The sequence below is a fragment of the Bradyrhizobium sp. ma5 genome (genome assembly GCF_042258955.1).
Classification (GTDB): Bacteria; Pseudomonadota; Alphaproteobacteria; order Rhizobiales; family Xanthobacteraceae; genus Bradyrhizobium.
This window is the reverse complement of the sequence record NZ_CP170156.1, coordinates 5,607,006-5,663,630: the sequence shown is the minus strand read 5'-3', so window position 1 is coordinate 5,663,630 and position 56,625 is coordinate 5,607,006. Positions and strand designations below refer to the sequence as shown.

Annotated in this window: 52 protein-coding genes and 1 pseudogene (2 of these 53 running past the window's edge); 29 read left to right on the top strand and 24 right to left on the bottom strand. The window is 65.0% G+C overall.

The window, feature by feature from the left end:
• From ACE103_RS26510 to ACE103_RS26485, 6 genes are all read left to right on the top strand, one after another.
• Positions 1–310: the 3' end of an ABC transporter permease gene (locus ACE103_RS26510; RefSeq protein WP_375775482.1), read on the top strand. 854 nt of this gene lie to the left of the window's left edge; the window shows 310 of its 1,164 coding nt (coding positions 855–1,164); the start codon falls outside the window, past its left edge; the stop codon is at positions 308–310.
• A 112-nt stretch (positions 311–422) separates the two neighbouring features.
• Positions 423–1,736 (top strand): adenylate/guanylate cyclase domain-containing protein, encoded by a 1,314-nt coding sequence (locus ACE103_RS26505; RefSeq protein WP_375775481.1) that lies wholly within the window; start codon positions 423–425, stop codon positions 1,734–1,736.
• A gap of 72 nt (positions 1,737–1,808) precedes the next feature.
• Entirely contained in the window at positions 1,809–2,537 is a 729-nt protein-coding gene (locus tag ACE103_RS26500) for a GntR family transcriptional regulator (protein WP_375775480.1), read from the top strand.
• Between the two features lie 45 nt (positions 2,538–2,582).
• Positions 2,583–3,827 (top strand): MFS transporter, encoded by a 1,245-nt coding sequence (locus ACE103_RS26495; protein WP_375775479.1) that lies wholly within the window; start codon positions 2,583–2,585, stop codon positions 3,825–3,827.
• Between the two features lie 15 nt (positions 3,828–3,842).
• Complete coding sequence (locus ACE103_RS26490) at positions 3,843–4,742, top strand: amidohydrolase family protein (RefSeq protein ID WP_375775478.1); 900 nt, start codon at positions 3,843–3,845, stop codon at positions 4,740–4,742.
• 92 nt (positions 4,743–4,834) lie between these two features.
• A complete protein-coding gene (locus tag ACE103_RS26485; RefSeq protein WP_375775477.1) occupies positions 4,835–5,749 on the top strand; it encodes a PhzF family phenazine biosynthesis protein in 915 nt (304 codons plus the stop codon).
• Here the strand turns inward: ACE103_RS26485 and ACE103_RS26480 are convergent.
• Both ACE103_RS26480 and ACE103_RS26475 read right to left on the bottom strand, forming a co-directional pair.
• Positions 5,746–6,207 (bottom strand): DUF488 family protein, encoded by a 462-nt coding sequence (locus tag ACE103_RS26480; protein WP_375775476.1) that lies wholly within the window; start codon positions 6,205–6,207, stop codon positions 5,746–5,748. The two genes, ACE103_RS26485 and ACE103_RS26480, sit on opposite strands and share 4 nt — an antisense overlap.
• Before the next feature lie 10 nt (positions 6,208–6,217).
• Positions 6,218–7,075, bottom strand: coding sequence for a DUF72 domain-containing protein (locus ACE103_RS26475; RefSeq protein WP_375775475.1), 858 nt, complete (start codon positions 7,073–7,075; stop codon positions 6,218–6,220).
• 129 nt (positions 7,076–7,204) lie between these two features.
• Between ACE103_RS26475 and ACE103_RS26470 the strand changes: the two genes are divergently transcribed.
• From ACE103_RS26470 to ACE103_RS26425, 10 genes are all read left to right on the top strand, one after another.
• The gene (locus ACE103_RS26470; RefSeq protein ID WP_375775474.1) at positions 7,205–7,576 is read left to right on the top strand and encodes a hypothetical protein; all 372 of its coding nucleotides are present in this window, start codon (positions 7,205–7,207) and stop codon (positions 7,574–7,576) included.
• Between the two features lie 68 nt (positions 7,577–7,644).
• Positions 7,645–7,854: a hypothetical protein gene (locus ACE103_RS26465; protein WP_223976270.1), complete on the top strand. Its 210-nt coding sequence runs from the start codon at positions 7,645–7,647 to the stop codon at positions 7,852–7,854.
• 262 nt (positions 7,855–8,116) lie between these two features.
• A complete protein-coding gene (locus tag ACE103_RS26460) occupies positions 8,117–9,250 on the top strand; it encodes a glycosyltransferase (RefSeq protein ID WP_375775473.1) in 1,134 nt (377 codons plus the stop codon).
• 7 nt (positions 9,251–9,257) lie between these two features.
• The gene (locus ACE103_RS26455; protein WP_375775472.1) at positions 9,258–10,760 is read left to right on the top strand and encodes a glycosyltransferase family 39 protein; all 1,503 of its coding nucleotides are present in this window, start codon (positions 9,258–9,260) and stop codon (positions 10,758–10,760) included.
• An 80-nt stretch (positions 10,761–10,840) separates the two neighbouring features.
• The gene (locus ACE103_RS26450; RefSeq protein ID WP_375775471.1) at positions 10,841–11,536 is read left to right on the top strand and encodes a DUF899 family protein; all 696 of its coding nucleotides are present in this window, start codon (positions 10,841–10,843) and stop codon (positions 11,534–11,536) included.
• A 425-nt stretch (positions 11,537–11,961) separates the two neighbouring features.
• Positions 11,962–13,104: a tlde1 domain-containing protein gene (locus tag ACE103_RS26445; RefSeq protein ID WP_375775470.1), complete on the top strand. Its 1,143-nt coding sequence runs from the start codon at positions 11,962–11,964 to the stop codon at positions 13,102–13,104.
• Positions 13,105–13,296: 192 nt separating this feature from the next.
• The gene (locus ACE103_RS26440; protein ID WP_223976281.1) at positions 13,297–14,253 is read left to right on the top strand and encodes a GAF domain-containing protein; all 957 of its coding nucleotides are present in this window, start codon (positions 13,297–13,299) and stop codon (positions 14,251–14,253) included.
• A 188-nt stretch (positions 14,254–14,441) separates the two neighbouring features.
• The gene (adh, locus tag ACE103_RS26435; protein ID WP_375775469.1) at positions 14,442–15,959 is read left to right on the top strand and encodes an aldehyde dehydrogenase; all 1,518 of its coding nucleotides are present in this window, start codon (positions 14,442–14,444) and stop codon (positions 15,957–15,959) included.
• Positions 15,960–16,043: 84 nt separating this feature from the next.
• Entirely contained in the window at positions 16,044–16,394 is a 351-nt protein-coding gene (locus ACE103_RS26430) for a DUF779 domain-containing protein (RefSeq protein ID WP_212309918.1), read from the top strand.
• Between the two features lie 98 nt (positions 16,395–16,492).
• On the top strand, positions 16,493–17,989 hold the full coding sequence (locus ACE103_RS26425; protein ID WP_375775468.1) for an AMP nucleosidase: 1,497 nt from the start codon (positions 16,493–16,495) through the stop codon (positions 17,987–17,989).
• 22 nt (positions 17,990–18,011) lie between these two features.
• Here ACE103_RS26425 and ACE103_RS26420 read toward each other — a convergent pair whose 3' ends face one another.
• On the bottom strand, positions 18,012–18,641 hold the full coding sequence (locus ACE103_RS26420; protein WP_375775467.1) for a glutathione binding-like protein: 630 nt from the start codon (positions 18,639–18,641) through the stop codon (positions 18,012–18,014).
• Positions 18,642–18,651: 10 nt separating this feature from the next.
• Positions 18,652–19,245, bottom strand: a complete 594-nt coding sequence (locus tag ACE103_RS26415) for a cysteine hydrolase family protein (RefSeq protein ID WP_375775466.1) — start codon at positions 19,243–19,245, stop codon at positions 18,652–18,654.
• A gap of 128 nt (positions 19,246–19,373) precedes the next feature.
• On the opposite strand from ACE103_RS26415, the gene ACE103_RS26410 reads away from it, so the two are divergent.
• Positions 19,374–20,213 (top strand): LysR family transcriptional regulator, encoded by an 840-nt coding sequence (locus tag ACE103_RS26410; protein WP_375775465.1) that lies wholly within the window; start codon positions 19,374–19,376, stop codon positions 20,211–20,213.
• Positions 20,214–20,401: 188 nt separating this feature from the next.
• Here the strand turns inward: ACE103_RS26410 and ACE103_RS26405 are convergent, their stop codons facing one another.
• Positions 20,402–21,013: a TetR family transcriptional regulator gene (locus tag ACE103_RS26405; RefSeq protein WP_375775464.1), complete on the bottom strand. Its 612-nt coding sequence runs from the start codon at positions 21,011–21,013 to the stop codon at positions 20,402–20,404.
• 205 nt (positions 21,014–21,218) lie between these two features.
• Between ACE103_RS26405 and ACE103_RS26400 the strand changes: the two genes are divergently transcribed.
• Both ACE103_RS26400 and ACE103_RS26395 read left to right on the top strand, forming a co-directional pair.
• Entirely contained in the window at positions 21,219–22,121 is a 903-nt protein-coding gene (locus ACE103_RS26400) for a DUF3313 domain-containing protein (RefSeq protein WP_375775463.1), read from the top strand.
• A gap of 185 nt (positions 22,122–22,306) precedes the next feature.
• Positions 22,307–25,666: an adenylate/guanylate cyclase domain-containing protein gene (locus ACE103_RS26395; RefSeq protein ID WP_375775462.1), complete on the top strand. Its 3,360-nt coding sequence runs from the start codon at positions 22,307–22,309 to the stop codon at positions 25,664–25,666.
• 81 nt (positions 25,667–25,747) lie between these two features.
• Here the strand turns inward: ACE103_RS26395 and groL are convergent, their stop codons facing one another.
• Both groL and ACE103_RS26385 read right to left on the bottom strand, forming a co-directional pair.
• Complete coding sequence (gene groL / locus ACE103_RS26390) at positions 25,748–27,388, bottom strand: chaperonin GroEL (RefSeq protein ID WP_342728235.1); 1,641 nt, start codon at positions 27,386–27,388, stop codon at positions 25,748–25,750.
• A gap of 43 nt (positions 27,389–27,431) precedes the next feature.
• Positions 27,432–27,746 carry a co-chaperone GroES gene (locus ACE103_RS26385; RefSeq protein ID WP_223976313.1) on the bottom strand — a complete coding sequence of 105 codons (315 nt, stop codon included), beginning with the start codon at positions 27,744–27,746 and terminating at the stop codon, positions 27,432–27,434.
• A gap of 384 nt (positions 27,747–28,130) precedes the next feature.
• Between ACE103_RS26385 and ACE103_RS26380 the strand changes: the two genes are divergently transcribed.
• Both ACE103_RS26380 and ACE103_RS26375 read left to right on the top strand, forming a co-directional pair.
• Complete coding sequence (locus tag ACE103_RS26380) at positions 28,131–28,421, top strand: usg protein (protein WP_212309910.1); 291 nt, start codon at positions 28,131–28,133, stop codon at positions 28,419–28,421.
• Between the two features lie 111 nt (positions 28,422–28,532).
• Positions 28,533–29,099: a cupin domain-containing protein gene (locus tag ACE103_RS26375; RefSeq protein ID WP_375775461.1), complete on the top strand. Its 567-nt coding sequence runs from the start codon at positions 28,533–28,535 to the stop codon at positions 29,097–29,099.
• Positions 29,100–29,192: 93 nt separating this feature from the next.
• On the opposite strand, the gene ACE103_RS26370 is transcribed toward ACE103_RS26375, so the two are convergent.
• On the bottom strand, positions 29,193–30,443 hold the full coding sequence (locus ACE103_RS26370; protein WP_375775460.1) for a NupC/NupG family nucleoside CNT transporter: 1,251 nt from the start codon (positions 30,441–30,443) through the stop codon (positions 29,193–29,195).
• A 114-nt stretch (positions 30,444–30,557) separates the two neighbouring features.
• Here ACE103_RS26370 and ACE103_RS26365 point away from each other — a divergent pair.
• Positions 30,558–31,783: pseudogene (locus tag ACE103_RS26365) on the top strand (MFS transporter).
• A 290-nt stretch (positions 31,784–32,073) separates the two neighbouring features.
• Here ACE103_RS26365 and ACE103_RS26360 read toward each other — a convergent pair.
• Together ACE103_RS26360 and ACE103_RS26355 are read right to left on the bottom strand one after the other, a co-directional pair.
• Complete coding sequence (locus tag ACE103_RS26360; protein WP_375775459.1) at positions 32,074–32,835, bottom strand: SDR family oxidoreductase; 762 nt, start codon at positions 32,833–32,835, stop codon at positions 32,074–32,076.
• A 12-nt stretch (positions 32,836–32,847) separates the two neighbouring features.
• A complete protein-coding gene (locus tag ACE103_RS26355; RefSeq protein WP_050406373.1) occupies positions 32,848–33,609 on the bottom strand; it encodes a proteasome-type protease in 762 nt (253 codons plus the stop codon).
• 271 nt (positions 33,610–33,880) lie between these two features.
• Here ACE103_RS26355 and ACE103_RS26350 point away from each other — a divergent pair, with 271 nt between their 5' ends.
• The gene (locus tag ACE103_RS26350) at positions 33,881–35,476 is read left to right on the top strand and encodes an ABC transporter substrate-binding protein (protein WP_375775458.1); all 1,596 of its coding nucleotides are present in this window, start codon (positions 33,881–33,883) and stop codon (positions 35,474–35,476) included.
• Positions 35,477–35,636: 160 nt separating this feature from the next.
• Here the strand turns inward: ACE103_RS26350 and ACE103_RS26345 are convergent, their stop codons facing one another.
• The 4 genes from ACE103_RS26345 to ACE103_RS26330 all read right to left on the bottom strand — a co-directional run bounded on the left by ACE103_RS26345 (position 35,637) and on the right by ACE103_RS26330 (position 39,565).
• Positions 35,637–36,047, bottom strand: a complete 411-nt coding sequence (locus ACE103_RS26345) for a carboxymuconolactone decarboxylase family protein (RefSeq protein WP_375775457.1) — start codon at positions 36,045–36,047, stop codon at positions 35,637–35,639.
• 152 nt (positions 36,048–36,199) lie between these two features.
• Positions 36,200–37,042 (bottom strand): transglutaminase domain-containing protein, encoded by an 843-nt coding sequence (locus tag ACE103_RS26340; protein WP_375775456.1) that lies wholly within the window; start codon positions 37,040–37,042, stop codon positions 36,200–36,202.
• Positions 37,043–37,193: 151 nt separating this feature from the next.
• A complete protein-coding gene (locus ACE103_RS26335; protein ID WP_223976334.1) occupies positions 37,194–38,138 on the bottom strand; it encodes an alpha-E domain-containing protein in 945 nt (314 codons plus the stop codon).
• Positions 38,139–38,146: 8 nt separating this feature from the next.
• A complete protein-coding gene (locus ACE103_RS26330) occupies positions 38,147–39,565 on the bottom strand; it encodes a circularly permuted type 2 ATP-grasp protein (RefSeq protein ID WP_223976336.1) in 1,419 nt (472 codons plus the stop codon).
• 225 nt (positions 39,566–39,790) lie between these two features.
• Between ACE103_RS26330 and ACE103_RS26325 the strand changes: the two genes are divergently transcribed.
• The 3 genes from ACE103_RS26325 (at position 39,791) to ACE103_RS26315 (ending at position 41,812) form a co-directional block, all read left to right on the top strand.
• Positions 39,791–40,543 carry a molybdopterin-binding protein gene (locus ACE103_RS26325; RefSeq protein WP_223976339.1) on the top strand — a complete coding sequence of 251 codons (753 nt, stop codon included), beginning with the start codon at positions 39,791–39,793 and terminating at the stop codon, positions 40,541–40,543.
• A gap of 6 nt (positions 40,544–40,549) precedes the next feature.
• Positions 40,550–41,077, top strand: a complete 528-nt coding sequence (gpt, locus tag ACE103_RS26320; RefSeq protein WP_223976341.1) for a xanthine phosphoribosyltransferase — start codon at positions 40,550–40,552, stop codon at positions 41,075–41,077.
• Positions 41,078–41,188: 111 nt separating this feature from the next.
• A complete protein-coding gene (locus ACE103_RS26315; RefSeq protein WP_375775455.1) occupies positions 41,189–41,812 on the top strand; it encodes a hypothetical protein in 624 nt (207 codons plus the stop codon).
• Between the two features lie 15 nt (positions 41,813–41,827).
• Here ACE103_RS26315 and ACE103_RS26310 read toward each other — a convergent pair whose 3' ends face one another.
• Complete coding sequence (locus ACE103_RS26310) at positions 41,828–42,850, bottom strand: methionine synthase (protein WP_375775454.1); 1,023 nt, start codon at positions 42,848–42,850, stop codon at positions 41,828–41,830.
• Positions 42,851–42,949: 99 nt separating this feature from the next.
• Between ACE103_RS26310 and ACE103_RS26305 the strand changes: the two genes are divergently transcribed.
• From ACE103_RS26305 to ACE103_RS26295, 3 genes are all read left to right on the top strand, one after another.
• A complete protein-coding gene (locus tag ACE103_RS26305; RefSeq protein WP_375775453.1) occupies positions 42,950–43,654 on the top strand; it encodes a glutathione binding-like protein in 705 nt (234 codons plus the stop codon).
• A 99-nt stretch (positions 43,655–43,753) separates the two neighbouring features.
• Positions 43,754–44,365 (top strand): 2-hydroxychromene-2-carboxylate isomerase, encoded by a 612-nt coding sequence (locus tag ACE103_RS26300; RefSeq protein ID WP_375775452.1) that lies wholly within the window; start codon positions 43,754–43,756, stop codon positions 44,363–44,365.
• Entirely contained in the window at positions 44,365–45,339 is a 975-nt protein-coding gene (locus tag ACE103_RS26295) for an NADPH:quinone oxidoreductase family protein (protein ID WP_375775451.1), read from the top strand. The genes ACE103_RS26300 and ACE103_RS26295 overlap by 1 nt, the downstream gene beginning before the upstream one ends.
• A gap of 90 nt (positions 45,340–45,429) precedes the next feature.
• Here the strand turns inward: ACE103_RS26295 and ACE103_RS26290 are convergent, their stop codons facing one another.
• The 9 genes from ACE103_RS26290 to ACE103_RS26250 all read right to left on the bottom strand — a co-directional run.
• Positions 45,430–46,104, bottom strand: a complete 675-nt coding sequence (locus tag ACE103_RS26290; protein WP_375775450.1) for an esterase/lipase family protein — start codon at positions 46,102–46,104, stop codon at positions 45,430–45,432.
• A complete protein-coding gene (locus tag ACE103_RS26285; RefSeq protein WP_194460566.1) occupies positions 46,101–46,991 on the bottom strand; it encodes a crotonase/enoyl-CoA hydratase family protein in 891 nt (296 codons plus the stop codon). Before ACE103_RS26285 ends, ACE103_RS26290 begins: the two co-directional genes overlap by 4 nt.
• A 135-nt stretch (positions 46,992–47,126) precedes the next feature.
• A complete protein-coding gene (locus ACE103_RS26280; protein ID WP_375775449.1) occupies positions 47,127–48,545 on the bottom strand; it encodes an amidase in 1,419 nt (472 codons plus the stop codon).
• Positions 48,538–49,710, bottom strand: coding sequence for a M20 aminoacylase family protein (locus ACE103_RS26275; RefSeq protein ID WP_342728256.1), 1,173 nt, complete (start codon positions 49,708–49,710; stop codon positions 48,538–48,540). The genes ACE103_RS26280 and ACE103_RS26275 overlap by 8 nt, the downstream gene beginning before the upstream one ends.
• A 6-nt stretch (positions 49,711–49,716) precedes the next feature.
• Positions 49,717–51,237, bottom strand: a complete 1,521-nt coding sequence (locus ACE103_RS26270; protein WP_375775448.1) for a M81 family metallopeptidase — start codon at positions 51,235–51,237, stop codon at positions 49,717–49,719.
• Positions 51,238–51,477: 240 nt separating this feature from the next.
• Complete coding sequence (locus ACE103_RS26265; protein WP_375775447.1) at positions 51,478–53,127, bottom strand: ABC transporter ATP-binding protein; 1,650 nt, start codon at positions 53,125–53,127, stop codon at positions 51,478–51,480.
• A gap of 193 nt (positions 53,128–53,320) precedes the next feature.
• On the bottom strand, positions 53,321–54,208 hold the full coding sequence (locus ACE103_RS26260; protein WP_223976365.1) for an ABC transporter permease: 888 nt from the start codon (positions 54,206–54,208) through the stop codon (positions 53,321–53,323).
• A gap of 3 nt (positions 54,209–54,211) precedes the next feature.
• The gene (locus ACE103_RS26255; protein WP_223976367.1) at positions 54,212–55,153 is read right to left on the bottom strand and encodes an ABC transporter permease; all 942 of its coding nucleotides are present in this window, start codon (positions 55,151–55,153) and stop codon (positions 54,212–54,214) included.
• Positions 55,154–55,415: 262 nt separating this feature from the next.
• A protein-coding gene (locus ACE103_RS26250; RefSeq protein WP_375775446.1) for an ArgE/DapE family deacylase crosses the window boundary here: on the bottom strand, positions 55,416–56,625 show its 3' portion. The gene runs 107 nt beyond the window's last position; 1,210 of the gene's 1,317 nt are visible here — the last part of the coding sequence; its start codon lies off the right edge, out of view; it ends in the stop codon at positions 55,416–55,418.

The window sequence follows — 56,625 nt, the reverse complement described above, 5'->3', positions numbered from 1 at the left end:
CAATCTGTCGATCGGCTACACCTTCTCCACCATCGTGCAGAACCAGCTGCAGGCGATGCAGCTCTCGATGATGTTCTTCCTGCCGAGCATCCTGCTGTCCGGCTTCATGTTTCCGTTCGCGGGCATGCCGGTCTGGGCGCAATATGTCGGCGAGGGGCTGCCGCTGACCCATTTCGTCCGCATCGTCCGCGCCATCATGCTGAAGGGCGCGGCAATGCCGAACCTGCAATACGACACCATCGCGCTGGTGGCCCTGATGCTGTTCGCCATGACCATCGCCGTGACGCGCTTCCGCCGCACGCTCGATTGAGGCTATGATGGATGCCATCAATGATCGTCATTCCGGGGCGATGCGAAGCATCGAACCCGGAATCTCGAGATTCCGGGTTCGCTTCGCGCCCCGGAATGACCGGGGCGGGGAAATGGCGGAATCTTCGGATAGTGAGAGCGCAGCGGCAGGCACGACGGTATCCGCCGATTTCAACCACGCTTTGATGCGCGAGGTGATGACCACCGAGCTGCTCCGCATCAAGGTGCTGATCGGCACCGCCATCGTGCTGGGGGCGATCAGCCTGCTGGTGTATCTGTTCGCACCCGAGGCGGTCAGCCGGGTCTGGCACGGCAACCTCGACCCCGCCTACATCTTCTACGTCACCGTTCCGCTGATCCTGTTCGAGCTCTGGGTGCACGGTGCGATCAGCTGGTACATGCGCAACGGCCGCGATCTGCCGGTGATCCGGCGCTACATCGGCGTGCTGGTCGAGACCTCGCTGCCGACCATCGTGCTGGCGCTGCATATCGACAGCATGGGCCGGCAGGAGGCGCTCGGCTTCGTGGCCCCGCTGATCTATTTCGTCTTCATCATCCTCTCGACGCTGCGGCTCGATTTCTGGCTCTCGACCTTCACCGGATTCGTCGCCGCGACCGAGCTGTTCTACATGGCGGTGTTCTTCCATGCGGCTGACCGCGTCGCGGCCGATCAAGGCATCTATTATCACGCCGCGCGCAGCACGATCATCCTGATCTGCGGCGTGCTTGCCGGCGCGGTCGGCCTGCAACTGCGACGGCAGTTCGCGGCCAGCATTGCGGCTGCCACCGCACGCGACCGCATCACCAATCTGTTCGGCCAGCACGTCTCGCCGCAGGTGGTCGAACGCCTGATGGCGGAGGGCGCAACGACCGCGAGCGACATCCGCCGCGTTGCGGTGATGTTCGTCGATTTCCGCAGCTTCACCGCGGGCGCGCGCTCGCGTTCGCCGCAGGAGGTGGTCGACCGGCTCGACGGCGCCTTTGCCGTACTGGTCGATATCCTCGATCGCCATGGCGGCATCGTGAACAAGTTTCTCGGCGACGGCTTTCTCGCGCTGTTCGGCGCGCCGTTCGAGACCGGCGACGCCGCGCATCAGGCAGTCGCCGCCGCGCGCGAGATGCTGGCCGCCAATGAGCGCACCAATGCGGCGTCGAGCTGGCCGTTGCGCATCGGGATCGGCATCCATATCGGCGAGGTCGTGGCCGGCAGTATCGGCTCGCCGCGGCGCAAGGAATACACCGTGATCGGCGACACCGTGAACTTTGCCGCGCGGCTCGAGGCGCTCAACAAGGAGCTCGGCTCGCAATTCCTGATCTCGTCTGCCGTGCGCGAGGCGCTCGGCGACGAATGCAAGGACGCCGTCGCGCGCGGCGAGATCCCGGTGCGGGGTTACGAGCACCCGGTGCCGGTCTGGCAGTTGGGGTAGGGCGCAGCATCCAAGGTTTGAGGTATCAGGGTAGCGATTGACGTCGTGCCCCATACTCATATAGATGACTATATGAATTCGGCCCTCGACGACCGCCTGCCGCGCTATCAGCGTCTCCGCGACGACCTCGCGGCGCGCATCAATCGCAATGAATGGCGTCCCGGGGACCTGATCCCCTCCGAGGCCGAGCTCGGCGCGCATTACGGCGTCGCGATCGGCACCGTGCGCAAGGCGATCGATCAGCTCGTCAGCGACGGCGTGCTGGAGCGCCAGCAGGGCCGCGGCACCTTCGTGCGCCGCGCGCGGTTCAATTCCTCGTTGTTCCGCTTCTTCCGCTTCCAGTCCGAGAGCGGCGAGCGCCGCGTGCCGCAAAGCCGCATCCTGCGGCGCAAGGCGATGCCGGCGACATCGGCTGTGGCGTCGGCGCTGCGCATCGGCGTCGGCGAGCCGGTCATCAGCCTGTCGCGCCTGCGGCTGATCGACGACGTGCCGCTATTGGCCGAGGAGATCTGGCTCGAGAGGTCGCGCTTCGAGGCGCTGCTCGCGCTGGCGACCACCGAGTTCGGCGACCTGCTGTATCCGCTCTACGAGGATCGCTGCGGCCAGGTCGTGGTCTCCGCCGATGAAATCCTCACCGTCGAGATCGCGACCGAGATGCAATCGCGTCTGCTGCGATTGGAGGCCAACGCGCCGCTGATCGTGATCGAGCGTCTGGCCTTCGATCTGGAGCGGCAACCGATCGAATGGCGCCGCTCGCGCGGGCCGGCGGATCGCTTCCGCTACCACGCCGAGATCAGGTAGCGCGGCAACCAAACACAACAACATAAGAATTCACAGGGAGAAGAAATGGCAAACTGGTACAGCGAATGTTCGCCGCTCGAGCGGCGCACCTTCTGGGCAAGCTTCGGCGGCTGGGGATTAGATGCGCTCGACGTCCAGATGTTCAGCCTCGCCATTCCGGCGCTGATCACGGCATTCGGGATCAGCAAGGCCGATGCCGGGCTACTCGGCTCGGTCACGCTGTTCTTCGGCGCGTTCGGCGGCTGGCTTGGCGGCGCGCTCGGCGACCGTTTCGGCCGGGTGCAAGCGTTGCAGATCACGGTCGCGACCTTTGCGCTCGCGACCTTCGCCTCGGCCTTCGCGATGAACTACAGCCAGCTCGTGGTCCTGAAGGCCATTCAGGGCATCGGCTTCGGCGCCGAATGGGCCTGCGGCGCGGTACTGATGGCTGAGATCATTCGCGCCGAGCATCGCGGCAAGGCGCTCGGCGCCGTGCAGAGCGCCTGGGCGGTCGGCTGGGGTGCTGCGGTGCTACTGTCGGCCTTGGTCTTCACCTATGCGCCGGCCGAGATCGCCTGGCGCATCCTGTTCGCGGTCGGCCTGATCCCGGCGCTGCTGATCCTGTATATCCGCCGCGGGCTGAAGGAGCCGCCGCGCGCCGCAACGCGCCAGGCCGAGCCGCCGTTCTTTGCGACGCTTGCCGGAATCTTTCACCGCGACGTGCTGCGCTCGACCTTGATCGGCGGCCTGTTCGGCATCGGCGCCCATGGCGGCTATGCGGCGCTGACGACGTTCCTGCCGACCTTTCTGCGCGAGGTGCGGCATCTCTCGGTGCTCGGCTCCAGCGGCTATCTCGCCGTGATCATCGTCGCCTTCTTCTGCGGCTGCGTGGTCTCGGGAATCATCAGCGACCGGATCGGGCGGCGCGCCAACGTGACGCTGTTCGCCGCCGCCTGCGTCGTGACGGTGCTGGTCTACATCTTCGCGCCGCTCAGCAATTCGCAGATGCTGGTGCTCGGTTTTCCCCTGGGCTTCTTCTCGGCGGGCATTCCCGCCAGCATGGCGGCGCTGTTCAGCGAGCTCTATCCGGCAGGCGTGCGCGGCACCGGCGTCGGCTTCTGCTACAATTTCGGCCGCATCGTCTCCGCGGCGTTTCCCTTCCTGGTCGGCTACCTCAGCGATCACATCGGCCTTGGTGCTGCGATCGGGATCGACGCGGCGTTCGCCTATTCGCTGGTGCTCGTCGCGGTGCTGATGCTGCCGGAAACCCGCGGCAAGGTTTTCGAGCAGGCCGCCGCCGCGCGCGCGTGATGATGAGGAATGATCATGACATCGTACGTACATGGGCTGACGCGGCGACGGTTTGCCGCGGGAGTGGTTGCCGCGCTGTCGGCGAGTGCATTGGCGAGCAAGGTGAGGGCTGAGGTGCCGAAACTGGCGATCGATACCCACGCCCACGTCTTCCATCGCGGGCTGAAGCTCGCGCCCGGCCGGCGCTACGCGCCGGACTACGACGCGCCGCTCGCGCTCTATCTGCAGCAGCTCGACCAGAACGGCATCACCAACGGCGTGTTGGTGCAGCCGAGCTTTCTCGGCACCGACAATTCCTATCTGGTCGAATGCCTGACGGCGACCAACGGCCGCCTGCGCGGCATCGCCGTGGTCGACGCTGCCGCTACCGCCGACGAGTTGCGCGCGCTCGATCGTGCCGGCGTCGCCGGCATCCGTCTCAATCTGGTCGGCCAGAAGCTGCCTGATCTTTCGTCGCCGGAGTGGACGGCGCTGCTGGCGCAGATCAGGACGCTCGACTGGCAGGTCGAGATCCAGCGTAACGCCAGCGATCTTGCGACGCTCGCGCCAACGCTGCTCGACCAGGGCGTGAAAGTCGTGCTCGATCACTTCGCCTTGCCTGATCCAAAGCTCGGCATCGACGATCCCGGATTCCAGTCGGTGCTCAAGCTGGGCGCGACGCGCAATGTCTGGGTCAAGATCTCCGCGCCCTATCGCAACGGCGCGGCCGGTGAGGTGTTCGCGAAGCAGGCCTATCCGCTGCTGCGTCAGGCCTTCGGCGTCGACCGGCTGCTGTGGGGCAGCGACTGGCCGCACACGCAATTCGAGGCGACGCAGAGCTACGCCAAGAACAGAAAATTTCTCGACGAGCTTGTTACCGATGCCGATGAGCGCGCGCGCGTGCTCGCGTCACCGCGCGAGCTGTTTAGATTCTAGCTCGCGCGCGATTGTACCGAGTGCTCTGAAGGGCGTCGTTGCTGCTGTGCTACGATGACGCCATCGGAACGACCGGCACAAGGATACGTAAGATGCAGCGCCGCTATATCACCGTCGACGTTTTCACCGATCGCGCCTTCGGCGGCAACCCGCTAGCGGTGGTGCTCGACGCCGAAGGGTTGTCGAGCGAAGAGATGCAGGCGATCGCGACCGAGTTCAACTATTCCGAGACGACCTTCGTGCTGCCGCCGCAGGACAAGGCCAACGACGCCCAGGTTCGCATCTTCACGCCGGTGAGAGAATTGCCGTTTGCCGGGCATCCCAATGTCGGCACCGCCTTCGTGCTGGCTCAGCTTGCGAAGGAGCCGAAGCCGCGTCTGATCTTCGAGGAGAAGGCGGGGTTGGTCCCGGTCGATATCGCGCGAGAAGGGAGCAGGGTCGTCGCCACTGAACTGACCGCGCCGCAGCCGCTGTCGCGTCTGGCGCACTGCTCCGCCGGCGAGGTCGCGAGCCTGATCTCGCTCACGGCAGACGACGTCAGGACGGATCGCCAGGCACCGCAGGTGGTCGGCGTCGGAACGCCGTTCCTGGTCTTTGAGGTCGCATCGCGCGATGCGGTGCGGCGGGCAAAACCGGATGCGGCGGCGTTCGCGCGCTTCTTCCCGCGTGACGGAGCATTCTCCGCGTACTTCTACACGCGCGACGTCCCCGTCGCCGAGGCGCCGTGCGATCTGCAGGCACGGATGTTCTTTCCAGGATCGAGCGGCCTGATCGAGGACCCGGCGACCGGCAGCGCCACGGTCGCCGCGGCCGCGCTGCTTGCCACGCTGGATCCATTGCGCGACGGCGACCTGAAGCTCACGGTCGGCCAAGGGTTCGATATGGGCCGGCCGAGCCTGCTGCTGACCCGCGTGCGTAAGCGGAATGGCGCAGTCCTATCCGCGCATGTCGGCGGGGCCTGTGTGCAGATGATGCAGGGCACGTTACGCCTGGAGGGGAAAGGCTAGACCTGCGGCGCGGCCAGATTCTCGATCTTGACGCCGTCGCGGTCCTCGATGATCTCGGCGATCCAGCGGCGGTGGCAGTGCTCGTGGTCGCGCTCGTAGCAGAGGATGCAGACCGGGCCGGACTTCTTGACCAGCGCCGACAGCTCGTCGAGCTCCTCCTTGGCCTGCACCGTCTTGAGGTGCGCCGAATAGATCTTGTGCAGCAGCGCATATTGCCCGCTGCGCGCCGCCTCCCGCCCGCTCTTCGGGGTGCCGAGGCCGCGCAGGTGGACGTAGCCGATGCCCCGCTCGTCGAGGCCGGCAGCGAGCTGGGTCTTGGAGAAGCCGGGGCGGCGCGAAGAGGCTACCGCGCGGACGTCGACCAAGAGCTTGACGCCGGCGTGCCGCAGCTCGTCGAGCACGGCCTTCGACGGCGTCTGCTCGTAGCCGATGGTGAACAGCTTTTTTGCCTTCGCCATCGGGTCTCCCTCACTTCACCCGTTCGATCAGTTCCATCGCGCCCGCGGGCGCGCGGATCTTGCCCTCGTGGATCACGTAAGCGAACACGTCGCGCGGCGTCTTCTTCGGCGCTGATTTGTCGACCCGCGGCAGGTCGTCCGGTTCGCTGCCGCCGGCCCAGTCCTGAAACCGCTTGGCCCAGGCGTCGAGCTGCTTCGGCGGATAGCAGGTCTTCAGTTCGTCATTGCCCTTCTGCAACCGGGCATAGACGAAGTCGCTGGCGACGTCGGCAATCGCCGGATATTTGCCGTGCTCGGCGAATACCACGGGCACCTGGTGCTCGCGAATGAGGGCGATGAACTCGGGCACGCAGAAGCTGTCGTGACGCACCTCGACGACATGGCGCAGCGCACGGCCGTCGAGCTTGCGCGGCAACAGCTCGAGGAACTTGCCGAAATCGGCGCCATCGAACTTCTTGGTCGGCGCGAACTGCCAGAGCACCGGGCCGAGCCGGTCCTTCAGCTCCAGCACGCCCGAATCGTAGAACCGCTTCACCGAATCGCCGGCCTCGGCGAGCACGCGGCGGTTGGTGGCAAAGCGCGGCCCCTTCAGCGAGAAGATGAATCCATCGGGCACTTCGCTCGCCCATTTGCGAAAGCTCTCCGGCTTCTGCGATCCGTAATAGGTGCCGTTGATCTCGATCGAGGTCAGCTTCGAGGCGGCGTAGGACAGCTCCTTCGCCTGCGTCAGCTTCTCGGGATAGAACACCCCGCGCCACGGCTCGAAGGTCCAGCCGCCGATGCCGATATAGATGTTGCCTGCGTCTGTCTTGGTATCTGTCTTGGTCTTGGTCGCCTTGGTGGGAGCTTTGGCCACGACTGCACTCATCGCGAGGAGGGGGAACAGGGATCGAGAGTAGTCAAAATAATCGTGATTGGCCAGTTTGCCAGAATGCTGCGCGGGAGCTTATCGTGGTTGTCGCTCTTCGCTACGATGCGCGAAAATGGAGAACAACACATGCGCATGCTGGTTGCGGCCGCCCTCCTGATCACGTCCTCCGCTGCCATATCGTCTGCTGCAATGGCCGACGAGGTCGACGATGCGCACAAGCTCGCGATCACCGGTCGCGACGCCTACTGGAATTGTCTCGCCCGCGAATATCCGCGCGACAGCAACAAGGCGCTGTCCGACCAGGAGTTCACTTCGCTGATCGCCAATGTCTGTCCCTCGGAGCGGCAGAACTTCCGGGTGTCGCTGATCGACTTCCTGTCGCTGCAGTTTCCGAAGCAGGATGCCGACGCCAATCTGACCACCGCCAACCGCGCGATCGAGCTGGCGCAGAAGGACATCGTGACCGCCTTCACCCGCCGCAGGGCGGCGGCGAAATAGGTTCCCGAATCCTGTTGCGGCCGGCCGATTTTTGATATCAATCCGCGGAGGCGAGGGGATTGATCGGCATGAGGTCACAATCGACGGCAGGCTTCCTGGGCGCGGTGGTCGCGGCCATCGCGCTGGCGGCGGCGTTCATCTATGGGCCGTCGCCGAGCCAGCTCCGTAACCCGACCAAGCCCGCAGCCGTGCAGCCGCAGGCGGCGCCCGCCGCCGAGGCCGCGCCGGCGGCCGCGGCGCCACGCGGCCCGGTGATCCGGGAAGTCCCCAACAACTAGCGCCTCTGCCCCCCTTGCAGACCGCCCCTTGCGGATCGCATGGGGGCTTCCTATTTAGATCATAACGGCGACGTTGCAGCTTAAGGGCTCCGGCGCTGGGACGACCACGACATTGTTTGGCTGCGCCGGATGTACGCGCGCCCCTTGTTCGTGGTCGTTGGCATTTTCAGGGGCATTTTGTCCCGTTTTCCCGCTTCCCGAGACCGCGTTTGGGCCGGCCCGCCTTGGCAGCGGGGGAGGCTGCGGCTATACGCTGGCGCTCATGAATGACGCCATCAAGCTAGCCCCCGAAACCGCCTCGCAGGCAGCAAGTTTGCCGCAGCTTTCGGTGGTCGTCCCGACCTTCAACGAACGCGACAATGTCACGGTGCTGTACCGCCGGCTCGACGCGACCCTGAAGGACGTCTCCTGGGAGGTCATCTTCGTCGATGACAATTCGCCCGACGGGACCTGGGACGTGGTGCGCGCCCTGGCGCGGAAGGATTCCCGCGTGCGCTGCATCCGCCGGATCGGCCGGCGCGGCCTGTCCGGCGCCTGCATCGAGGGTATCCTGGCGTCGAGCGCGCCCTTTGCCGCGGTCATGGACGCCGATCTCCAGCATGACGAGACCCAGCTCCCGAAGATGGTCGCGCTGCTGCAGAGCGGCGAGGCCGAGCTCGTGGTCGGCAGCCGCTACATCGAGGGCTACAAGACCGAAGGCTTCAACAAGCAGCGCGCCGGCGCCAGCGCCTTTGCCACCGAGATCGCGCGCCGCTCGTTGAAGGTCGAGATCGCCGATCCGATGAGCGGCTTCTTCATGATCCGCCGCGACCGTTTCGAGCAGCTTGCACCACAGCTCTCGACCCAGGGCTTCAAGATCCTGCTCGACGTCGTGGCGACGGCGGAGGGCAAGCTGCGCGCGGTCGAGATTCCCTACACATTCGGTGCCCGCCAGCATGGCGAGAGCAAGCTTGACTCGATGGTCGCGCTCGACTTCCTTGGCCTGGTGCTCGCGAAGCTGACCAACGATCTGATCTCGCTGCGCTTCATTCTGTTTGCAGCAGTCGGCGGGCTCGGCCTGCTGGTGCATCTCAGCGTGCTGTTCATCGCGCTGGAATTGTTCAAGGCGCCGTTCCCGGAGGCCCAGGCCACCGGCGCGATCGTCGCCATGACCAGCAACTTCATCCTCAACAATTTCCTGACCTATCGCGACCAGCGGCTGAAGGGCTTTGGCATCCTGCGCGGCCTGCTGCTGTTCTATCTGGTTTGCAGCGTCGGCCTGCTCGCCAATGTCGGCGTCGCATTCTCGGTCTACGACCAGGAGCCGATCTGGTGGCTTGCGGGCGCGGCCGGCGCGCTGATGGGCGTGGTGTGGAACTACGCGATGTCCGGGCTGTTCGTCTGGCGCAAGCGATGACGGTGGCATGAACGCGAACGAGGCGCGGCTGGCCCGGAACACCGCTCTTGCGGTGTGCGCGCTGGTCGTCCTGCGGTTGGCCGCCGCAGCATGGACGCCGCTGACCTTCGACGAAGCCTATTACTGGATGTGGTCGAAGGCGCTCGCCGGCGGCTATTACGACCATCCGCCGATGGTGGCGGTCGTGATCCGGCTCGGCACCATGATCGCGGGCGACACACCGTTCGGCGTTCGGCTGGTGTCGATCCTGCTCGCGCTGCCGATGAGCTGGGCGATCTACCGGGTAGCCGAGATCCTGTTCGGCGGCCGGCGCATCGCCGCGAGCGCAACCATCCTGCTCAATGTCACGCTGATGGCCGCCGTCGGCACGCTGATCGTGACGCCGGATGCGCCGCTGCTGGTTGCCGCGAGCTTCCTGCTGTATTCGCTGGCAAAGGTGCTGGAGAGCGGCCGCGGCGCCTGGTGGCTTGCGGTTGGCGTCAGCGCAGGCCTGGCGCTGCTCTCGAAATACACGGCGCTGTTCTTCGGACCCGCGATCCTGATCTGGCTTGCTGTCGTGCCGAAGCTGCGGCGCTGGTATCTCTCGCCATGGCTCTATCTCGGCGGCCTGGTTGCGGTCGGCCTGTTTGCGCCGGTCATCCTCTGGAATGCCGATCACCACTGGGTGTCGTTCATCAAGCAGATGGGCCGCGCCCGGATCGAGGACTTCCGCCCGAACTACATCGCCGAGCTGATCCCGACGCAGTTTGCATTCGCGACGCCCTTGGTCTTCATCCTCGGTGTGATGGGCCTCTATGCGCTCTACCGGCGCCGCGCTGGCGCGATGCCCGCGCGCGTGCTGGTCAACACGATGTTCTGGACCATCGTGGTCTACTTCACCTGGCATGCGCTGCATGCGCGGGTCGAAGCCAATTGGTTCGCGCCGGTCTATCCGGCCTTTGCGGTGGCGGCCGCGATCGCGGCGATCCAGGTGCAGTGGGCGCCGCGCGAGCAGCGCACGATCGATTTCTGCCGCCGCTGGGCCGCGCCCACCGGCGTCGTGCTGTTCGCGCTGCTGATCGTGCAGGCCAACACCGGCATGCTCTCGGGCTATCGCCGCGACGCCACCGTGCGCAGCGTCGGCGTCGGCTGGCAGGAGCTCGCGGGCGAGATCGAGGCGGTGCGCGCGCGCACAGGCGCGACCTGCGTGCTGTCGCCGGACTACGGCACCACCGGCTGGCTTGCCTTCTACCTCCCCAAGGGCACCTGCGTCGCCCAGCAGGGCCAGCGCATTCGCTGGGTCAATATGCCCGAGCCGAGCCCGGCGCAGCTGGCCGGCAAGCTGCTGTATGTGCACGAGGTCGAGCAGCCGATGCCGGCCTCGGTGCGCGACAATTTCGCCCATGTCGAAATGGTGGCCGAGGCCAAACGGATGCGCGGACCGCTGGTGATCGAGAATTACGCGCTCGATCTGCTTGATGGCGCCAAGGGCGACGTCTTCGACCGATCGCCGCCGCCGGAACTGCAGTAAAAACCTTCGCCGTTATATGTCGGATCGTCCGGTTCCGGCTCGTCTTCCAGGGAGCCCGTCAACCATGCGAGGTTCCAACCATGACCAGTTCCGTCCTCAAGCCTGCCGCCGAGCTCGCCAGCACCAACACCAGGTGCTTTCCCAATGAGAGCGCCGATTATCGCCGGGCACGCCAGGCGCTGCTCGTCGAGGAGATCGAGCTGCGCCGGCACATCGCGCGCGTCGCCGAGCTGCGTCGCGCCTTGCCGCCGGGCGGCGAGGTGACCAGGGCGTATGAGTTCATGGGCGAGTCCGGCGCGGCCTCACTCGCCGACCTCTTCGGCAACAAGCAGACGCTGATCATCTACAGCTACATGTTCGGCCCGCAGCGCGAGAAGCCGTGCCCGATGTGCACATCGTTCATGAGCACGTGGGAGGAGAAGCTGCCCGACATCGAGCAGCGCGTGGCGTTGGTGTTCGTGGCGCGCTCGCCGATCGCACGGCTGATCGAGGCGAAGAAGGCGCGCGGCTGGACTCGTCACAGGGTCTATTCGGATGCGTCGGGCGATTACACGCGTGACTATGTCAGCAAGGATGACAGCGACGTGCCCGGCTACAATGTCTTCACCCGCCACGACGGCGCAATCCGGCATTTCTGGGCCGGCGAAATGGGCTCCGGCACGGTCGATCCCGGCCAGGACCCGCGCGGCGCGCCGGACATGGATCCGCTCTGGACCCTGCTCGACACCACGCGCGAGGGGCGCGGCGCGGACTGGTATCCGAAGCTCAGCTATTGAGAGATGGTTTTTGCTCGATCCCCGCTCGATTACGGGGCGATCGGCAAGGAAATTCTCCCTAGGATTTATCTCGGCATGCGGTAGCGGAACCGCGTGCCGGAATGTCCCATCATGGGACAAAAAAGCCGTTTTGGCGGTCCAATGCCATCTTAAAAAAGCCCTACGCCACAGGCACTTCCCGCGTTGCAGGGGATCGCATCCGGTTAAGTCGCATTTAACTAAAAGTCGCCTTAATGGCCGTCTGTGCCCCCGCGCGACGTTGAGCCGAACATCGTTCGACGATGCGTCGAGTGAGGGACAAAGGTGGACCTGTTTTGAGCGCCGGGCGTATGAGTACGAGTGCGAGTGCGTATGTTCTTGGGGCACCAAGCCGCAAGAAAACCTCCCGAAAAATCCTCCCACAGCATTTCCTCGGCAGCGCCGCGGTGGCGGGGCTGGTGCTCGGCTGCGCCTGGACCGTCTATGCCAACATTTTTGCGGCGAGCGTCTATCCGTCGGTCGGCAGTGCGTCGCTTGACGCGCCGGTGGCGAAGCGGCCGGCCGCCGTTGCCGCGCGGCCCGCACCCGCGTTCAACGAGGTGTTCGCGTCCCTGACGCCGACGCCGGCGTCGCCCGCCAAGACCGAGGTTGCAAAGACCGAGGTCGCGACGTCGGAAGCCCCGACACCGTCACTTATGTTTAATGATCGGTTTGCGGCCGCCTCGCCTGGGGGCGTCGCGTCCAGCGTCGTGGCCGACGCCGCACCGCAGATCGACCCGATCAAGCAGGCCGCTGAACCCAAGGTCGCCGTAGCGGCGAGGGCGGTGGCGACGGCAGAGCTCGCCGAGACATCGAAGCCGTTGCCGGCGCCGAAGTCGGTCGAGACCGCCAAAAAGCAAGCCGCCGCCAATCTGAAGGTGGCGCTCAACGATCCCGCCGCGACGGTTGAGCCCAAAGCGGCCGAGAAGGCGCCCGAGGCCAAGCAGGCGACGAAATCCGCAGGCGTCCGTGACATGGCCGCACGCGCCAAGGCCGCGGTGCTGTCGATCGCATCGAGCGAGCGGCAGACCATGGTCGAGAAGCTGTGGGGCAAGCGCGAGTCGAGCGGCGGGCTGCTCTCCTTCGCTTCCGCCGATGCCAGTGTCACCGGCAGCATCCCCTCGACGCTGGACCAGAACCCGATGCTCGGCGGCTCGCCGCCCTATGACCGCCAGACCGCGGTCTACGACATCTCGGCCAAGACCGTGTATTTGCCCGACGGCACGCGCCTCGAGGCGCATTCCGGCCTCGGCTCCCGGCTCGACGATCCCAGGTCCTCGCATATGAAGATGGTCGGCGTGACGCCGCCGCACATTTACGAGCTCAAGCCGCGTGAGGCGCTGTTCCACGGCGTGCCGGCGCTGCGGCTCAATCCGATCGGCGGCGAGGGCAAGATCTTCAACCGCGACGGCCTGCTCGCGCACACCTTCATGCTTGGCCCGAACGGCGACTCCAACGGTTGCGTCTCGTTCAAGGACTATTACGCGTTCCTCGACGCCTACCGTAACAAGGGCATCCGCCGCCTCGCAGTGTTGGCGAGGGTTCAGTAAGCGCCGTCCTGCCGGGGGTGCTGCCCCCACGGCGTGATTGACGCGAGGCAGCCCCCGTACCTGTCCGAAGGTCGCAGTCCCGTCCCTTGAAAGGTCGCTGGCAGCGCTATATCCTGCGAAATACAAGGGTGCCAGGGTCAACAGCGCCGCGCTCCCGTGGGTCACAGAACCCGGGGAGCAGGGGAGGGAAGCATGAGCCGGTCGCCAGGCGTCGTGCACGCGGACAAGGTTCTCGACGTGCTGGCCGGAGGCGGGGCGCCATCCGACCTGTCGGCGTCGTGGCGTCGGTCCGGCCATCTGCATGCGCTCGATCCGGCGAGCCGCCTGCCTTCGCATCGTCTCGGCCAGGCTGAAATCGCCGCTGCACAGCAGCGCCTCGGTGAATTCCTGAAAGTCGCCCAGAGCACGCTCGACCGGCTGTTCCTTGCCGTGGGCGGGGTCGGCTGCTCGGTGCTGCTGGCGGACCGCGACGGCGTCGTCGTCGACCGGCGTGGCGCGGGCGCCGATGATGCGACGTTCGACGCCTGGGGGCTCTGGACCGGTGCGGTCTGGAGCGAGAAGTACGAGGGGACCAACGGCATCGGCACCTGCATCGTGGAGAAGCGTCCGCTGTCGATCGACCGCGAGCAGCACTTCTTCACGCGCAATTCCGGACTGTTCTGCACCACCGCGCCGATCTTCGACGAGCATGGCGAGCTTGCCGCCGCGCTCGATGTTTCCTCTTGCCGGGCAGACCTGACCGACGGATTTTCCCGGCTGATCGCGACCACGGTGACGGATGCCGCGCGCGCGATCGAAGCCGAGAATTTCCGCCGCGCGTTCCCCGATGCGCGAATTCTGCTGACACCGCGCAGCGAGCGCGCCGTCAACTCGCTGCTGGCGGTCGATCGCGACGATCTCGTGATCGGTGCGACGCGCGCCGCGCGCCGCGCACTCGGCCTCAACGCGGCGTCGCTGGCGCGCCCATTGCCGGCGGCCGATCTGATCGGCGAGACCCGCGACGATGGCGGTCTTGCTGCCGCGGAGCGCGCAGCGTTGCAGCGCGCGCTGGCGCGCGCCGGCGGCAACGTGTCGAAGGCCGCCAAGGATCTCGACATGTCTCGCGCCACATTGCACCGCAAGCTCAAGCAGCTCGGCCTGCACCGCTAGAGCATACCCGAGAGGCTTAGAACCAGCGTCCGAAGCGCTGGCGCGCCTGTGCCAATTTGCGGCGCACTCTGTCTCAGATTTGCGACAGTTCCCCTGCGGCCCTTGGGGCGGGCCCCTGTTCTGTCCGCCTGATTTGACCGAGCGTCCCGGCCAACGCCGTGTGCATCGGCGTGCCAACGGAGGAATACATGAACAAGGTTGACATGCAGGCCGTGCTCAAGGCGCCGTTCGCCAAGCGCTACGGCAATTTCATCGGCGGCGAATGGCGCGAGCCCCGTTCCGGAAAGTATTTTGAGAACATCTCGCCGGTGACCGGCCTTCCGGTCTGCGAGATCCCGCGCTCCGACGCGTCGGATATCGAGGCCGCGCTCGATGCCGCGCACGCGGCCAAAGAAGCATGGGGCAAGACCAGCGTCGCCGAGCGCTCGCTGATCCTCAACCGGATCGCCGACCGGATGGAGGCCAATCTCGAAAAGCTCGCGACCGCCGAGACCTGGGACAACGGTAAGCCGATCCGCGAGACGATGGCCGCCGACATGCCACTCGCGATCGATCACTTCCGTTACTTCGCCAGCGCAATCCGTGGACAGGAAGGCTCGATCTCGGAGATCGACCACGACACGATCGCCTATCACTTCCACGAGCCGCTCGGCGTCGTCGGCCAGATCATTCCCTGGAATTTCCCGATCCTGATGGCGGTCTGGAAGCTTGCACCGGCGCTCGCCGCCGGCAACTGCGTCGTCCTCAAGCCGGCCGAGCAGACGCCGGCCTCGATCATGGTGTTGCTCGAGCTGATCGGCGACCTGCTGCCGAAGGGCGTGCTGAACGTCGTCAACGGTTTCGGCCTCGAGGCCGGCAAGCCGCTGGCCTCGTCGAACCGGATCGCCAAGATCGCCTTCACCGGCGAGACCACGACGGGCCGGCTGATCATGCAGTATGCCTCGCAGAACCTGATCCCGGTGACGCTCGAACTCGGCGGCAAATCGCCCAACATCTTCTTCAAGGACGTTCTGGAAGAAGACGATGATTTCTTCGACAAGGCGGTCGAGGGCTTCGTGATGTTCGCGCTCAATCAGGGCGAGGTCTGCACCTGTCCGAGCCGCGCGCTGATCCAGGAATCGATCTATGATCGCTTCATGGAGCGCGCGCTGAAGCGTGTCGAAGCGATCACGCAAGGCAGCCCGCTCGACCCGACCACGATGATCGGCGCGCAGGCGTCCTCCGAGCAGCTCGAGAAGATCCTCTCCTATATCGACATCGGGAAAAAGGAAGGTGCCGAGGTGCTGACCGGCGGCGAGCGTAACAATCTCGGCGGCGGGCTGTCGGGCGGCTACTATGTCAAGCCGACCGTGTTCAAGGGTCACAACAAGATGCGCATCTTCCAGGAGGAGATCTTCGGGCCGGTGGTGTCCGTGACCACCTTCAAGAACGACGAGGATGCGCTCTCGATCGCCAACGACACGCTCTACGGTCTCGGTGCCGGCATCTGGAGCCGCGACGTCAATCGCTGCTACCGGTTCGGCCGGGCCATCCAGGCGGGCCGGGTGTGGACCAACTGCTACCACGCCTATCCCGCGCATGCGGCGTTCGGCGGCTACAAGCAGTCCGGTGTCGGCCGCGAGAATCACAAGATGATGCTCGACCACTACCAGCAGACCAAGAACATGCTGGTGAGCTACAGCCCGAAGAAGCTCGGCTTCTTCTGATGTCCCGGCTGCCCCCGTGTTCAGGGACGAAGACGGCAGGCTTCGGCGGACTGTCCCGCCGGAGCCTCTATTACGGAGGCCGGGATGGCTGACAAGGTGACCGCGACGCCGGCTGCGCTGGAGCTGATTGCCGAGATCATCGCCGATCATGGGCCGGTGCTGTTTCACCAGTCCGGCGGCTGCTGCGACGGTTCGTCGCCGATGTGCTATCCGCAAGGTGACTTCCTGATCGGCGATCATGACGTCAAGCTCGGCGAGATCGGCGGGGCGCCGTTCTACATCAGCGGTTCGCAATACGACGTCTGGAAGCACACCGATCTGATCATCGACGTCGTTCCCGGCCGCGGCGGCATGTTCTCGCTCGACAATGGGCGCGAACGCCGGTTCCTGACCCGGTCCGAAATCTGCGCGCTGCCGCCGCGCGAGCCGGAATAGGGCGGTCCGGGCCGATCTGGAACTGGAGGCCATTGTCGCTATACTGCACTGATCCAGGGCGATTCCCAACTCGGCAACGGATCTGGTGCAAAGCGAACATGTCTCCGACACCTCCCATCGAAACTCCGCCGCCGATCACGACCGAAGCATTCGTCGATGCCGCAGCTGCGGTTGCCCGTCTCGAGGAGATCTACGAGCGCAACACCGGATTCCTGCGCAGTCGCTTCGAGGCCTATGTCAACGGGGTGCCGTTCACGACGCGGGTGCGGGCGCATTACCCGTTCGTCCGCATCACGACCTCGTCGCACGCCCGGCTCGATTCCCGTCTTGCCTACGGTTTTGTCGCCGGACCTGGCGTCCACGAGACCAGCATTACGCGGCCGGACATTTTCCGGACCTATCTCACCGAGCAGATCGGGCTCCTGATCAAGAACCACGGCGTGGCGGTCGAGATCGGCGAGTCCAGCGAACCTATACCGATCCATTTCGCCTACCGGCGCGACATCAATATCGAGGCGGCGCTGACCATCGCAGACAGTTCGGCGTTCACGAGGTCGCTGCGCGACGTGTTCGACACGCCCGACCTTGCCGCGATGGACGATGCCATCGCTGACGGCACGTTCGAACTGACGCCGGGCACGCCCGAGCCGCTGGCCCTGTTCCGTGCCGCGCGCGTCGATTACTCGCTGCGCCGGCTCTATCACTACACCGGCACCGATCCCGAGCACTTCCAGAATTTCGTGATCTTCACCAACTACCAGTTCTATGTCGATGCCTTCGCGCAATCGAGCCTGCAGCGTCTCGCCGCGGGCGAGGAGGGCCTCGAGGCGTTCGTCGCGCCCGGCAATGTGATCACGCACAACGCGCTGGCGGGCGGCGGCACCATCGGGACCGCATCGGATCGCGTGCCGCAGATGCCGGCGTTTCATCTCGTCGAGCCCGGTTATCGCGGCATCACCCTGATCAATATCGGGATCGGTCCATCGAATGCGCGCAACATCACCGATCATGTCGCGGTGCTGCGGCCGCATGCCTGGCTGATGATCGGGCATTGCGCGGGCTTACGCAACACGCAGCGGCTCGGCGATTACGTGCTGGCCCACGGCTATGTCCGCGAGGATCACGCGCTCGATCACGAGCTGCCGCTGTGGGTGCCGATCCCCGCGCTCGCCGAGATGCAGGTCGCGCTCGAGGAGGCGGTCGGCGAGGTGACCGGGCTCACCGGCTTCGAGCTCAAGCGCTTGATGCGCACCGGCACCGTCGCGAGCGTCGACAACCGCAATTGGGAGATCAGCGGGCCGCAGGTGATCCGGCGGATGTCCCAATCGCGCTCCATCGCGCTCGACATGGAATCGGCGACGATCGCCGCCAACGGCTATCGCTTCCGCGTGCCCTACGGCACGCTGCTCTGCGTCTCCGACAAGCCGCTGCACGGCGAGATCAAGCTGGCGGGCATGGCGAGCGAGTTCTATCGCCAGCGCGTCGGCCAGCACCTTCAGATCGGGCTGAAGACGCTGGAGCGGCTCAAGCAGCAGGAATCCGAGCGCCTGCATTCGCGCAAGCTGCGCAGCTTTGCCGAGGTCGCGTTTCAGTAACGCGGCGCCGGGCGTGCGGCGGTCACGCCGCGACGCTCTTCCACAACTGCATCTCGGTGCCGATCGCGGCCTTGACCTGCGGCCGCGCCCGGATCCGAGCGAGATAGGCGGCCAGCGGCGGCCATTGCGCCACATCGACGCCAGCGGAGCGAAGCAACAGCAGAGCCCAGGCGAGATGCGCGTCCGCTACCGTGAAGCGGTCACCGACCAGAAACTCGCGGTCGGCAAGATGCGCTGATGGCACCGACAAGGTCTGTCCGATCCTGGCACGCGGCTTGGCGAGCGATGCATCATCCTTGTACCAGAAGGTCGGAAACAGAAATCCCTTGTGGATCTCGGTGCCAACGAAGCTGAGCCATTCCTGCAAACGATAGCGGTCCGGATCGCCGGCCGGCGGCGCGAGGCCGAGTTCGGGCTTGAGGTCCGCGATATACTGCAAGACCGCCGCGCTCTCCGTCAGCCGCTCGCCGTTCTCGAGCACGAGCAGCGGCACCGCGCCCTTCGGCGCGACGGCGCGAAAGTCGCCGTCGTCCTCCAGGACCTTCTTGGTCCAGAGATGGACCATGTGGTAGCGCGCGTCGATGCCGGCCTCCATCAGCGCGATCCGGCTGGCGAGCGAGCAGGCCATCGGCCAGAAATAGAGCTCGATCATGGCGGTGATCTCAGGCGAGGGCGTTGCCGCGCGCGATGATCGCGAAGCGGTCGGATAGTTCGGCGAGCGCGACGTCGTGAATGAGTTTTGCGGCAATCGTGCCACCGATGCCGTCGGGCAGGTCGCGGGTGGCGCAGCTGTCGGCATCGATCGTGGTGCGGTAGCCGAGATCGAGCGCGGCGCGGGCGGTCGAGCTCACGCACATATGGGTCATGAAGCCGGCGAGCACGAGCTCCTTGCGACCGGTCGCGGCAAGCTGAGCGTTGAGGTCGGTGCCGGCGAAAGCGTTTGGCAATTGCTTCTCGATCACGATCTCGCCCGGCCGCGGCTCGAGCGGCGCGACGATCTCGCCACGCTCCGCGCTGCGATCGAACAGGCTTCCCGGCGCTCCCTTGTGCGCGATGTGGATGATCGCAGCGCCGCTTTCCCGCGCGCGGGCCAGCAATGCGGTGGCGCGCGCGATCGCGGGGCTCGCGTCGGGTAGCGCCAGGGGGCCTGCGAGATATTCGTTCTGGATATCGATCAGCACCAGGCAGCTGTCGCCGAGGCGAGGCGGGGTGAGGTCGATACCGGCAAGCTGCATCAGCGTTTTGGCGGCGGTCATGGTCGTGAGAACTCCGGAGGATGCGTCTTGCGAAAATATAGCCGCGGACCGGCCTGCCGTTATGCAGGGATATTGCAGCCGGTGGCTGCGTTATTGCAGGCGGGCGAGGCGCGATGTAGCCTGCCGTCATGAATTGGGACGACCTTCGCATCATCGCCGCCGTCAGGGACGAGGGCACCTATGCCGGCGCCAGCGCGCGGCTGCGGATCGACGAGACCACCGTCGGCCGCAGGCTGGCGCGGATCGAGCGCGCGCTCGGCCTGCGTTTGTTCGAGGCCGCCGACGGCGTCCGCAAGCCGACCCGGCAGTGCGACGTGGTGCTCGCGCACGTCCAGGCGATGGCCGCGCATGCCGAGGAAATCGGTCGGATCGGCGAGAGCCTGCCCGGGCCCGTCGGCCGGCTGCGCATCGCCTCCACCAACGCGATCGCGGAGGAAGTGCTGGCGCCACGCACCGGCGAATTGCTGCGCGCCAATCCGGGCTTGACGCTGCAATTCCTGACCTCGAGCGACAACGTCAAGTTCTCGCGCTGGGAAGCCGATCTGGCGATCCGCCTGCGCAAGCCCGACAAGGGCGACTTTGCGATCTCGAAGCTCGCTGAAGTCAGGCTGTATTTCTTCGAGCCGGTCGCGACGACGGCGGGAGAGGCGGTGGCGTGCGCCTATCCCGATGAGCTCGGCGGGATTCCGGAAATGCAGTTCCTGCGCGCGAAGCGGCTTCGTGCGCGCTGCGTGACCGACAATGTCCGGATCATCCACAGACTGATCCGGTCGCATCAGGCGGTCGGCGTGCTGCCGGAGCATAGCTGCGTGGACCTGATGACCGATCGCCGTCTGCGCGCCACGCTGCTGCCGAGGCGGCGCGACGTCTGGCTTCTGGTGCAAAGCCACCTCAAGCGCGATGCGGCGACGCGCGTCACCATCGACTGGCTGCGCGCCTGCTTCCAGGACGTCGCGCGCAGCGAGTGAGGTGGCGACGGGGAGACGGATTTACCCTCCGTCATTCCGGGGCGCGACGAAGTCGCGAGCCCGGAATCCATAACCACGATGGTCGAGATGATCCCGGGTGGGGTGGATCTCTTTCCGGGGATATCCAACTGAAATTTGTGGTTATGGATTCCGGGCTCGCGCCAGAGGAGCGCCCCGGAATCACGAGATCAAATCGCCGCTTTCAGATTGGCGAAGGCGTCCTGGACATATTTGGTGAGCTGGCGCTTGCCGCCTTGCTCGAGCCAGGTGTCGACGGCGATGCGCAGGGCGCCGCTCGCGGCCATCGCGACGAGGCGGAGGCGGTCGCGGCGGTCCTTGCCCGGCCACAATTCGCACAGCGTCTCGTAGACGACCTGCTCCCGATGCTGATCGCTCCGATGCTTGCGGGAGCTCAGCACTTCGCTCTCGCGGATCAGGCGCGAAATCGCAACCGTCCGCGACGTCTGGAAGCGGGCGCACACATCCAGCAAGGCCTCGCGGACGACGTCGATCGCCGCGCCGGCCGCGGCATGGTCACGGATCGATGCCCTGAGCGCGTCGTCATAGCCGGCGATGTGGGCGAGCAGGATGTCGTCCTTGCTCCTGAAATAGTAGAAGAAGGTCCTGCGCGAGATGCCGGCCGCCGCCGCGATCTCATCCAGCGTCGTCGCATCAAAGCCGTTGGCCAGAAACAGCTCCATGCCGACATCGGCGATGCGTTGCAGCGTCTCGCGGCGATTTCGCTCGCGCAGGCCTTCGGCTTTTGCAGGCGTCGGGGTTTTCGTCAATGTCTCGGGCATCGGCCGCCTTCTCATGAACAGGCAATCAGGGCAAAAGCACTTCGTGGCCTCAAGGGTTCGCGCGGCCGTCGGCGTCAACGCGCGAAGCGGCGCAGTTGGATGCGCGTCATCCGGTCGCAGCCGGCGGTCGCGGCCATAAAACCGCCCAACACAATAATTACACCAAGTGTAATAATTACACCAAGTGTAAGTCAGTGGGGCCCCAATGACAACCTGCTCGCGCGTAGGCCGGATCAAGCTGATTCCGGCGGCAGATGGATTCGTGCGCAAGCGGGGCGCATTCTTCCGCGGCTTTGCGGCGGCGAACCTGCTCGGCCTTTTGGTCTCGGGCTGCGCCACGGCGACGCTGGATCAGGCCGGTTCGCTCCGCTCCTACGACAATATGGAGCAATCGGACGGGATGTTGACCCGTTCGAAGCTGCGGGTGAGCAAGGACGAGGTGCGGGCAGCGAAGACGATCAGGATCGTGCCCACCGTGTTCTCCGACGGAACGTCGGTGCCCTTCACGGCCGTACAGCGCAGGCTCGTCACGAACGCCGCCGACCGTGCATTGTGTGCGGGCCTGAGCGAACGCTTCTACGTGGTTGCGTCGGAGCCGGCCGACCTGACCGTTCACGCCGTCATCACGCATGTGGTGCCGACCGATCCGACCGCGGTCGGCGTCTCCAAGGGTGTGTCGGTGGCGAAGACGATTCTGTTGCCCGGTGTGCCGGTGCCCGTTCCGCGCATTCCGGTGGGGCTCGGCAGCCTGTCGCTTGAGGCCGAGGCGCGCGATCCGGCCGGACAGCAAAAGGCGGCGATGGTCTGGGGCCGTGCGGCGAGTGCCTTCGACAACGGGCGGATGTCGGAGGAGGGGGATGCATACGGCCTCGCGGCATCGTTCGGCGGCGATTTCAGCCAGATGCTGGTCACCGGAGTGGCGCCGTTCGGCGGCGTGCCATCGATGCCCTCGATGCAGCGGCTGGGCTTCCTGCTCGGCGGCGCGCCGAAATTTCCCGCCTGCGAAGCGTTCGGACGCGCGCCGGGTCTCGTCGGCATGGTCGGCGACAGCGCCGGCGTGCCGCCGGACTGGACCGACAAGGGACCGGTTGCGGCGAAGGTGGAGTGAGGCGGCCGGCACGCGTACGAATGTTCGCGTGCACACGGCTGTAACGGGGCACCGCCGTGGCACAATTCGCGTATCCTGCTCTGCGCGGACTTGCCGCAAAACAGAAGGTGCCAGCACAGACAGATTGCGATAACGTCTGTTTGCCGTGGTCCATTCGGCCAGCCGTCAACCCGTCGGTGGTGCCAATGCAGCAGATTGCGGAATGGCTCGAGAAGCTTGGGCTTGGGCAATACGCGCTGCGTTTTGCCGAGAACGGCATCGATGCTGGCGTTCTTCCCGAATTGACGGATGAAGACTTCGACAGGCTCGGAGTCCTGCTCGGCCATCGCCGCAAGCTGCTGCGCGCCATCGCCGATTTCAATCAGGCCGAACTGATCGCCGCGCCGGTTTCATCGCACGATGCCGAGCGACGCCATCTCACCGTGATGTTTTGCGACCTGGTCGGTTCGACGGCGTTGTCGGCTCGTCTCGATCCCGAGGACATGTGGGAAGTGATCCGCGCCTATCGTGCGGCCTGTGCGCGGGTAATCGCGACATATGATGGCGTTGTTGCCAGATTTATCGGCGACGGGATCCTCGCATATTTCGGCTACCCGCGTGCGCATGAAGACGATGCGGAGCGCGCAGTGCGCGCCGGGCTCGACGTCATCGCCGCGATCGGCAAGCTCGAGACCCGAGCTGACGAGGGGGTCGCGGTGCGGATCGCAATTGCGAGCGGGCTCGTCGTGGTCGGCGACCTCGTCTCCGGCGGTGCTTCGGAGGAGCAGGCGCTCGTCGGCGATGCGCCGAACGTCGCCGCGCGGCTGCAGAGTCTGGCGGAGCCGGGCGTGGTCGTCGTTGCCTCCTCGACACGCCGGCTGCTCGGCAATCTGTTCACGCTTCGCAACCTCGGTCGTCGCGAGGTCAAGGGTATCTCCGAGCCGATCGCGGTGTGGGCTGTCGAGGGCGAGCCGGCTTCGGAAAGCCGCTTCGAGGCCGTGCGGACCGCGCGCTCGATCGGCTTCGTCGGCCGCAAGGCGGAGATCGAATTCGCGCTGTCGCGTCAGCAACTGGCGTGGCAGGGCCAGGGCCAGGCGGTGCTGATATCGGGCGAAGCGGGGATCGGAAAATCGCGCATCGTTGCGATGCTCTCCGACAGCCTCGCGTCCGGGACGCATCGCCGTGTGCGGTATCAATGTTCGCCCTATCATACCAATAGCGCGCTGCATCCCTTCGTCGCCCAGCTCGAGCGTGCCGCCGGCATCCGCGTGGAAGACGTGCCGGAGCAGAAGCTGGACAAGCTCGAGGCCATGCTGGCGCTCGGGACGCAGCATGTGCCCAGCGTGACACCGCTGATCGCGGCGCTGCTGTCGATCCCGACCGGTGACCGCTATCCGCCGCTCGGCCTGAGCCCGGCGCAGCAGCGGCGGCAGACCTTCGCAGCGCTGCTCGACCAGCTCGAGGGCCTTGCCCGGCAGCAGCCGGTGCTTGTCGTCTGCGAAGACATGCATTGGGCCGATGCCACGTCGCTCGAGCTGCTCGACCTCGCGGTCGACCGGATCAGGGGACTGCCGATCCTCATGCTGATGACGTTCAGGCCCGAGTTCGAACCTCCGTGGGCGGGGCTTGCCAATGTCAGTCTGCTGCGGCTGGACCGGCTCGACCGGCAGGATACCCGCGCCCTGATCGAGCAGATGACTGTCGGCCGGTTGCTGCCCGACGAGATGATGACACAAATCATCGAGCGGACGGACGGTGTCCCGCTGTTCGTCGAGGAGCTGACCAAGATGGTCATGGAGTCGGGGCTGCTCGCCAAGAATGCCGGACGCTACCGCCTCGACAATCCGCTGCCACCGCTGGCGATCCCGGCGACGCTGCAGGACTCGCTAATGGCCCGCCTCGACCGACTGGCGCCGGTCAAGGAGGTGGCGCAGATCGGCGCAGCGATCGGCCGTGAGTTCTCATACGCGCTGCTACGCAGCGTGGCCGGTCGCGATGATCTGACGCTTGCCGCGGCGCTCGCCCAGCTCGAGGAGGCGGAGTTGCTGTTGCGTCGGGGCACGCCGCCGGATGCGAGCTACAGCTTTAGGCACGCATTGGTCCAGGAAGCGGCTTACGAGAGCTTGCTCAAGAGCCGCCGGCAATTGCTCCACAAGCAGATCGGCGATGTGCTGCGCGCCAAGTTTGCCGAGATTGCCGAGATCGAGCCGGAAGTCGTTGCGTATCATTTCACCGAGGCAGGGCTCGGCCAGATTGCGCTGGCGTGGTGGCGAAAGGCCGGTCAGCAGGCGCTGAAGCGCTCGGCCTATTGTGAGGCGATCGCACATCTCGGCAAGGCGGTCGCCATCGCCGATGAACTGCCCGACGAGCCGGGGCGGATGATCGGCCGGCTGCATCTGCAAATCGCCTACGGTCGCGCACTGCGCGGCAGTCTTGGGCACAGCGCGCCCGAGACCGTGGCCGCCTGGACGCGCGCCCGGCGGTTCGCCTCTGACATTGACGATCCAATCGAACTGGCGCCGATCCAGTCGGGCCTCTTCAACGCCTGCCTAACCCACGGTGAGCTCGCGCCGATGCGGGAGTTGGCGGAGGCGATCATGGGCGCGGCGGAACGGCATCCGGAATCGCAGGTGGCGACGATCGTCGCGGGCTGGACCAGCGGGGTGACTTGCTGGTTTGCGGGCGACTATCTGAATGCAGGCATCCATCTCGAGAAGGCGTTCGCTGCCTATGCGAGCGAGCCGAATCCGGCAACGTTCAAGGCATCGACGCTCGATCTGCCGTTCGTCATCATGAGATTCCTGGCGCTCGTGCTTTGGCCTCGCGGCGAGATCGATCGAGCCCAGCAGCTCGCGGGCGCAGCGGTGAGCGTCTCCGGGGAACAGCGTGCGCTCGCGCGCGCCAATGCGCTGGTTCACAAGGCCGTCTTCGACGGGCTGTGCGGCAGCCGGTTGCGGCAGACCGAGACGATCCTTGCCCTCGGACTGGCGCAGGATCACACCATGCCGCTGTATGTCGCCGCCGGCACTTATCTCAATGGCTTGGCGAAGTGGCGTGCCGGCGACCTGGCGGCCGGTCTCGCGGAAATGCAGCGCGGCTGGACATTGCTTCACGAGAACGACTGCTACCTCTGTGATCCCTTCTGGGGACTGCATATCGCGGTGGCGAACGCGGACGCAGGGCATGTCGAGGCGGGGCTCGACATTATCAACGAGCTGATCGACGCAACGGAGCAGTCCGGGCAGCACTGGCTGGATGCCGAGCTGTACCGTGTATTGGGCGAGCTGCGGTCGCGTCGCGACACCCCCGACATTTCCGGCGCCGAGGATGCCTTCCACCGCGCCCGCGAGATTGCGCGAAGGCAGCAGACGAAGACTTTCGAACTGCGCAGCGCGCTTGGAATTGCGCGGCTGTATGCCGGCAATGGCCGGGCGGACGCGGTGCCGGAGGTGCTTGTGCCGGTGCGCGCATGCTTCGATGCCGGGCAGGATCTCGGCGAGATCCGCGATGCCGACGAACTGCTCCGCCGGCTGGATCGGCCGACGCGTCACTTCCGTGCGTCCTGACGGACGGCGGTGGAGGCAAACAAAAACCCCGGCATTTCTGCCGGGGTTTTGCATTTCGTAAATTGCCTTGAGAAGCTGGACTTAGAAGTCCATGCCGCCCATGCCGCCGCCCGGAGGCATTGCGGGGCCGCCGGCGTTCTTCTTCGGCAGCTCGGCAACCATCGCTTCCGTGGTGATCAAGAGCGCGGCAACCGAGGCAGCGTTCTGGATCGCGGTACGGACGACCTTGGTCGGGTCGATGATGCCCTTCTTGACGAGATCGGCATAGTCGCCGGTCTGGGAGTCGAAGCCGTAATTGTAGGCCTTGTTCTCCAGGATCTTGCCGACAATGACCGAACCGTCTTCACCGGCATTGATCGCGATCTGGCGAGCCGGAGCCGACAGCGCCTTGCGCACGATCTCGACGCCGGTCTTCTGGTCGTCGTTCTTGGTGCGCAGGCCCTTGAGCTGCTCGGAAGCACGGAGCAGGGCGACGCCGCCGCCCGGGACGATGCCTTCCTCGACAGCCGCACGGGTCGCATGCATCGCGTCATCAACGCGATCCTTGCGCTCCTTCACCTCGACTTCGGTCGCGCCGCCGACGCGGATCACCGCGACGCCGCCTGCGAGCTTGGCGAGACGCTCCTGCAGCTTCTCACGGTCGTAGTCCGAGGTGGTCTCCTCGATCTGCGCCTTGATCTGGGCAACGCGAGCGTCGATGTCGGCCTTCTTGCCGGCGCCGTTGACGATCGTGGTGTTTTCCTTGTCGATCATCACCTTCTTGGCGCGACCGAGCATCTGCAGCGTGACGTTCTCGAGCTTGATGCCGAGGTCTTCCGAGATGGCCTGGCCGCCGGTCAGGATCGCGATGTCCTGCAGCATGGCCTTGCGGCGATCGCCGAAGCCCGGAGCCTTGACGGCCGCGACCTTCAGGCCGCCACGCAGGCGGTTGACGACGAGGGTGGCAAGCGCTTCGCCTTCGACGTCTTCAGCGACGATCACCAGCGGCTTGCCGGTCTGCACCACGGCCTCGAGCAGCGGCAGCAGCTCGTTCAGCGAGGAGAGCTTCTTCTCGTTGATGAGGATGTAGGCGTCGTCCATCTCAACGCGCATCTTGTCGGCGTTGGTGACGAAGTAGGGCGAGATGTAGCCGCGATCGAACTGCATGCCCTCGACGACGTCGAGTTCGGTCTCGAGCGACTTGGCTTCCTCGACCGTGATCACGCCCTCGTTGCCGACCTTCTTCATGGCGTCGGCGAGGAACTTGCCGATCTCGGCATCGCCGTTGGCCGAAATGGTGCCGACCTGGGCGATCTCCTCGTTCGAGGTGACCTTCTTCGAGTTCTTCTGGAGGTCCGCAACGACGGCTTCGACCGCGAGGTCGATACCGCGCTTCAGGTCCATCGGGTTCATGCCGGCGGCAACCGACTTGGCGCCTTCACGCACGATCGCCTGGGCGAGCACGGTGGCGGTGGTGGTGCCGTCGCCGGCCGCGTCAGCGGACTTGGAGGCGACTTCGCGCACCATCTGCGCGCCCATGTTCTCGAACTTGTCCTCGAGCTCGATCTCCTTGGCGACGGTGACGCCGTCCTTGGTGATGCGGGGAGCGCCGAACGACTTCTCGAGCACGACGTTGCGGCCCTTCGGGCCGAGAGTGACCTTCACCGCATTGGCGAGGATGTCGACGCCGCGCAGCATCTTGTCGCGCGCATCGACCGAGAATTTGACTTCTTTAGCTGCCATCTGAATTTTTCCTTGAGAGGTTTACCTGGGAGGGAAGAGGCGCTTAGGCCGCCTTCTTCTTGGAAGCGGGGACGTCGAGCACGCCCATGATGTCGCTTTCCTTCATGATCAGCAGGTCTTCACCGTCGATCTTGACCTCGGTGCCGGACCACTTGCCGAACAGGACGCGGTCGCCGACCTTGAGGTCGATCGGGATCAGCTTGCCAGCTTCGTCGCGGCCGCCCGGGCCGACGGCGGTCACTTCGCCCTGCGAGGGCTTTTCCTTGGCACTGTCCGGAATGATGATGCCGCCAGCAGACTTCTCTTCGGCGTCGATACGCTTGACCACGACGCGGTCGTGAAGCGGACGGAATTTCATGCAGTCCTCCTAAACGTTTGCGGATTCTGTAGATTTTTGGAGTTTTAGCAGTCCAGTCCGGCGAGTGCCAGACTGGTTGAGCAGGAGATAGGCCAAGCCTTGGCGGCGGGCAAGTGGCTCTAGCAGAAAAATTGGCACTCGCGAATGACGGCTGCCAGCTTCATTTCGGCATCCTTAATGCCGCCAGCGGCGCCCGCCGGCGCTATTAGCAGATGCGGTAAGCTGCTGCTAACGCAAGAAATTTCAACAACCTATTAAACATTTGGGCTTGAGATGGGGCAGTCGCGTGCGTCACATTTGTATCATGTGAGCGCATCCATTGCCGGTGGTCCGGCGGGGAAAGGTCGGCCACCCCGTGAATGCGCTCCGTCACAGGAGGTTGGCATGGTCTCGCGAGTTGGTGGGGTTGTTTCCGACGATTTCCGGAAGCAGTTGCTGGGGTATGGGCTGACGACGGCGCAAATCCTCTATCGGATGCCGGACCATCCCTCGTTGCTGCAAACCTATGTCTGGCAGAACTACGACCTGTTTCCGAAATTTCCGGCGCTGCGCGATTTCCTCGCCTTCTGGGAGGAAAAGCTCGAGGGCCCGCTGTTCTCGGTGACGGTGGCGCATTCCAAGCTGGTCAAGCCGGCCGAATTGCGCGCCGTCGACGGCGTGTTCCGGCTGCATTGATCCGCAAAGCGGGCAAGGCAAGGGGGCGAAGCGCGGCATGCGCCTTTGCCCACCTCGCGCGGCGCGACTTGTGTTAGCCTTCATCAGTCACAAAAAGACGGGAGGCGAACAATGGCCAAGAAGACGGCATCGAGATCCGCAGCCAAGACCGCGGTGAAGAAGAAATGGTCGGGACTTGGCGCCGGCGCCAAGAAATCATCCGCGAAATCTTCCGCGCGCAAGACCATCAAGTCCAAGGGCCGAGTCACCGCGGCCAAGAAGAGCGCACCGAAAGCCGCAAGCAAGGTGCGGCCGAAGCAGCGCGTCGCCGTCAGCCATCACCGCGAAGAGGATTTCAAGGCCGACGGGCTGCGCACCTACGCCAAGTACCGCGACCTCGGCATATCAGCAGCCTCGCACGGCCTGGCGCAGGCGCATGTCATCCGGCTGCAGGGACCGTGCAATCCGGATGAAGTGTCGAAGCTGCACTTCCACGACGTCGAATTCCAGATGGTCTATGTGCTCAAGGGTTGGGTGAAGACCTACATGGAAGGCGAAGGCGAGACGCTGATGAAAGAGGGCAGCGCCTGGACCCAGCCGCCACGCATCCGGCACATGATCCTGGACTACTCTGACGACGTCGAACTGCTGGAAGTGATCCTGCCGGCCGAGTTCAAGACGGTGGAGCTGAAGGCGTAGGACACTGTCGTCATTCCGGGGCGCCAAGCGAACCCGGAATCTCGAGATTCCGGGTCTGGTCCTTCGGACCATCCCGGAATGACGGGGGAAACGTTACGTCATCATCCCCACGATCGCGCCCATCAGGCACGTCGTCAGCGTGCCCGAGACGACCGATTTCAGCCCGAGCGCATTGATCTCGTCGCGCCGTTCGGGCGCCATGATGCCGAGGCCGCCGATCATGATGCCGAGGCTCGCGAAGTTGGCAAAACCGCACATCGCGTAGAGCATGATCAGCCGCGAGCGCGGATCGAGCGCATCGGGCCCGAGCTTCGACAGGTCGACATAGGCGATCAGCTCGTTCAGCACGGTCTTGGTGCCCATCAGGCTTCCCGCCGTGATCGCCTGCGGCCACGGCAGGCCCATCAGCCAGCACACCGGCGCCATCACGTAGCCGAGCAGCCGTTGCAGCGAAATCTTCGCGCCGCCGACTTCCGGCAGCAGGCCGATGATCGCGTTCGCGAGATACACCAGCGCGACCAGCACCAAGAGCATCGCGATGATGTTCATCAGCAGTTCGAGCCCGGCGGCGGTGCCCTTCACGATCGCGTCCATCGTCGAGGACACCTGAACATCGGGATCGTCGAGCGACCCGCCGGTGCGCTTGTCCGACGTTTCCGGCACCATGATCAGGCTGACCAGAATGGCAGCCGGCGCGCCGAGCACCGAGGCGATGACGAAATGCGCGGCGGCATCGGGGATCAGCGGCGCGAGCAGCGTCGCGTACAGCACCAGCACGGTGCCGGCGATCCCGGCCATGCCGCCGGTCATCACCAGAAACAATTCGCTGCGGGTGAGCTGCGCCAGATAGGGGCGGATGAAGAGCGGCGCCTCCACCATGCCGAGGAAGATGTTGGCTGCGGTCGAGAGCCCGACCGCGCCGCCGACGCCGAGCGTGCGCTCCAGGATCCAGGCCATGCCGCGCACCAGCGGCGGCAGCACGCGCCAATAGAACAACAGCGTCGTCAGCACGCTCATCACCAGCACGATCGGCAGCGCCTGGAAGGCGAGGATGAAATCCGAGCCGGGCGCCTTGGGATCGAACGGCGCCGGGCCGCCGCCGACATAACCGAACACGAAGGCGGTGCCGGCGCGCGTCGCCGCCGCGATGGTGCCGACGGCATCGTTGATTGCGCCGAAGGCCTGCGTCACCAGCGGTACCCTGATCAGCACCAGCGCGGTGACGACGGTGACGACAAGCCCGATTGCGGCCTGCCGCAGCGACACCTTCAAGCGATTCTCGCTCAACGCCCAGGCGATCACCAGCAACGCCACCACGCCGAACGCCGATTGCAATTGTAACATCACGCCCCCAAGAACCTTCGTGGATTATGGCAGGGGCCTCGCGCAGCGCAATGCTGTTGCGCGTTGATCCCGAATCCATTGACAAGTTGCAGGGGCTCAGCCACGCAATCATGCATGTCCTCCGTCACGCCGGCCGGCGCCCGCGGTCTGCTCGGTCACAGACCGTTCCTGTTCTTCTTGTCGTCGCGCAGCCTGTCGCGCTTCTCCAGCCAGATCGGCGCGGTGGCGATCGGCTGGCAGATCTATGATTTGACCGGCAGCGCGTTCGACCTCGGCATGGTCGGTCTGGTCCAGTTCCTGCCGACGGCGCTGCTGGTGTTCGTCGCCGGTCACGCTGCCGACCGCTTCGAGCGCAAGCGCGTGGTGCAGGCCTGCCAGGTGGCGGAAGCGCTGACCGCATTGTTTCTCGCCGGAAGCACATTCGCCGGCACCATCTCCGAGATCCAGATCTTCGCTGCAACCTTCGTGCTCGGCATAGCCGGCGCGTTCGAGAGCCCGGCGACTGCCGCGCTGTTGCCGCTGATCGCGCCGCAAGGCGCGCTGCAGCGGGCGACCGCGATCTCGAGCGGCGCCGCGCAGGTCGCGACCATCACCGGACCCGCGCTCGGCGGCCTTGCCTACGCAATGATGCCGAGCGCGCCCTACGGCATCATGATGGTGTTCTGGCTGTTCGGCGCGCTGCTGACCGGCGGCATCGGCCGGCTGCAGCGGGCGGCGGCGAAGAACGGCGAGGTGTCGGATGACCTTTATGCCGGCGTCACCTTCGTTCGCAGCAATCCGGCGATCCTCGGCACCATCTCGCTCGATCTGTTCGCGGTGCTGTTCGGCGGCGTCACCGCGCTGCTGCCGATCTACGCGCGCGACATCCTGCAAGCCGGCCCGCTCGGCCTCGGCATCCTGCGTGCCGCGCCCGCGGTCGGTGCGCTCTTGATGACCATGGTGCTGGCGCGGCACACCATCAACCGCCGCGTCGGCATGCGGATGTTCCAGTCGGTGATCGTGTTCGGCGTGGCGACGGTGGTGTTCGCGCTGTCGCACTGGATGTGGCTGTCGGCGCTGGCGCTCGCGGTGCTCGGCGCTGCCGATACGATCAGCGTCGTGATCCGCTTCTCGCTGGTGCAGCTCGCTACCCCCGACGAGATGCGCGGCCGCGTCGGCGCGGTGTGAACTTCCTGTTCATCAACGCGTCGAACCAGCTCGGCCAGTTCGAGAGCGGCGTCACCGCGGCGCTGCTCGGCGCCGTGCCGTCGGCCGTGCTCGGCGGCGTTGCGACGGTCGCCGTCGCGCTGCTCTGGATGAAGCTGTTCCCGACGCTACGGGATGTCGAGAAGCTGGAGTAGGTTTTTCCGCCCGTCATTGCGAGCGAAGCGAAGCAATCCATCTTGCCACATGCGGAGGCATGGATTGCTTCGCTTCGCTCGCAATGACGAGCGCAATTTCGGAATAATGGAAAAATACGACTGATTTGCCCGACGTGTCAAGTTGCCGTGTCGGACGCCAGTAGCTGCCGGCTACTTTGCATGGGGTTGTTTTCGATATTTTGGCAGTGCGCGCTTCGAACGGCATGGCCGGGACAAAGCCCGGCCATGACGACGTGACAGTCCTGCCGCAAGCGGGGAGAAGGAAGCGATCAGCCCCGTCCCACGAACGGCATCTTGGTGGCCATGACCGTCATGAACAGCACGTTGGCGTCGAGCGGCAGGCCGGCCATGTAGGCGACGGCGTCGCCGACCGCCTTGGCGTCCATGCGCGGCTCGTGCTTGGTGGTGCCGTCCGGCTGCAGCACGCCGGGGCCGTTGACCATGCGGTCGGTCATCGGGGTCGCGGCGTTGCCGATATCGACCTGGCCGACTGCGATGTCATACATGCGGCCGTCGAGGTTGGAGGCTTTGGTCAGGCCGGTGATGGCGTGCTTGGTCGAGGTGTAGGCCGCCGAGAACGGCCGCGGCGCATGCGCCGAGATCGAGCCGTTGTTGATGATGCGGCCGCCGCGCGGCGTCTGGTCCTTCATGATGCGGAAGGCGTGCTGGGTGCACAGGAACGGCGCGGTGAGGTTGGTGTTGACCACGGCCTGCCACTGCTCAAGCGGCAGATCCTCGAAGTTCACCGGCGGCGCGCCCATGCCGGCATTGTTGAAGAGAACGTCGAGCCGGCCGTAGGTTGCCTTCACCTTGTCGAACAGCGCGGCGATCGCAGCCGGATCGGCCATGTCGGCGGTGACGCACAGGCTCTTGCCGGCGGGGCCGAGCTTGCTGGTCTCTTCCAGCATCTCCAGGCGGCGCCCGACGAGCACCACGGTGTAACCCTTGTCCATCAAAGCGAGCGATGCTGCGCGGCCGACGCCGGTGCCGGCGCCGGTGACGAGCGCGATCTTGCTGGTTGCTTCGGTCATCCGAGTTTCCTCTTACTTGGTTTTTGCTTCGGTTTCGTTCTTGTAGGGTGGACGTGGAATGTTCTGGTGTGCCGCCCGCAGCGCCGCCGACCAGCGCGAGCGCAGATCGTGGAAATAGGGCTCGCCGGCCTCGATGCGGTGATTGAGATCGGCCTCGCAGGCATCAGTGCGCACCACCAGCACGTCGATCGGCAGGCCGACGCCGAGATTGGAGCGCATCGTCGAATCCATCGAGATCAGACCTGTCTTGAGCGCCTCGTAGAGCTCGACGTCGTAATGCATGGCGCGGTCGAGCACCGGCTTGCCGTATTTGTGCTCGCCGATCTGCAAATAGGGCGTGTCCGTGGTGCATTCGATGAAGTTGCCGGCGGTGTAGACCATGAACAGGCGCATCCGCGAGCCCTTGATCTGGCCGCCGAACAGAAACGAGACGTCGAAGGAGATATCTTCGGAACGCAGCGCATCGCCCTCGGTCGCATGCACCGACCGGATGGCGCGGCCGATCCGCTGTGCCGCCTGGAACATGGTCGGCGCATTCATCAGCGTCTCGAGCTCGCCGGTGTGCGGGTCTTCCATGCCCTCGGTCAGGGTCGACAGCACCGACTGGCTGATCGCGAGATTCCCCGCGCTGGCGATCGCCATGATGCGGTCGCCGGGCTTTTCGAAGATGTGCAGCTTGCGGAAGGTCGAGACGTTGTCGAGGCCGGCATTGGTGCGGGTATCGGCGATCATGACAAGGCCGTCGCGCACCAGAATTCCGCAGCAATAGGTCATTTGCAGCCCTCAAACGGTCCGAGTTTCTCGGCGCCAAACGTGTAGCCAATTTCGAGGTCGCATCCAACCCCAATTCCCCGTGACGGGACATGCGAGGGGGCCGGCGACGGTCCGTGTCAGGACCCGTCCTGAAATCGCGGTTCGTGCCCCGGCCTCGTTCTGCGTGGCACGCAGCCGGCAATGATCGGCGCCTCGTCTCATTGCGAGGCACCTGGCGTTGTGGTCGACTGCCTGCAATCGACAAGAACAACAAGAATTCCGGGAGGCGAGAATGTCGTTCAAGCTGGCCATGTTCATCATGGCATTGGGTACAGCCGTGATGGCTGCGAGCCCTGCATCGGCCCAGAAGAAGGGCGGCACCTTGCGGCTCTATCACAACGACAACCCGCCCTCGACCTCGCTGCTCGAGGAATCCACCATCGCCTCGGTGATGCCGTTCGCGGCGGTCTTCAACAACCTCGTGGTGTTCGATCCGGCCAAGGTGCACGAGAGCATCGACACCGTGATCCCCGATCTCGCCGAGAGCTGGTCGTGGGACCAGACCAACACCAAGCTCACCTTCAAGCTGCATCACGGCGTGAAGTGGCATGACGGCCAGCCGTTCACGGCCAAGGACGTGCAGTGCACCTGGCGGATGCTGATCGGCAAGAGCGAGACACAGGACTTCAAGCGCAATCCGCGTAAGGTTTGGTATTCGAAGCTCAAGGACATCAGCATCAATGGCGACGATGAAGCGACTTTCGAGCTGACCGAGCCGCAGCCCGGCCTGCTGGCGCTGCTCGCCAGCGCGTTCTCGGTGGTCTATCCCTGCCACGTGCCGCAGCAGGTGATGCGCACCAAGCCAATCGGCACCGGGCCGTTCAAATTTGTCGAATTCCGGCGCGGCGATTCGATCCGTCTCGTCCGCAACCCCGATTACTTCAAGAAGGACCGGCCGTATCTCGACGAGATCACGGTGCGCTCGATCGACAGCCGCGCCACGCGCATGCTGGCGTTCGCGACCGGCGACTACGACATCACCTTTCCATCCGACGTCAGTATTCCCCTGATGAAGGACGTCAAGGCGCGGGCGCCGAATGCGATCTGCGAGATGACGTCGACCAATTTGCAGATCAATCTCTTGGTCAACCGGGTCAATCCGCCGTTCGACAATCCGGAGATCCGCAAGGCGATGTCGCTGGCGTTGGATCGCCAGGCCTTCAACAGCATCCTGTTCGAAGGCACCGGACGGCTCGGCGGCGCGATGCAGGCCAAGCCGGAGGGCGAGTGGGGCATGCCGCCGGAGATCCTGTCGACGCTGATGGGCTACGGCGCAGATACCGGGAAGAACCTCGCGGATGCGCAGGCGATCATGCAGAAGCTCGGCTACAGCGACGCCAAGCCGCTGTCGATCAAGATCCAGACCCGCAATCTGCCGACCTATCGCGACCCGGCGGTGATCCTCGCCGACCAGCTCAAGAAGATCTACATCGTCGCCGAGCTCGATATCCTCGATACGCCGCGCTGGTACTCGCGGCTGCAACGCAAGGACTACACGATCGGCCTCAATGTCACCGGCGTCAGCGTCGACGATCCCGACGGCAATCTGGTCGAGAATTATTCCTGCAAGTCCGAGCGCAACTATACCCAGTATTGCAATGCCGAGGTCGATAGATTGCTGGCTGCGCAGTCGCGCGAGGTCGACAAGGACAAGCGCCGCAATATCGTGTTCGACATCGAGCGCCTGCTGGTCGACGACGCGGCGCGGCCGGTGATCCTGCACTCATCGGCCGGCAATTGCTGGCAGCCTTACGTGAAGAACTTCCGTCCGCACGACAACAGCCAGTACAACAATCTGCGCTTCGAGGATGTCTGGCTGGACAAGTGACCGCGATATAGCGGTCATTCCGGGGCGCGCTTAGCGCGAACCTCAGATGCGCAATTGCGCATCGGGGAATCTCGATCAACAATCTCGGGATTCCGGGTTCGATGCTTTGCATCGCCCCGGAATGACAGGATGAGGGTAAGCAAAGCAAAACGTGTCGAACCTACGTATCCGCCGCCCCGACCAGAAACGCGTCGTCCACCGGCACGCCGAGCGCGGTGACCAGCCGGTTGGTTTCGGCGGCCATGCCGACGATCGCGAGCATTTCCTGATATTCGGCCTCGGTCATGCCTTTGGCGCGGGCGCTCGCGGTGTGCGAATGGATGCAGTAGCTGCAGCCATGCGCCACCGAGACCGCAACGTAGAGCATCTCCTTGACCTTCGGGTCGAGCGCGCCCGGCGCCATCACTTCCTTGATGCTCTCCCAGGTCCGCCGCAGGGTCTTCGGATCATGCGCGAGCGCGCGCCAGAAATTGTTGATGAAGTCCGAGTTCCGCGTCTTGCGGATGTCATCGAACACGGCGCGTGCGTCGGCCGAAAGTTCGTCGTCGGAGAGCAGTTTCACAGTTGCCATGGTTTTTCTCGCTGATCCGGTTTGCAGCAGCGATCATAGCACCCCTGCCGTCATTGCGAGGAGCGAAGCGACGAAGCAATCCATGCCTGCGCAAGCGGTCAGATGGATTGCTTCGCTGCGCTCGCAATGACGGATGCGGAGAGGGATCAGCCTTACGACTGCGACTGGCTCTGCCACTGTCCGGGACGGCCGGCCTGGTCGACCTTGACCGCGACCGACAGGGTCTCGTTGCCGCCGCCATAGCGGGTGCCGCGGACCGGGGCGGCGCCAAGATAGTCGAGGCCGATCGCGACGCGGGCATGGGCGTCGGTGGTGCAGATGCCGTTGGCGGCGTCGAAGCCGATCCAGCCGAGGTCGGGCACGAAGGCCTCGGCCCAGGCGTGGCCGGCCTGCTGGTTGACCATGCCGTCGGAGCGCAGGAAGTGGCCGGAGACGAACCGCGCCGGAACGCCGCCGGCGCGCGCGCAGGCGATCAGGATGTGCGCGTAGTCCTGGCAGACCCCGCGCTTCAGCGCGAACGCCTCGGAGGCCGAGGTGGCGCTGTTGGTCGGGTCCTCGTCGAAGGTCATGTGCTCGTAGATCTGCACCATCAGCGCGTGCAGGAAACCGAGCACGTCGCTACCTGCTTCCGCGCGCAGCTCGCGCACGAAGCTCGTCATCGCCGGGTTGAGGTCGGTCAGCGGCGTGGGGCGCAGGAACAGGCTCGGCGGAAACCGTTCGTCGCTGCCTTTCAGCACGCCGCCGGTGTCGTGGGTTTCGACCAGGCCCTCGCAATGGATCGTGAGGTCGGTGATCGAACCATGCGTCAGCACATGGGTGACGTTGCCGAACGCGTCCTCATGGATGTCGAGCCGGGAATCGGTTGAGACGTCAATCTGCCAGTCGGCCACATACTGGCCGTCATGGCTGCCCGGCGTCATCCGCAGAATCTGGATCACGCCCGAGGCCGCCGGCTCGTAGCGATAAGTGGTCGTGTGGGCTATCCGCAGGCGCATGGCTCAACCGGAGTTCAGTCGGTCTTCTGGGCAGGAACGTCATGCCCGGGCACCCACGTCTTTCTCCCTAATCGGCCGCGAAAGCAAGACATGGGTGACCGGGATCGACCCGGTCATGACGACATTTTGAGCACTTTTTCCGCCGCAGAGGTCAGATCAAATATTGCTTGGTGACGATCTCACCCAGCCGCGAATTGTCCGCGAGGAATTCCTGGATGAATTCGTGCACGCCGTGCTGGAAGATATCGTCCATATGGCTGTGCTCGAGCCGGTTCCTGATGCCGCGGGCGTGGCGCTGGGCGGCGCCCTGGCGGCCGTAGGCGACGCCGATCTGGTCCAGATTGCGCACCAGGTTGCTGTAGCAGCTGGCGAGCGACCGCGGCAGCGTGTCGTTGAGGATCAGGAGGTCGGCGATCAGCCAGGGTTTCAGGGTTTCCCGGTACACCCAGTGATAGGCGGTCGTCGCCGACACCGAGCGCAGGATCGAAGTCCACTGGTAGTAATCCAGCGGGCCGCCGACATGCTCTTCCTCGGGCAGCAGCATGTGATACTTCACATCGAGAATGCGGGCGGTGTTGTCGGCGCGCTCGAGATGCACGCCGAGCCGCGAGAACCAGTAGGCGTCGTTGCGCAGCATGGTGCGGTAGGCCGAGCCGTCGAAGCGCAGCGAGGTCTCCTGCACGAAGCGCAGGAATTTTGCCAGCTCCTCGCGGTTGGCGGGACCCTTGTTCCAGACCGCCTGCAATTCGATCCACGACGAATTGATGGTGTCCCACATCTCCGACGTCAGCGCGGTGCGCACCGAACGCGAATTGAGCCGCGCAGATTCGATGCAGTTCTTGATCGAGGAGGGATTTTCCGACGAGAAGGACAGATACTCGACGACGTTTCGCTCGTTGGCTTCTTCGTAATGGTCGTAGAAGGCCGCGCCGACGCCGGCGGTGAGCAGCGCGGAGTCCCACTCATTGGTCTTGCCGATATAGGCCGCGGGCAGCGCGGTAACGCGCAGCGTGGCGTCGATCGTGCGCGCGAGATACTCGGCGCGCTCGACATAACGAGCCAGCCAGAACAGGTTTTCAGCGGTGCGCGACAGCATGCTTTCAACTACTCGCTCAGTATCCAGGTGTCTTTGGTGCCGCCGCCCTGGCTCGAATTGACCACGAGCGAGCCTTCTTTCAGCGCCACCCGCGTCAGCCCGCCGGGCACGATGGTGGTGTGGCTGGAGCCGGTCAGCACGAACGGGCGGAGGTCGACATGGCGCGGCGCCAGGCCCTTGTCGGTGCAGGTCGGGCAGGTCGACAGCGCCAACGTCGGCTGCGCGATGAAGCCCTCCGGCTCGCGCTTGAGCTTGTCGCGGAACGCCTCGATGGTCGCCTTGGTGGCGGCGGGACCGATCAGCATGCCGTAGCCGCCCGAGCCGTGCACCTCCTTGACGACGAGGTCGGCGAGGTTGTCGAGCACGTAGGACAGATCCTGCGCTTCGCGGCAGCGCCAGGTCTGCACGTTCTTCAGGATCGGCTCCTCGCTGAGGTAGAACTTCACGATGTCGGGCATGTAGGAATAGATCGCCTTGTCGTCGGCGATGCCGGTGCCGACCGCGTTGGCGAGCGTGATGTTGCCGGCCGCATAGGCCGACATCAGCCCGGGGACGCCGAGCGCGGAATCCGGACGGAAGGTGAGGGGATCGAGGAAGTCGTCATCGACGCGGCGGTAGATCACGTCGACCCGCTTCAGCCCCTCGGTGGTGCGCATGAACACCTCGTCGTTCTTGACGATGAGGTCGCGCCCCTCGACCAGCTCGATGCCGAGCTTGTCGGCGAGGAAGGAGTGCTCGTAGTACGCCGAGTTGTAGACGCCGGGCGTCATCAGCGCGACCGTCGGCTCGGCCGAGGCGCTGTGCGGCGCCACCGAGCGCAGCGCCGACAGCAGCTCGTCCGGATAACGTTCCACCGGCGCGACGCGGTGACGCGAAAACAGGTCCGGAAACAGCCGCATCATGATCTCGCGGTTTTCCAGCATGTAGGAGACGCCGGACGGCGTCCGCGCATTGTCCTCCAGCACGATGAAGTTGTCCGGATCAGTGCGGATGATGTCGATGCCGGCGATGTGGACGTAGATGTCGTGCGGCACGTCCTGGCCGTTCATCTCTGGCCGGAACACCGGGTTCTGGAAGATCAGGTCTTCGGGGATGATGTTGGCGCGCAGTATGTCGCGGCCGTGGTAGATGTCCTTGAGGAACATGTTGAGCGCGAGCACGCGCTGCTTGAGGCCCTTCTCCAGCAGCGTCCATTCGGTCGCGGACATGATGCGCGGGATGACGTCGAACGGGATCAGCCGTTCCTGGGCCTCGGAATCGCCGTAGACCGCGAAAGTGATGCCGATCCGGCGGAACAGCAGCTCCGCTTCCTGGCGCCGATATTCGAGCGCATCCGGCGGCGTCTCCTTGAGCCAGCGGGACAGCTCCTGGTAGGCCGGGCGAAGATCCTCGCCGAGGCCGTTCATCTCATCGAACGCGACTGCCATATATCCCGACTGCCCTCCCAAGCCATGTGACACAGTGCATGACTTGATGGGATGGTAGCAAGGGGCGGGCCAGCGCGATATGCATTGGCTCGTGGCATTTGCTAGGGGGAGGCGGAAGGCCTGCCCGAAAAACCGGCTGAGGTCTGCTTAATTCGGCGGCAAAACCCCGTGACATCAAGGCATTGGATCGGCAATGTCAGGGGATCAAGTTAAGGGAATGAGACCATGAGCGAGATCGTCACGGCGGGGATATTGGTGATCGGCGACGAGATCCTGTCCGGCCGGACCAAGGACAAGAACATCGGCTTCATCGCCGAATACCTGACCAATATCGGCATCGACCTGAAGGAGGTCCGCGTCGTCGCCGACGACGAGGCTGACATCGTGTCCGCCCTTGATGCGCTGCGGCATAGGTACAATTACGTGTTCACCACCGGAGGCATCGGGCCGACCCATGACGACATCACCGCCGACAGCGTGGCGAAGGCGTTCGGGGTCGAGATCCACCATCATCCTGACGTGGTGGCGCGGTTCAGGGAGCGTTGGACCGAGCAGGACCTCAACGAGGCGCGGCTGCGGATGGCCCGGGTGCCCGATGGCGCCGAGCTGATCCAGAGCGCGACCATCCTGGCGCCGGGCTTCAAGCTCGGCAATGTCATCGTGATGGCCGGCATCCCCACCATCATGCAGGCGATGATGGACATCGTGGCGCCGACCCTGAAATCCGGCGTGCGGATGCTGTCGGACTCGGTCCGCGCCGACGCAAGGGAAGGCGACATCGGCGGCCCGCTGCGGGCGATCGCGGAAGCCAATCCCGACACCATCATCGGCAGCTATCCGTTCCAGGACGAGAACCAGAAGCCGAACACCAATCTGGTGGTCCGCTCGCGCGATCCGGAGAAGCTCGCCGCGGCGATGGCCGCGGTGAAGGAGATGCTGAAGCAGGTGCAGGCCGCGCAGAAGAAGCCGGCGGGTTGAGGCGACATGGTTGAACGAGATTCTGAACCGAGTGCACAGGATCGGGCCGGCAGGCCGTTCCCGGTCTCGTGGGATCAATTCCACCGGGACTGTCGGGCGCTGACCTGGCGGCTCAACGAGGTCGGCCCGTTCCATGCTGTCATCGCGATCACCCGCGGCGGACTGGTGCCGGCGGCGATCGTGGCGCGCGAGCTCGGCTTGCGGGTGATCGATACCGTCTGCGTCGCCAGCTACGACCACGACAAGCAGGGCGACCTGAAAGTGCTCAAGGGCATTTCGGAGCAGACCGCCAAGCTCGGCGGCGGCACCGGCAAGGGGCTCCTGATCGTCGACGACCTCGTCGACACCGGCAAGACCGGCAGGCTGGTGCGCGAACTGCTTCCCGACGCGCATTTCGCAACGGTCTATGCCAAGCCGAAAGGCCGCCCGCTGGTCGACACCTACATTACCGAGGTGTCGCAGGACACCTGGATCTTCTTTCCCTGGGACACCGCGCTGTCGTTCCAGCCGCCGATCCGGGACGGGGCGGCGTGACGTCGCCGTCATTCCGGGGCGCGTCGGAAGACGCGAACCCGGAATCTCGAGATTCCGGGTTCGATGCTTTGCATCGCCCCGGAATGACAGCGGTGAGTGATCGGAATCGACATGCCCCTGCAAAACCGCGTCACGCCCACCGGCGACATTGTCGCGACCGACCATCGCGGCACCTTCACCGGCAATCGCGGCATCATCCACGATCCGGCGACCCGCACCCTGTTGAACAAGCGCTGGTCGAGCCCGGCCTGGCTCACCTGCGTCTGCGAATTCCGGGGACGGCGACGCAAGGTGATGACCCGGCAGAGCTGGACCGAGCTGTTCTTCCTCGATGAAGCCACCGCATTCGCGGCTGGGCACCGGCCCTGCTTCTACTGCCGCCGCGACGACGCCAAGCGGTTTCGCAGCCGCTGGGAGGAAGGCAACGGTGTCAGCGATCTCAGCGCCAAGGCGATGGATGCGGTGCTGCATGCCGAGCGGCTCGAACGCGGCAAGAAGCGGCTGCATCCATTGCCGATGCCGATTGACGAATTGCCCGACGGGACGATGGTGCAGGCGAACGGGGAAAGCTATCTCGTCGCCGGTGGCAAGACCTTGCGCTGGTCGTTCGCCGGTTACGAGCGGGCCGACGTGGCCGCTCCCGCCATCCTGCTGACGCCGCCGTCGACCGTCCGTGCGTTTCAGGCCGGCTACCGGCCGGTGCTGCATCCGAGCGCGGCGGCTGTTTTGGTCTGAGCCGTCGGCGCTGCCTTACGCCAGCCGCTGCCGCGCCAGCTTGGCGCCGGCGCCGAGCGCGATCAGCTTGGCTTCGGCGATATCCCGGCGCATCGGCGCCATGCCGCAATTGGTGGTCGCGATGATGTTGCCTTTCGGCACGTGTTTCGCCACCGCCTCGATCACCTTGACGACATCCTCCGCAGTCTCGACCTCGTCGCTGGCGACGTCGATGACGCCGGCCTGCACGATCTTGCCGGGGAGTGCTGCGAGCAGCTCGATCGGCACCTTCGAGTTGCGGCATTCGATCGCGACCTGCTGGATCGTGCTCTTGTCGATGACCGGGAAGGTCTCTTCATATTGCCGCCACTCGCCGCCGAGCGTCTGCTTCCAGTCGTTGTTGGCCTTGATGCCGTAACCGTAGCAGATGTGCACGGCGGTGGCGCAGGTCAGGCCCTCGGCGGCGCGCTCCAGCGCCTTGATGCCCCAGTCGCGCACCTCATCCATGTAGACGTTGAAGGCCGGCTCGTCGAACTGGATCATGTCGACGCCGTCGGCCTGCAACGCCTTGGCTTCCTGGTTCAACAGCTCCGCGAAAGCGAACGCCATCTTCACGCGGTCGCCGTAATATTGGTCGGCGATGGTGTCGATGATCGTCATCGGACCGGGCAGGGTGAACTTCAGCCGGTTCCTGGTGTGGGCGCGCGCCGCACGCGCTTCGCCTTCATGGACGCGGCCCTTGAGTTGCAGCGGCGCGACCACCTGCGGCACCATGGCCTTATAGCGGTCCTTGCGGATGCCCATCTCGACCTTGTGGGCGAAATCGATGCCCTCGATCCGCTCCAGGAAACCATGCACAAAGTGCTGGCGCGCCTGCTCACCCTCGGTGACGATGTCGACGCCGGCATCCTCCTGCAGCTTGACCGCAAGCACCGTGGCATCGCGCTTGGCGCGGGCGAGTTCGGCGCCTTCCGATTTCCAGGGCGCCCACAGTATGTTCGGCTCGGCGAGCCATTCCGGCTTCGGCAGGGAGCCTGCGATCGTGGTTGGAAACAGCATGGGTGCCTCCCGCTGGGGTGTGATTGAGCGCCTGTGTGCCATGTCCTAGAGTGGACGTACAGAACAACAAAAGTCTTTGTGACGGGGAATAGGACGCCGATGATCGACCTGCACTACGCGCCGACGCCGAACGGCTGGAAGATATCGATCATGCTGGAGGAGCTGGGGCTGCCCTATCAGGTGATCCCGGTGAACATCCGCGCCGGCGAGCAGTTCCGGCCGGAATTCCTGGCGGTCAGCCCGAACAACCGCATCCCCGCGATTGTCGACCAAGCGCCTGCCGACGGCGGTGGGCCGTTCTCGGTGTTCGAGACCGGCGCGATCCTGATATATCTCGCCGACAAGACCGGCCGTTTCCTGTCCAAGGAGCTGCGTGCGCGGTCGAACGTCATCCAATGGGTGATGTGGCAGATGGGCGGACTCGGGCCGATGCTCGGCCAGCACGGTCATTTCGCGCTCTATGCCGCCGAGAAGATTCCCTATGCGATCGAGCGCTACCGCGACGAGACGGCGCGGCTCTACGGCGTGCTCGACCGTCAGCTCGGCAACACCGGTGCCTATGTCGCCGGTGACGATTATTCGATTGCCGACATCGCCTGCTTCCCCTGGACCATGACCCACAAAGCGCAGGGGTTTACCCTCGACGACTACCCGAACATCAAGCGCTGGTACGCCACCGTGCGCGCCCGCCCGCAGGTGCAGGCGGGCCTTGCGATCGGCAAATTCGTCAAGGAGCCGTTCGACGAGGAATCACGCAAGAACATGTTCGGCCAGCGTGCGAAGGAGCTGGTGGAGAAGAAATAATGGCAGTTATTCCGTCGCGCGACACAGTCGCGCGCTCTGCGCCTTGCGGCGCATGCCGGAATGACGACAATGAATGTGGAAAAGACAAAGGGAAACGCCATGATCGAATTCTTCTTCGACTGTTCCAGCCCGTGGACCTATCTCGCCTGGCACAACATCCAGCCGCTGGCGAAGGAGTTCGACGCGCCGATCAGCTGGCGGCCGATCCTGGTCGGCGGCATCTTCAACACCGTCAATCCGTCGGTCTACGCGCAGCGCGAGACGCCGGTGCCGCTGAAGGCGCGCTACATGAAGAAGGATCTCGGCGACTGGGCGCGCTCAGCCGGTCTAGCGATCAAGATGCCGCCGACCGTGTTCCCGGTGAACAGCGTCAAGGCGATGCGCGGCTGCATCCTTCTCGGCAACGAGAAGATGGTGCCGTTCGCGCGAGCGGTGTTCGAGGCCTATTGGGGTGATGACAAGGACATCTCGCAGGATGCCGTGCTGACCGAGATCTGCACGAAGCTCGGGATCGATCCGGCGCAATTCCTGGCCGGTATCGGCGACCAAGCGATCAAGGACCAGCTCAAGGCCAACACCGAGGAGGTGATGGCGCGCGGCGGCTTCGGCTCGCCCACGATCTATCTCGACAAGACCGACATGTATTTCGGCAACGACCGCCTGCCGCTGATCCGCGAAGCGCTCGCACGCCTCAAGGCGCGAGCCGCCTGATGCCGAAAGCCGTCGTTTGCCGCGAACTCGGCCCGCCCGAGCGCCTTCATCTCGAGAATTTTGCCTCGGTGCCTTTGCAGCCGGGGCAGGTGCGCGTCGCGATCCGTGCCGCCGGGATCAACTTCCCCGACATCCTGATGGCGGCGGGCGAGTACCAGCTCAAGCCGCCGCCGCCGTTCACGCCGGGCTCGGAGGCCGCCGGTGATGTCGTCGAGGTCAACGAGGCAGCCGGCGTCGCCGTTGGCGACAAGGTGATCGTCAAGATGCGCTTCGGCGCCTATTGCGACGAGACGGTCGCGACACCGTCGCAGCTCGTGCCGGTGCCGTCGACCTTCGACTATGCGGAAGGCGCGACCTTCCTTGCCGCACACGGCACCGCGTATCACGCGCTGATCGATCGCGGGCAGATCAAGCCGGGCGAAGTGCTGCTGGTGCATGGCGCCGGCGGCGGCGTCGGGCTCGCCGCGGTCGAGATCGGCAAGCTGCTCGACGCCACCGTGATCGCGGCGGCCTCGAGCGAGGAGAAGCTTGCGATTGCCAAGGAACGCGGCGCGGATCATCTCGTGCTCTATGCGCGCGAGCCGTTTCGTGACGCGGTGAAGCGTCTCACCGACGGCCGCGGTGCCGATGTGGTGTTCGATCCCGTCGGCGGCGAGGTGTTCGAGAGCTCGATGCGCTGCATCAACTGGGGCGCGCGGATTCTCGTCGTCGGCTTCACCGGCGGCATCGGCCTTGCCCGCACCAATCTGTTGATGATCAAGGGCGCGAGCGTGCTCGGCGTTCGTGCCGGCGAGGCGGTGCGGAAGGACCCTGCGCTCGGCGAGGTCAGGTTCAAGGCGCTGAGCGAATGGGCCGAGACGGGTAAGGTGCGGCCGAACATCTCGCACCGGCTACCGCTGGAGGATTATGGGAAGGCGATGCGGTTGCTGATCGAGCGCAAGGCGATCGGGCGTGTGGCGCTGATGATGCAGTAGTAGCTCGTCATTGCGAGCGAAGCGAAGCAATCCATAGTCACCGTGTGGGCGGTATGGATTGCTTCGTCGCTTCGCTCCTCGCAATGACGGTTAGTGCGGCGTGAACTTGCCTTGCCGCAAAAACACAATCGTCTGCGCGATTGCATCCCGGTTGCGCACCAGCCAGGGATGCGAGGTGCGGATCACGATGTGATCGGCCATGCCGTCGAGCCGGGTATTGGCAACCGACACCCGGCCGTCATGAGGCCGCGGCAGGCCGATGGATGTGATCGGATAGACCGAGCGGTTGCCGGCGATGATGCCGGCACAATAATCGATCGCCGGCAGCAATGCGCTGGTCGCGGCATCGCGGCGGGTGACCAGCTGTTGGCCGGCCGGACCGAAGAAGGCGCGATAGGCGGCAAGGTGTTTCAGACGGTCGGCGATCTCGCTGCCGCCATTCGGCGTGCCCAACATCACGACGCGACCGAGCCGCGCCGGGCGATATCGTGCCAGATAGACGCGGGCCAGCAGGCCGCCCATCGAATGGCAGACGAAATGCACGGAGCCGTCGAGGCTCTGCGCGAAGCGATCGAGCGAAGGGTTGATGTCTTCGGCCAGCGCATCGAGCCCTTTGCGCCGGCTGTCATAGTCGAGATTGAGCGTGGCAAAACCGGCATCCCCGAGCGCCAGCTCCATCCTGCGAAACGAGCGCGCCGTCCTGCCGATGCCATGCAGCAGGACGACGCCGTCAGGTGTGGACGCGGCGGGACGCCGTTCGCTCACTTATAGTCGCGCTCTTGCCACCACGGGAAATAGTCGGGCATGTCCGACGACACCTTGTTCTTGAACTGCGCGGGGCGCTTTTCCAGGAACGACACCACGCCTTCCTTGACGTCCTCGGAGCGGCCGCGGGCGTAGATGCCGCGGCTGTCGACCTTGTGCGCCTCCATCGGATCGTCGGCGCCCATCATGCGCCACATCATCTGGCGGATCAGCGCCACCGACACCGGCGCGGTCTTGGCGGCGAACTCCTTGGCGAGCGCACGCGCGGTCGGCAGCAGATCCGCCGGCGGCACCACCTTGCTGACGAGCCGGCCGGCGAGCGCTTCCTGCGCCGGGAAGACGCGGCCCGAGTAGCACCATTCCAGCGCCTGCGAGATGCCGACGATGCGCGGCAGGAACCAGCTCGAGGCGGCCTCCGGCACGATGCCGCGCTGGGAGAACACGAAGCCGAAGCGCGCGGCTTCCGACGCGATGCGGATATCCATCGCAAGCTGCATGGTGACGCCGATACCGACCGCCGGGCCGTTCACCGCGGCGATCACAGGCTTCAGGCACTTGAAGATGCGCAGCGTCACCTGGCCGCCGCCGTCGCGGACCTGCGGATCGCTGTAGTCGACGCTACCGTCGGCATTGCGCTTGACCGGACCGCGCCGCGCATCGCGGTCGAAAGTGTTGGCGCCGGAGGATAGATCCGCGCCGGCGCAGAAGCCGCGGCCTTCGCCGGTCACGATGATCGCCCTGACGTCGTCGTCCTTGTCGGCTTTGTCGAAAGCGTCGATCAGCTCCTGCTGCATCGTGGCGTTGAAGGCGTTGAGCTTGTCGGGCCGGTTCAGCGTGATGGTCAGGATCTGCTCGGCGACCTCGTACTTGATCGTCTCATACGCCATGGGGATGATTTCCTCTCGGTTTTCTTGAATGAACGGCGCTGGCGCGCGTCTCCATTCAGTTAGCCCGGCAATCATCGCTTGTGAAGAAGAGGGATGCGCGGCGTGGTTCCGAGCATCCTGATTTGCGTTGAGGCGCTACTTCTTCGGCGGCGTCGGCCACGGCTTCTGCGGGCCGCGCAGGCCTTCGAACGCCTTGCCGATGCCGAGCACGCCGATGTCGTCGAAGCGGCGGCCGATGATCTGGACGCCGATCGGAAAGCCCTTCTTGTCGTAGCCGGCGTTGATCGACAGCGCCGGGTTCTCCGACATATTCCACGGCACGGTAAAGCAGATGTGCTCGAACGGCTTTGCCGGGTCGTTGAGCGGTGCTGCGAACTCGGCCGGGAAGTTCACGACCGGCGACACCGGCGAGATCACATAGTCGACCTCGCAGAACAGCTTTGCGGCGGCCGCGCGGATCGCCATCGTCTGGTTGAAGCCGCGCACCACGTCGACGCCGGAGAGCTTTGCGCCGGCCTCGGCCCAGTTGAGGATGTAGGGCAGCGTCTTGCCGCGGTCGGCCTGCGACAGCTTCGACAGTTCGTCCCAGGTCCGTGCACGCCAGAAATTGTCGAGCCCCTCGAGCATCTCAGGCGTCAGGATGCCGTCGATCTCGGTGATGACGGCGCCGGCGGATTCGAACGCCTTCGCCGCCTTGACGACGACCTCGCGAACGTCCTTCTCGACCTTCTGGCCGGATCCGGCATCGAGCATCAGCCCGATGCGCAGCTTGCGCGGCGATTTCTCCAGCGCCTTCCAGTTCACCTCGAGTGCCGGCAGGCTCATGCCGTCGCGGCGATCGGGGCGCGACAACACGCTCATCATCAGGGCGGCGTCGTCCACGGTGCGGGTCATCGGACCGGCGACGCGGCCGACATAGGGCGGATCGATCGGCACGCGGCCGAGGCTCGGCTTCAGGGCGACGAGGCCGCACCAGGAGGCCGGCAGCCGCACCGAGCCGCCGATATCGGTGCCTAGATGCAGCGGGCCATAGCCGGCAGCACCAGCCGCGCCCGCGCCTGCGCTCGAGCCGCCGGGGTTCTTGCTGACATCCCAGGGATTGCGGGTGAGGGGATGGAACGACGACAGCCCTGACGACAGCATGCCGTAATCCGGCATCGTGGTCTTGGAGAAGATCACGCAGCCGGCTTCGCGCAGCCGCGCGGCAGGAGGCGCATCCTTTTCCGCGGGCGCGAGCTTAACGCTCGCCGCACCCAGCGGCACCGGCTGGCCCTTGGTCGCGACGTTGTCCTTGATGGTGACGGGTACGCCGTCGAGCGTGCCGACCGGCTCGCTCTGCTGCCAACGCTCGGTCGCAGCCTTGGCGACCTTCCGCGCACCCTCGGGGTCGTACAGATACAACGCCTTGATGTGCGGCTCCCAGGTCGCGACCTGGGAGATGATTTCCTCGAGCACTTCGGAGGGCGAGAACTGCTTGGCACGATAGCCGGCGAGCAGGTCGATGGCCGAGAGGTCGTGCAGCGACGTGATGGCGTCCGCTTTCGGCTTATGCATGCGCACCTGCCGGCATACGTTTCTCGATGATGCGGGCGAACATGCTGGCGCCGATCGGCAGGATCTTGTCGTCGAGAACGTAACCGGGATTGTGCACGGGCACTGAACCGTCGTGGCCGACCCAGAAATACGCACCGGGAATGGCCTGCATCATGTCGGCGAAGTCTTCGCTGCCCATCTTGGGCGTCGAGCGGGTGATCACCTTGGCCGGATCGACCACGGTGCGCGCGACTTCCTCGACGACGCGGGACTGCTCTTCCTGATTCACCAATACGCTGAAGCCGTCGCGGATCTCGACCGAGATTTCGGCGTCATAGGCCACGGCAAAGCCGGCGGCGATCTCGCGCATGCGCTTGCGGATCAGCTCACGGATCTCGTCGGAGAAGCAGCGCACCGTGCCGCACATCCAGGCTTCGCCGGGAATGACGTTGTACGCCGACCCGGAATGGATCTGCGTGATCGACAGCACCGCCGCCTGCAGCGGATCGACGTTGCGGCTGACGATCGACTGTAACGCCTGTCCGAGCGTCATTGCGATCACGACCGCGTCCTTGGAGCGCTCCGGCATCGCGCCATGCGCGCCGTAGCCCTGGATCCTGATGTCGAAGAAGTCGGCTGCGGCCATTGCCGGGCCCGGCAGGATCGCGATCTCGCCATGGTTGAGGTCGGGCGCGTTGTGCAGGCCGTAGACCTCGTCGCAGGGGAACTGCTTGAACAGGCCGTCCTTGATCATGGCGCGCGCGCCGCCGAGGCCTTCCTCGGCCGGCTGGAAGATGAAATGCACGGTGCCGTCGAAATTGCGGGTCTCGGCGAGATAGCGCGCCGTGCCGAGCAGCATCGTGGTGTGGCCGTCATGGCCGCAGCCGTGGAAGCGGCCAGGGATGGTCGAGCGCCACTTCAGATTGGTGTTCTCTTCCATCGGCAGCGCGTCCATGTCGGCGCGCAAGCCGATCTTCTTGCTGCTGTTGCCCTTGCCCTTGAGCACGCCGACCACGCCGGTGCCGCCGAGGCCGCGATGCACCTCGATGCCCCAGCTCGTGAGCTTGTCGGCGACGATGCCGGAGGTGCGGACCTCCTCGAAGCCGATCTCGGGATGCGCATGCAGATCCCGTCTGATGGCGGTGAGTTCGTCGGCAAAACTGTCGATGCGCTCAATGGTCGGCATGGCTCTCTATCCGTTTGTGCGTGATGGGGAGGAGGGGGTGAAAGTGGGGCCGTTAGGCTTGATACGAATGCCGGGACGCAAATGTTTCCACGGCAGTGTGGCGGTATCGGCCGGCATGGCGCCGGGCGCAGCGCAGATCAGCAGTTTCTCGGCGATCGGCTCGAAATCGGCGCGGAAATGCACCGAGCTCTTGTTGACCAGGATCTTCTGCGCGGTCGGCTCGATGCCGACATAGCGGTACATCGACTGGTCGGCAAGCTGGGCCTTGTAGGAGCCGACAACGACGCGGACGTCGCCGACCCGCAGGCAGGCCGAGGGCCCCATGTCCATGTCGCGGCCGCCGAAATACGGGCCGGGCGCAACGAACTTGCCGTCGGAGAGCTGTTCGACCACGAAAGTCTCGCGGTACGGCGCGTCGCCGGGAATGCCGGACTTGCCGCCGAGCTCGAGCGTGACGGTGGCGCCGACGCCGGCCGTGTGCGCGGCCTTGGCCGATTGCGGGTCGTAGATCACGCCGGTCGCGGCACTTGCCTTGTTGCGCACCAGCGCACGCAGCATGCCCGTGGTGTCGGAATCGCCGCCGGCGCCGGGATTGTCCTGGGTGTCGGCGATGATGATCGGCCGGCTCGCCGACTTCGCCAGTTGCATCGCCAGCTGCACGCCTTCGTCCGGCGCATAGATCCGGCCGTCGAAATCGTCCTCATGGCTCTCGACCAGGGCGACGACCTTGTCGGCCGCCGCGTCTGCATCGGCTTGCGTCCGGCCATAGGCGAACACGCTCGGCCCGCAATCCCTGAAATCGGCGGCCGGGAAGCCCGGCGCAAACGACAGCGTCGGCACGGCGTCGCTCTCGAGGGCGGCGAGCTTTTGGTAGATGCCTTTGGTGGGCTGGTCGTTGGTGCATTGCCAGCTGATCGGGATCAGGAACGGCAATTGCCGGAACGCCTTGGCAAGCCGCTGTCCTGTTTTCAGCAGCAGCGCCAGATGCCGGGCGCAGGCGCGGCCGGTGTCGGCCATGTCGACATGCGGATAGGTGCGGTAGGCGATCAGCGCATCGGCATGCTCGATCATCTTGGGCGAGACGTTCGCATGCAGATCGAGGCTCACCACCAGCGGCAGGTCCTGGCCAATCGCCTTGCGCACGCGGGCAAGGGTTTCGCCTTCGCCGTCGTCATAATGCTCGGTGACCATGGCGCCGTGCAGGTCGAGATAGACGGCATCGATCGGGCCGGCCGCGACGATGCCGTCGACCATTTCGGTCACGATCCGCTCGAACGCATCCTTGCTGACATGCGCCGACGGGCTGGCCGCCGCGAAAATCGTCGGCACCAGCTCCCAGCCATTGGCTTCGGCAGCCTCGACAAACCCGGCGAGGCCGACATTGATCTTGCGCATGACCTTGAGCACCTCGGCGCCATGCGTCATCGACGGCCAGCCGCCGCCGTGCACGAAGTCGTCATAGGTTGCCTTCGTCGGCGCGAAGGTGTTGGTCTCGTGCAGGAAGCCGCCAACGGCAATGCGGGTCATCAAGTTGGTCTCGATACGTTTCTTCGGTCGTGATGCGATCGGAACGGTTCGCGCCACGATCTCGTTGGTTTGAGCGTGTTCTTTCGGGAAGACCGGCGTCCACCTTCCAGGGCATGCCCTAGCGCGCGACGTTAAGCGTGTCGTCGCGCCAAGCGCAAGCCGGGGAGCACCTCCGGATTTGCATGCCCTATGGGCGTATTGAAAGACCCAAAGGTACGTCGCGAGATTAAGTCGAAAGACCTAGGCCGTTGCCACGAGGCCTTCCGAAACCGGGCGGAAATTCGCAAAATCCCAGCCGCGCCCCGGTGCTGCCTCGAGCAGCGCACGGGTATAGGCCTGTTGCGGATTGGTCAGCACCTCGGCCGCCGGTCCCTGTTCCACGACGCGGCCATGTTGCATCACGGCGACGTCGTCGCAGATCTGTGCGGCGACGCGCAAGTCATGCGTGATGAACAGCAGCGCGATGCCGAGCCTCCGCTGGATTTCATCGAGCAGATTGAGAACCTGCGCCTGCACCGAGACGTCGAGCGCGGACACTGCCTCATCCGCGACCAGCACGTCGGGATCGAGCGCCAGCGCGCGCGCGATCGCGATGCGCTGGCGCTGGCCGCCGGAGAACTGGTGCGGATAGCGCGAGATCGCGTCGGGCGGCAAATGGACGAGCTCGAGCAGCTCGCGGGCCCGCGCCAGCGCATCCTTGCGCGGCATGCCGTAGTTGATCGGGCCTTCCGCGATGCTCTCGCCGACGGTGACGCGCGGATTGAGCGAGCGGTAGGGATCCTGGAAGATGATCTGGATCTTCTGGCGATGCGGCTGCAACAGCCGGCGCGACAGGTCGGAGATCTCGCGGCCGGCGAGCCGCACCCCGCCCGAGGTCGGATCGATCAGGCGGACGATGCAGCGCGCCACGGTCGACTTGCCGGAGCCGCTTTCGCCGACGATGCCGAGCGTGCGGCCCTTGCGCAGGGTGAGCGTGACGTTGCTGGCGGCGGCGACCTCGCGGGCTTTGCCGTACAGCGACCGCTCCCGGTAGATCTTGCTGAGCTCGTTGGCTTCCAGCACCACGGGCTCGGTGGTGTCCGGGCGCGGCGCGCGCGGCACGAGGCTCGGCACCGCGGACAGCAGGTTGCGCGTGTACTCCATCGTCGGCTTGCGCAGCACGTCCAGCAGCGCGCCGGTCTCGACCAGCCGGCCATGCCGCATCACCGCGACGCGGTCGGCGATCTCGGCCACCACGCCCATGTCGTGGGTGATGAAAAGGACGGCCGTGCCGTGATCGCGTTGCAGGTCGCGGATCAAGGTGAGGATCTGCTTCTGGGTGGTGACGTCGAGCGCGGTGGTCGGCTCGTCCGCGATCAACAGCTTTGGTTCCAGCACCAGCGCCATTGCGATCATGATGCGCTGGCGCTGTCCGCCGGAGAGACGGTGAGGGTAGGAGGAGAAGATGCGCTCCACATCCGGCAGCCGCACATGCTCCATCATCGCCAGGATCTTCTGACGTCGCGCGCGAGAGTCGAGATCGGTATGGGCGCGCAGCACCTCGTCGATCTGGCGGCCGACCGGCACCACCGGATTGAGCGCGGTCATCGGCTCCTGGAAGATCATCGCCATCCGCGTCGCGCGCAATTGCCTTAGGCGGCGATCGCTCGCGGTGAGCAGTTCCTCGCCGACCAGTTTGACGCTGCCGCCTGACGGCACCAGTGTGCCCTTCTGCAGCAGGCCCATCGTGGTCAAAGAGGTCACCGACTTGCCCGAGCCGCTTTCGCCGACAAGGCAAAGCGTCTCGCCTTCGCGCACCTGCAACGAGAGGTCGTCGATGATGCGGTGCGCGTCCGTCTTGCGGCCGAGACCGACGACGAGGTTGTTGATGTCGAGGACGACGTTGGTCATGTCAGGGTCTTTCAGCGTCATTGCGAGATGTATCGCGGCAGAGACTATGCACTGTCATTCCGGGATGGTGCGCTAGCACCAGACCACAGATGCGCATTGCGCATCGGGGAATCTCGATATCCCCCGGTGCGCAATCGCGCACCTGAGGTTCGCTGCGCGCCCCGGGATGATGGCTTCGATTGCATCGAAGCCATCACTTGCCCTCACGCTGTTTCATGCGGGGATCGAGCGCGTCGCGCGCGGCGTCGCCGATCAGGTTGACGCTGAGAATGGCGATCGAGAGCAGCAGGCCCGGCCAGAAGATCAGCGACGGCTTGACCTGGAAATAGGCACGGCCCTCGGCCATGATGTTGCCCCAGGTCGGCGTTTCCGGCGAGATGCCGGCGCCGAGGAACGACAGGATCGCCTCGGTCAGGATCGCGGATGCGCAGACGTAAGTGCCTTGCACGATCAGCGGCGCGATCGTGTTCGGCATCAAATGCCGCCACATGATCTTCGGCAGGCTCGAGCCGAGCGAGATCGCGGCCTCGACATAGGGCTCCTCGCGCGCGGTCAGCACCACCGAGCGCACCAGCCGCGCCACGCGCGGGATCTCGGGGATGGTGATCGCGATCATCACGGTCCAGATGCTGGCGCCAGACAGCGACACCACGGCGATCGCGAGCAGGATGGCGGGGATCGCCATCAAGCCGTCCATCACGCGCATCATCACCGCGTCGACCCAGCGGAAGAAGCCGGCGACGAGGCCGATCAGCAGCCCGATGGCGATCGAGCAGACGGCAGCGCCGAGCCCGATCAACAGCGAGATCCGTGCGCCATAGATGACGCGCGACAACAGGTCGCGTCCATAGGCGTCGGTGCCGAGCAGGTATTGCGCGCTTGACGGCTTCAGCCGTTGCGACGGCGTCAGCAAGAGTGGATCATGAGGCGCAAGGAGCGGCGCGAAGATCGCCATCAGGATAATCAGGACGAGGCAGATCGTCGCAACCGCGATGATCGGCGTCGACGCCAGGAAGCCGAACTTGACGCGGAACGGCCGGGTGACGGGGATAGAGGATTCGGGAAGGGTTTCGATCGCCATTGCTCAGTACCGGATGCGAGGATCGAGCAGGGTGTAGGCGAGGTCGATCAAGAGATTGACCGCGACATAGATACCCGATGTCAAAAGGATCATGGCCTGGATCACCGGATAGTCGCGCGCCAGCACCGCATCGACGGTGAGGCGGCCGATGCCGGGCAGGTTGAACACGCTCTCGGTGACGACGACGCCCGAGATCAGCAGCGCGAAGCCGGAGCCGATCACGGTGATGACCGGAACCGCGGCGTTGCGCAGCGCATGGCGCATCAGTACGCCGCTCTCGCCGATGCCCTTGGCGCGCGCCGTGCGCACGTAGTCCTCGCCCAACACGTCGAGCATCGAGGCCCGCGTCATGCGCGCGATCAACGCGACATAGATGAAGGAGAGGGTGCAGGTCGGCAGAATGATGCGTTCGAAGAACGGACCGAAGCCGGCCGAGATGCTCTTGAAGCCCTGCACCGGCACCCAGCGCAGATCGATCGCAAACACCTGGATCAGCACATAGCCGATCACGAACACCGGCACCGAGAAGCCGAGCACCGACAGCCCCATCACGAAGCGGTCGATCCAGGTGCCGTGTTTCCACGCCGCGATCACGCCGAGCGGCACCGCCACCAGGATCGAGAGGACGATAGTGGCGAGCGCGACCGAGATCGAGGGCTCGAGGCGCGGACCGATCATTTCGAGGATCGGCTTGTTCGAGATCAGGGAGACGCCGAGGTCGCCGTGCAGCAGCTTGGCGACCCAGGTATAAAACTGGATGTAGATCGGCTCGTTGAGACCAAGCGAGGTGCGGATGCGGTCGAGCTGTTCCGGTGTCGCATTGTCGCCGGCAAGAATTGCGGCCGGGTCACCCGGCGTCAGCCGCAGCAACAGAAACACGAACAGTGCCACCACGCCCATCACGGGAATGGCGGCGAGGATTCGGCGGAGGAGATAGCCGATCATCGCTGCTATCTCCTGCCGTCAGATGGTGCGAGGCGAAGGCTGGGCCGCATCATACTCATGGTGTCCCCGTGATGTGTCTCATGCGCTTCTGCGTCTTGTCTCAAGGCTAGCGCGAACGTGATGAATTTGCAGGCAAATACTGTGCCAATGGCGACGTCATATCAAGGCGCGGTTCAGGCCGTCGGAGCCTCCTTTGGTCTGAAGCTGCTATTTCGAATTGCACATGTCGCCATGTGCCACCGACCTGAAACGGGAAGTCTATTCACGCTTTCGCCACGCCGCACCAATTGGCGACGAACAGTGCAATGCTCTGCGTTGTCTTGCGAAGGCTGTCGAGCTCGACACGTTCGTTGAACGCATGCGGGCCGATACCGTACGGACCATAGCAAAGGGCAGGGATGCCGTAGTCGACGCAATAGTAGCGGGTGTCGTTGACGGCGGTAGACAGGCGCTCCTGCATCGGCGCCTGGAAGATGGAATGATGGGCTGCCGACAAAGCTGCTTCCGCTTCGCTGCCCGGTTCGCACACCGCCGCGTCTGCCTGAAAACCGCTCCACACGAGCTCGGCCGGATTGTCGGACAGAAAGTCGTCGGCCTTGTGCGCTTCGGTCAGGCATTCCTCGATGCCACGCATCGCCTGCTGCGGTGTCTCGCCCGGCAGGAGACCAAGCCGGCAATCCAGCTCGCACCACGCCGCTGTCGAACTGGCCCAATCGCCGCCTTTAATGATCCCGACGTTGAACTTGATCGGGTTCTTGACGCTGCGGAACCAGCTGTTGTCGAGCGCCCGGGCATTGAGCGCCTTGGTGTAATCCTGGAACGCGCGCACCAGATGCATCGCAGCCAGGATGGCGCTCGTGCCGGTCTCGGAATAGGCGACATGCACCGGCGTGCCGCGAACGCGCAGTCGAAACCAGACGGCGCCGACCTGGGCGCGCGTCAGTGTGTGTCCGGTCGGTTCGGGAATCAGGCAGGCGTCGGCGCGATAGCCACGCATCAAGGTCGACAGCGCGCCGTTGCCGGTGCTCTCTTCCTCGGTCACGGTCTGCAGATGGACGCGTCCGCCCGGGGCATAGCCGGCGTCTCTGATAGCATCGAGCGCGAAGATCATTGCCGAGACACCGGCCTTCATGTCTTGCGCGCCGCGCCCGAACATCCAGCCGTCGTGCACGGCGCCCGAGAACGGCGGCTGCTCCCAAAGATCAGCGGGCCCCTCCGGCACCACGTCGATATGACCTTGCAGGATCAGGCTGCGTCCGCTGCCTTTGCTGTCGAGCGTCGCAACGACCTGCTGCGATCCGGCAAGGTCGATGCCGTCCATCGGCGCAGCCTTCGGATGACTCATCAGATTGACGTCGGCAAGGCTGAACGTATCGACGTCGTAGCGGCGCCTTGCGAATTGCTCGGCCAGCCAAGCTTGTTGCGGCGTTTCCTGTCCGCGCAAGCTGCGGAACTGCACCATGCGCGACAGG

Coding starts and splice junctions, on each gene's coding strand:
- ACE103_RS26475 (WP_375775475.1), bottom strand. CDS start 7,075: ATGAGTGCAGTCGTGGCCAAAGCTCCCACCAAGGCGACCAAGACCAAG.
- ACE103_RS26450 (WP_375775471.1), top strand. CDS start 10,841: ATGACCAGTTCCGTCCTCAAGCCTGCCGCCGAGCTCGCCAGCACCAAC.
- ACE103_RS26425 (WP_375775468.1), top strand. CDS start 16,493: ATGTCTCCGACACCTCCCATCGAAACTCCGCCGCCGATCACGACCGAA.
- ACE103_RS26500 (WP_375775480.1), top strand. CDS start 1,809: ATGAATTCGGCCCTCGACGACCGCCTGCCGCGCTATCAGCGTCTCCGC.
- ACE103_RS26260 (WP_223976365.1), bottom strand. CDS start 54,208: ATGGCGATCGAAACCCTTCCCGAATCCTCTATCCCCGTCACCCGGCCG.
- ACE103_RS26310 (WP_375775454.1), bottom strand. CDS start 42,850: ATGCTGTTTCCAACCACGATCGCAGGCTCCCTGCCGAAGCCGGAATGG.
- ACE103_RS26370 (WP_375775460.1), bottom strand. CDS start 30,443: ATGTTACAATTGCAATCGGCGTTCGGCGTGGTGGCGTTGCTGGTGATC.
- ACE103_RS26490 (WP_375775478.1), top strand. CDS start 3,843: ATGACATCGTACGTACATGGGCTGACGCGGCGACGGTTTGCCGCGGGA.
- ACE103_RS26495 (WP_375775479.1), top strand. CDS start 2,583: ATGGCAAACTGGTACAGCGAATGTTCGCCGCTCGAGCGGCGCACCTTC.
- ACE103_RS26410 (WP_375775465.1), top strand. CDS start 19,374: ATGAATTGGGACGACCTTCGCATCATCGCCGCCGTCAGGGACGAGGGC.
- ACE103_RS26405 (WP_375775464.1), bottom strand. CDS start 21,013: ATGCCCGAGACATTGACGAAAACCCCGACGCCTGCAAAAGCCGAAGGC.
- ACE103_RS26385 (WP_223976313.1), bottom strand. CDS start 27,746: ATGAAATTCCGTCCGCTTCACGACCGCGTCGTGGTCAAGCGTATCGAC.
- ACE103_RS26440 (WP_223976281.1), top strand. CDS start 13,297: ATGAGCCGGTCGCCAGGCGTCGTGCACGCGGACAAGGTTCTCGACGTG.
- ACE103_RS26265 (WP_375775447.1), bottom strand. CDS start 53,127: ATGACCAACGTCGTCCTCGACATCAACAACCTCGTCGTCGGTCTCGGC.
- ACE103_RS26295 (WP_375775451.1), top strand. CDS start 44,365: ATGCCGAAAGCCGTCGTTTGCCGCGAACTCGGCCCGCCCGAGCGCCTT.
- ACE103_RS26480 (WP_375775476.1), bottom strand. CDS start 6,207: ATGGCGAAGGCAAAAAAGCTGTTCACCATCGGCTACGAGCAGACGCCG.
- groL (WP_342728235.1), bottom strand. CDS start 27,388: ATGGCAGCTAAAGAAGTCAAATTCTCGGTCGATGCGCGCGACAAGATG.
- ACE103_RS26350 (WP_375775458.1), top strand. CDS start 33,881: ATGTCGTTCAAGCTGGCCATGTTCATCATGGCATTGGGTACAGCCGTG.
- ACE103_RS26325 (WP_223976339.1), top strand. CDS start 39,791: ATGAGCGAGATCGTCACGGCGGGGATATTGGTGATCGGCGACGAGATC.
- ACE103_RS26505 (WP_375775481.1), top strand. CDS start 423: ATGGCGGAATCTTCGGATAGTGAGAGCGCAGCGGCAGGCACGACGGTA.
- ACE103_RS26420 (WP_375775467.1), bottom strand. CDS start 18,641: ATGATCGAGCTCTATTTCTGGCCGATGGCCTGCTCGCTCGCCAGCCGG.
- ACE103_RS26470 (WP_375775474.1), top strand. CDS start 7,205: ATGCGCATGCTGGTTGCGGCCGCCCTCCTGATCACGTCCTCCGCTGCC.
- ACE103_RS26275 (WP_342728256.1), bottom strand. CDS start 49,710: ATGCCGACCATTGAGCGCATCGACAGTTTTGCCGACGAACTCACCGCC.
- ACE103_RS26375 (WP_375775461.1), top strand. CDS start 28,533: ATGGCCAAGAAGACGGCATCGAGATCCGCAGCCAAGACCGCGGTGAAG.
- ACE103_RS26415 (WP_375775466.1), bottom strand. CDS start 19,245: ATGACCGCCGCCAAAACGCTGATGCAGCTTGCCGGTATCGACCTCACC.
- gpt (WP_223976341.1), top strand. CDS start 40,550: ATGGTTGAACGAGATTCTGAACCGAGTGCACAGGATCGGGCCGGCAGG.
- ACE103_RS26285 (WP_194460566.1), bottom strand. CDS start 46,991: ATGGCGTATGAGACGATCAAGTACGAGGTCGCCGAGCAGATCCTGACC.
- ACE103_RS26465 (WP_223976270.1), top strand. CDS start 7,645: ATGAGGTCACAATCGACGGCAGGCTTCCTGGGCGCGGTGGTCGCGGCC.
- ACE103_RS26400 (WP_375775463.1), top strand. CDS start 21,219: ATGACAACCTGCTCGCGCGTAGGCCGGATCAAGCTGATTCCGGCGGCA.
- ACE103_RS26355 (WP_050406373.1), bottom strand. CDS start 33,609: ATGACCTATTGCTGCGGAATTCTGGTGCGCGACGGCCTTGTCATGATC.
- ACE103_RS26330 (WP_223976336.1), bottom strand. CDS start 39,565: ATGGCAGTCGCGTTCGATGAGATGAACGGCCTCGGCGAGGATCTTCGC.
- ACE103_RS26340 (WP_375775456.1), bottom strand. CDS start 37,042: ATGCGCCTGCGGATAGCCCACACGACCACTTATCGCTACGAGCCGGCG.
- ACE103_RS26300 (WP_375775452.1), top strand. CDS start 43,754: ATGATCGAATTCTTCTTCGACTGTTCCAGCCCGTGGACCTATCTCGCC.
- ACE103_RS26360 (WP_375775459.1), bottom strand. CDS start 32,835: ATGACCGAAGCAACCAGCAAGATCGCGCTCGTCACCGGCGCCGGCACC.
- ACE103_RS26255 (WP_223976367.1), bottom strand. CDS start 55,153: ATGATCGGCTATCTCCTCCGCCGAATCCTCGCCGCCATTCCCGTGATG.
- ACE103_RS26485 (WP_375775477.1), top strand. CDS start 4,835: ATGCAGCGCCGCTATATCACCGTCGACGTTTTCACCGATCGCGCCTTC.
- ACE103_RS26460 (WP_375775473.1), top strand. CDS start 8,117: ATGAATGACGCCATCAAGCTAGCCCCCGAAACCGCCTCGCAGGCAGCA.
- ACE103_RS26345 (WP_375775457.1), bottom strand. CDS start 36,047: ATGGCAACTGTGAAACTGCTCTCCGACGACGAACTTTCGGCCGACGCA.
- ACE103_RS26315 (WP_375775455.1), top strand. CDS start 41,189: ATGCCCCTGCAAAACCGCGTCACGCCCACCGGCGACATTGTCGCGACC.
- ACE103_RS26455 (WP_375775472.1), top strand. CDS start 9,258: ATGAACGCGAACGAGGCGCGGCTGGCCCGGAACACCGCTCTTGCGGTG.
- ACE103_RS26280 (WP_375775449.1), bottom strand. CDS start 48,545: ATGCATAAGCCGAAAGCGGACGCCATCACGTCGCTGCACGACCTCTCG.
- ACE103_RS26395 (WP_375775462.1), top strand. CDS start 22,307: ATGCAGCAGATTGCGGAATGGCTCGAGAAGCTTGGGCTTGGGCAATAC.
- ACE103_RS26430 (WP_212309918.1), top strand. CDS start 16,044: ATGGCTGACAAGGTGACCGCGACGCCGGCTGCGCTGGAGCTGATTGCC.
- adh (WP_375775469.1), top strand. CDS start 14,442: ATGAACAAGGTTGACATGCAGGCCGTGCTCAAGGCGCCGTTCGCCAAG.
- ACE103_RS26270 (WP_375775448.1), bottom strand. CDS start 51,237: ATGACCCGCATTGCCGTTGGCGGCTTCCTGCACGAGACCAACACCTTC.
- ACE103_RS26305 (WP_375775453.1), top strand. CDS start 42,950: ATGATCGACCTGCACTACGCGCCGACGCCGAACGGCTGGAAGATATCG.
- ACE103_RS26335 (WP_223976334.1), bottom strand. CDS start 38,138: ATGCTGTCGCGCACCGCTGAAAACCTGTTCTGGCTGGCTCGTTATGTC.
- ACE103_RS26380 (WP_212309910.1), top strand. CDS start 28,131: ATGGTCTCGCGAGTTGGTGGGGTTGTTTCCGACGATTTCCGGAAGCAG.